Raw genomic sequence first — 57,671 nt, 5'->3', positions numbered from 1 at the left:
TATAATGCCTCACTAATTTCACCGGAAGTAGCACTCCTCTTAGCATAACTTAGGAAACCTAATATTTTCTTTTCTCCATGTGAAATGTCTTCCACTTTTTTCTGAAATGGCATCTTAGCTGTTCTCGTCATATTACGTAACAGCTCTTCCGCCAACTCTTTATAATCCATCTTAAGCTCCCTTCCAATTTATCTAACCCTATTAGATAAATTACTCCTGTTCAACCTCTGTTGTCAAGTAAAATAGAAAAACTACCAAAAAATCCTTGGTAGTAAAGGAGTTATTGGTAGTTTTACTTCTTGTTTTGCAACTATGGGTGCCACCATATATATCCTCCAAGGGCAACTAAAGACAGGACAATTATAGCTACATAAATAAGGGTAAGGTTCATTGTATTCTTCTTGACTGAATTCCTATAGTTGTCGTCGCTCTTCCCTGTTAATACTAACGTAAGAATGACAGAAATAAATAGGATGATAAATACTAAAATAATAAGAAATAACATCATACACCTCTTGTTGACAGCTTTATTAAAAATACTATTAAATTAATTATACAGAGTTTCCAACTGATTTAACCCATCCAATTTTCCAAAATACCGACCATCCAATCAGCCAACAACATTGTAAAAATGCTATTTATTTTCTGATTGATGCTTTGTTCGATATAATTAAGTATCTTATATTAAATGATGGTGAAGACAATGGAATGGAAACCAGACAAACAAATAGATATCCCTATTTATCAACAAATAGCTAATTATATTCAAAAGAGAATAGCCTACGGAGAGTATCCCCCTGGAACCCTACTTCCATCTGAACGAAAGTTAGCAAAAGATTTAAAAGTGAATAGAGCGACCATTGTAACAGCCTATGATGTATTATATTCGAATGGCATGATTGAACGAATCAAAGGAAGTGGAACAAGGGTCCACTCAGATGTTTGGGGATTAACTCGTTCACGGGTCCCTAATTGGGATCTCTATGTCGAACGCGGGTCTTTTTTACCCAATCTTCCTCTATTCCAACAGATCAGGGATGAAGTGTTAGAAAAGGATTTAATCAACTTTGCTAGTGGAGAATTGGCAAGTGATTTAATGCCGAACACGATTTTTAAAGAACTCTTATCAAAGAATGACTTCCAACAATCACTTGGATATGACCATCCACAAGGAAACCTTGAGCTTCGCAATAGCTTAGTTGCTCATCTTAAGACACATAAAAATATCAATTGCTCTAGTCAATCTATTCTTATTACGTCAGGAGCACAACAGGCATTGTATTTAGTGGCTCAATGCTTGTTGGAAAAGGGAGATGCTGTCGCCTATGAGGACCCTTCTTACGCCCATTCCCTCCCCATCTTTCGAACAATGGGGTTAAAAACCTTTAAACTACCTGTAAATGAAGATGGGATTAATCCAGATGATATTTTAAAATTATATCAAAAACATAATATTAAGATGCTATTTTTAAATCCAATTTTTCAGAATCCAACTGGTACCATTCTGCCTCTTGAAAAAAGAAAACGGGTACTAGAAATTACAAATGAACTAGGTATTCCTGTTGTAGAAGACGATCCTTATAGTCTAGTATCCTTTTCAGAAGAAATCGATACCTCTACCTTAAAGTCTATTGACGATGCAGGTAGTGTTTTATATATCAGTTCTTTTTCTAAAATTGCAGCCTCCGGATTGAGAATTGGTTGGATTATTGGACCAGATAAAATTATTCAGCGTCTGGCAGATGCCAAACAACAGATAGATTTTGGACATAGTATTTTCCCACAATGGTTGGCCAGTGAATATTTACAATCACACTACTTTGATCAAAACCTACATTCTTTAAAAGAATTACTTGCTGAGAAAAGAAATATCCTTATCTCCTGCTTAAAAGAAGAACTTACTAACGAATTATCTTTCCATGTTCCTGAAGGTGGCATCCATATTTGGTGTAAATTGCATGGAGAAATAAATGAGTATCATCTGCTTGAGGAATCGTTACGTAATGGAGTGGCTTTTGTTCCTGGGTCCCTTTTTGGATCAAAAAGAGGTTATATCCGACTTACCTTTGGTCGTGTCGACTCACATCTCATTTCTGAAGGGGTACAAAGACTGAAACGATCCTTTGTAAAACTAATAATATAATAAAAAACGAAAGGCACCTACAATGGTGATTTCCTTTCGTTTTTGTTTACGTTTAAATTACTTTCTCACCTTTTGAAATAAAGTATTCTTGTAATTTATCTGAATGGATATTATACGCAACAACCTTTTTCTTGAACTGTTTGACAACATCAATTGAATTCTTGTCATTATATAGATGTAGTCTCACATCGATGTTCCCCATTTTCGCGTCAATAATGATGTGTTTCCCATTCTTTTCTGGTGGTAAGAATGAATATTCTGTTCCTGGATAAATATAATATTTTTCCATAAAGATCGCTTCATTAAAGTACTTAATAAATACCACTTTCTCTTCATGATCCATTGAATGTCCATCTATAGTTACTGAGACACCTTGATCATCAAGCTTTGCGTGCGTTGCAAACTTACTCATAATCCATTCAACTGCTCCTAGTGGAAGAACGGTTGGTAATACTTTTACTAGACTTATAAGAATTAAAAACAAAATAGTCCAGACCATGCTTTATCATCTCCGTAGGTGTTTAAAAATAACAATTTTTTCGTTGATTATTCGAATAATAACATAAAATGAATGTTTCTAAACCATCCTATTTTGATAAAAACTCACCATCCACTTTCCTTAAATGGATCGTTAGAAAAACAAAAAACGGTCAGAAACAAGAGTCTAACCGATTTAGCTTTCATTTATTTAAAATTAATCCGATTTAAGATCTTGGCTTTTTGATAATGAAAAATGGATTTTGATAATTCAAAAATGGTTCCGTTTGCTAAGCATACCGTATTTTCAATAATTAGTGCAGGATCTTCAGGTTTTACATTCAACAATTTTGCCTTCTCTTCATCAATCTTTTCACAGTTGACTACTTTATCAGCAAAGCTAATTTGTAACTTTAAGTCCTCTATTAGATAACTGTAAATAGAAGTTTTCGCAATGTCTTCATTTAAATAAGGAACAATATCTTTTTTAAAATAACTTATCTCAATGGAAAAAGGTTCCCTGTCCACTGCTCGAAGCCTTTTACAAAAATAAAGCTTTGCCCCCTTTTCACATCTTATTTTCTCGGCTGTATCTTCATCTGCCTCTATTACGTGTAATTCCAAGATTTGGGTGTCGATTGTTTTTGAAGTTAAATCTTTCGTTAACCCTCTAAGACTTCCTAAATTAATATAATCTGTTACTGATTTATCCCTTAAAAACATTCCACTACCTTGTACCTGATAAATATAACCTCTATTCACAAGCTGAGTAATGGCTTTTCGTATCGTATTGCGGCTCACTTCGAACGTTTTCATTAGTTCTTCTTCTGTTGGCAATTTCTTTGTTGTATCAAATTTTCCATCACGGATATCCGATTCGAGCTGGTCAGCTATTTCTTTATATTTTACAGCCATAGTATCTCCCTATTTGTCGTTCATTCTTATTCCCTCTATTATACACAAAACCTCTTGATGAAAATCAAGAGGTTGTTTTTCTTATAGCTCTTCTCCTCTCGTTTCAATGATATGCTTGTACCAGTGAAACGACAGTTTTTTCTTTCGGTTCAAATTGTCTTTGTGATCTACATAAATAAACCCATATTGTTTTTTATATCCATTTAACCAGCTTAATAAATCGATAACAGACCAGGCGTAATATCCTTTTAAATGAATGCCTTCTTTAATCGCTTGTTTAACCACTTTCAAATGTTCTTCAATATATTTAATACGAGGAACATCGACAATTTCACCATCAATAATCGGATCCTCATCTCCAAGACCGTTTTCTGTTACGTACATTTTAATGTCTCCATAACGCGCTTTTAACATGTGAAGCCCATCCAAAAATCCTTGAGGGGAAATTTCCCATCCCCATTTCGTATAGGTTTTATCTTCCATTTTTACCGTACGATAAAATGCATCAAACGATGGGTTACCAGGTGCTAGAGTAGATGTTTCCCTTGAGTGTTCTATAGTAGAAACAGCCTCATTTATTTTTTCCACACGAATTGGTTGATAGTAATTCAAACCGATAAAGTCATTCTTGGAACTATTTCTTTTTAAGGTATCAAGTTCTTCTTCTGTCCAATTCGGAGTCCAGCCTTTTTCTTCTAATTGCTTTACAACGTAAGAAGGATATTCTCCTTTTAAAATCGGATCATAATACCAAAAAGTTTCATATTCATTGGCATGTTGAGCCGCTAGCAAGTTCTCTTTTTGATCATCAACACTGTATGCTGGTAGGAATACATGAGTAATCCCAATCTCACCGTAATGATCAAGTTGTTTATAAATTCCTACTGCTTTCGCATGTGCATAAAAAACGTAATGGGTTGCTTGAAAATATTTTTTCTCATCGTTTTGTATCCCTGGTGGATGTGCTCCTTTTAAATAGCCTAATCCACAAAACATCACGGTTTCATTGAACGTAATCCAATGCTTAACACGATCACCAAACGCACGGAAGCAGATTTCTGCATACTTAACAAACGCATCAGCTGTTCTCCTATTTGTCCAGCCTCCATCTTGTTCTAATACCTGTGGTAGATCCCAGTGATACAGGGTAACAAATGGTACGATTCCATATTTTAAGCATTCATTAATGAGATTATTGTAAAACTCCAATCCTTTTTCATTTACCTCTCCGTCACCGGTTGGCAAAATACGTGCCCATGAGACTGAAAATCTGTATGATTCGAGGCCCATTTCAGCCATTAATTTAATATCTTCTTTGTAACGATGATAATGATCGATTGCCACATCTCCATTTGTGCCTTCAAATGTTTTTCCAGGGATCTTAGAGAACACATCCCAATTCGTAAGTCCTTTTCCATCCTCATTCCAAGCACCTTCTACTTGATAAGAAGCAGAAGCTGCACCAAATAAAAAGTCATGTGGAAACTTCATAATAAACCCTCCATATTCATACCAATTTATAAAATTTATAAATATATATTAAATTCATAGGTACAAATTTAATAATGTGATTATACATCTTTTTTCTTTACATGACTACAGAAAGTTTTGTCGGTTTAAATAATAAAAAGAGGCCTTCTACACTCTGCAAGACCTCTCTAAAATCAAACTCCCTATTCTAGTTCGCTAGTACCTTCTACCGCTATTTCATAAGCACTCAAGATGGAATCGACTTCTTCCTCATCCTCAATTCCAACAAGGTATTGCTCGTCTCCTTCATCCTCTACTTTCATCAAGACTGTTTCTGTGTCTCCTTTTAAAAGAGCATAGGTTTTTTCGCCTTGATAAATGATCCCTTCCACAGAGAATTCCTTATTATTTCCATCCTCATCTTCGATTGTAATATAGTCTCTTTCCAGAAAATGCTCCATAGTATAATTCCTTCTTTCAACTTATTAAATATTGAATGATCTTTTTATAGTTACGAAGATATTAATAATCACTATATTAAGATTTGCTTTTATTGTGAGCTCTATCCTCATCAACTATTATCAATTTAAAAACCCTACACAATTTTTAGGGTAGAAGCAATAGTACTTTTTATTATTTGTTAAACCGATAAATGGTAATTTGATTCAGCATTTTTTCCTTTTCTTTCATATATCTATTTTCAAATTTCCTTCCAATCAAAAAAATACTGAAGAAATTTCAGTATTTTTTTACTTCTTATAGGTCTTCACCATTTGATTCAATTACATTTTTATACCAGTAAAAAGAATCCTTTCTATATCTTTTCATTGTTCCATGTCCATAGTCATCTTGGTCTACATAGATAAATCCATACCTTTTTGTCATTTCTGATGTTCCGGAACTGATCATATCAATCGGACCCCACATCGTATAACCAATAACCTCCACTCCTTCTTCCACTGCCAGTTTCATCTGCTCTATATGTTTACGTAAAAACTCAATACGATATGGGTCTTGAACAGTACCATCTTCATTCAATTGATCCATAAAACCGGAACTATTTTCAAGGATAAAGATTGGAAGTTTATATCGATCATATACTAAGTTCAATGTATAGCGTAAACCGATTGGATCAATCTGCCATCCCCATTCATTTGCATCTAAGTATGGATTCTTATACACGCTATGGACATTGCCAGATGTTAATTCAAGTTGATTTGGGTCACTACTAGAAATCATCGAGTTATAATAAGACATCCCCACAAAGTCAGCAGTGTGCTCTTTAATGACTTCTAAGTCACCAGCTTCTATATTTAACTGAATATTTTTTCGATGAAAATAGTTCTTGGAGTAGTATGGATATTCCCCTTTGTTCAACACATCTAAAAAGAATAAGTTCTTCATTTGATCATCTTTTTGCATTTGGAGCGAGTCCTCGGGTTTGCAAGTATAGGCGTAGGTTGTAAAATAGGCTACCATACTACCAATTTTATGATTTGGGTCAATTTCATGAGCTAATTTTGTAACTGTGGCAGCTGCAACAAACTGGTGATGAAGTCCTTGAAATAACATTTGTTCATAGTTATCTTGACCTTCATTTAATATCCCTAAAGTTTTAGCACCAGCCTTTACACTCATATTGATTTCATTAAAAGTAACCCAATATTTTACTTTTCCTTTGTAACGAGTAAATAGGACATCGCAATATTTTATATACAAATCAATTAAACTTCGGTTATACCATCCCCCAAACTTTTCAATCAGCACAATAGGCATATCAAAATGAGAAATGGTGATTAAAGGCTCCATGTTGTATTTAAGACATTCATCTATCACGCTATCATAAAATTTTAATGCCTTTTCATTAGGATTCTGGTCATCTCCATTTGGAAAAACACGAGCCCAGGAAATTGAGTAACGAAAAACTTTAAAACCCATTTCAGCAAATAATGCTATATCTTCCTTGTATGTGAAATAAAAGTTAATTCCTCTTCGTTTTGGATACTTAATCGTATTAGGATCGTTCTTTGCTTCTTGAATCATTTCCATGGTGATTTGCATTTGTTTCGTTACCTTACGATCATTCCTTGGGTTAAATTTCATTACCTCTGGAATGGTTAGGGTTTTACCGTCTTCGTTGTAAGCACCTTCTGCCTGACAAGCGGATAAAGCCCCACCCCATAAAAAATCCTTCGGAAATCCTTTGTTCATATAGTCCACATTCCTTTTCAATTGATTAGCTTACCACTTTTAATAGTTCATAATTTTCGTTTATTAATCCCTTAGATACTGGCAAAATATCTAAATAAGAATCACTATTGGTTACAATCACTGGAGTGATGATATCATAGCCCTCTTTTTGAATTGCCTCCATATCAAACTCTATTAGTAATTCGCCCGATTTTACTTTTTGAGCTTGTTGAACGTGAGAAGTGAAATATTTCCCTTCAAGATTAACCGTTTCTAAACCGATATGAATTAATACTTCAATCCCCGTTTCAGACTTTAAACCTATTGCATGTCGGGTTTTAAACAGAACATCCACTGTACCATCGAATGGAGCATAAACTTTCCCATCACTTGGTATAATTGCTATCCCTTTTCCCATTAATTCTTGTGAAAAAGTTGAATCATCCACTTCTACAAGATCTCTTACTTCGCCTTTAAATGGGCTCATAATTGAAAACTCTCTTTGTACAGATCTTTTATTACTTTTCTTTTCTTCCTTGGCATTATTAGTTTCATTTTCTTTAATACCTGCAACTAATGTAAAAATGAATCCTAAACCAACAGCCATTATGCTACCAATAATAATATAGATATATTTATCTGCTTGATATGTTGATAGACTTAATATTCCTGGTAGCGCAATAGCTGTACCACTCGCATTTACTAAACTATAAAATCCGCCTACAATACCAGCTGCAGCACAGCCAGCAAAGAAAGGTCTCTTATATATTAGGTTAACCCCATATATAGCGGGTTCAGTTATACCGAAAAATGCAGGAATGGCACTTGAACCTGCCGCAGATTTCATGGTTTTGTTCTTAGTTAGGAAAAATACTCCAAGTGCTGCACCTGCTTGTGCTAAGTTAGCTCCGAGTGCACTAGGTAACAAAACAGTATAGCCCAATTCTGCAATTTGTTGAATTTGCATCGGCATTAGAGAATAGTGCATCCCAAGCATTACAAGGATTGGTTTAAAGAAACCTAATAGTCCTCCTGCAATCACCCCAATTGAAGCAAAAAGCAAATTTATTCCTTGTGTTAACCAGTTACCTACATAGGAACCGAAAGGAGCAATGGCAATTAACTCAAGTGGTACCATTATGAATAATACAATCATAGGAGTGAGAATAACCCTTAAAAATTCTGGTATTGCTTTATCAACCATTCTATAAACATAGCTTAATATCCAAACTGATAATATAATCGGTATGACAGAAGATGAGTATCTTACCAAAAGAATAGGTAAGCCTAAGAAATCAATCGATGTTACCCCAGTTTCTGCAACTGCTTTTGCTGCATCCAAAATGGTTGGATGTAATAAAGCTCCAGCTAATGCTATTGAAATATATTCATTTGTTCCAAACTTCCTCGCTGCACTAACTGCTAAGAAAAATGGTAAAAAGAAAAATACAATATCTCCAATCATATTAATAATAGAGATAAAACCGGACTGTGGATCCACTCCAGCAAAGGTGGTAAGGATAATAGATAAACTTTTAACCATCCCACAGCCTACTAATGCTGGGAGGATAGGCGTGAAGATACCTGCAATCGTTTCAAGAGCACGATTAAAGGAGTTTCCTTTCCTTTTTACGTCCGTATGATCTGCAGCTGAAATATTTGCGAGTTTACAAATTTGCTCATACACTGCGTCTACTTTTGCCCCAATAATGACTTGCATTTGTCCACCCTTATTTTGCGCTTTCAATACTCCTTCCAAGCGATCCAATGCTAGAATATCTGCTTTTGAATCATCTCTTAAAACAAATCTTAATCGAGTAGCACAATGCGTTAACTGTGAAATATTATTATCTCCGCCAATCAAATCTATGATTTTTATGGCTAAATCATTATGTTTCATCCTCTTTCTCCCCTTTTATTAGATTTATATATATAAAATTGAAAATGTTTTGAGCTAGCATCACAACAAAGTCAATTTTTCTAAAAAAAAATGACCAAAATAAAGGACAATATTTCCTTTATCTTGGTCATGCCTGATCGAATCAGTAACAGTCCACTAAATTAATTATTTTGTTAATCTTTGTATATGTAAAACTAGATATAATTTCTCGTCCTTGGTACATTTCCATCCATAATTATCACTTAAAAATTTTTCAACCTTTTCGACACACTTTATTTCTAGAGGGTATTTCTCTTGTACTATCTTGAAAAGTGCTTCATTTTCATTTTCCAATGATTTTTGAGAAAATTGTCTAATGATAAAATATCTAATATGTGTAGCAAACCTCGTAAAATTTAGCGAGGTTTCATCAAAATCTTTTTTATAAAAATATTTAATAATTGCTAGTATATCTCCAGTGATTTTTGTAATTTTTCTTGTTTCACTCATTTCACCGGACCCAATTTGGGCATTTACAAAATGAAGTGCAATAGATGTTGTCTCGGATTGAGGTAAGGTGACTCCTGTTTTTTTTCGAATCATGTCAATGGCCACTTGACCTACCTTCGTTTCTTCCGGGTAAAGCGTTTTTACCTCCCATTGCAAAGGATTCTTTATTTGGATTTCTTCTTTCGTTCTTTGCAAGGCAAAACTGATATGATCAGATAAAGTGATAATTAAATTAGGACTTAGCTCCTTATTTAATATTTTTCTACCTTCCTGTATGATCTCTTCAGCTAAAGAAATGTCTTCAAAAGGAATATCATTTAGTAAATCAAACATCTTTAAATTTTTAGGAGCTACATAAATCTTTTCAATAATATCTTCTTCGCTAACCTTATAAGGAGTCTTTTTAAAGCCTAATCCTTTTCCTACGATAAATACTTCTTCCTTCTTATCGTTGATTGCTAATACGACATTGTTGTTTACTTTTTTTATTACATTCATTTCTCCACCCCCCCTAAAAAAAAATAACCGAAAAAGACTTGTTGTATCTTAAGTCTTTTTCGGTTATGCCTGCTTTACCAGTAACAGTCCGATTCGTTCTTTACTATGTAATTATTACAATCTTTGATTGCGCTTACATACTATTGTTACTAGTATTATAGTTTTATTTTATTTTAGTTGTCAATACAAATTAAATTTAATAATTAGTTTTTTCAAAAATTTATCGTACTAGACAAGGTCTTTTATTATTAAAAGTCCAATTTGGAATCAGGTACTGCATGGCAACGGAATCATCTCTAGCTCCTAAGCCCATATTATTGTATACTTCGTTAGCTCTAGAAACTTGATCCATATCAATTTCAATTCCTAAACCTGGCTTATCTGGAATGGAGATATGTCCATCAACTATTGTAAGTGGTTCCTTCGTGAGTCGCTCGATTCCTTCCTGCCAAATCCAGTGAGTATCGATTGCTGTTATCTCACCAGGTGCAGCGGCTGCAACATGGGTAAACATCGCCAATGAGATATCGAAGTGATTATTAGAATGAGAACCCCAGGTTAATCCCCAGTCATTGCACATTTGAGCGACCCGTACTGATCCCTGCATGGTCCAAAAGTGAGGGTCGGCCAAAGGAATATCAACCGACTGCAAGGAAATGGTATGGCTCATCTGGCGCCAATCCGTTGCAATCATATTTGTGGCAGTGGGTAATCCCGTTTGCCTTCTAAATTCAGCCATCACTTCCCGGCCCGAGTATCCATTTTCCGCTCCACATGGGTCTTCTGCATAAGCTAGAATACCTTTCATTTCCTTACATAAATTCACTGCCTCATCTAGCGACCAGGCTCCGTTAGGATCTAAGGTGATTCGAGAATCAGGAAATCTTTCTGCTAATGCTCGAATTGCCTTAATTTCCTCTTTCCCTTCAAGAACTCCACCTTTTAGCTTGAAGTCTTTAAATCCATATTGTTCTTGTGCAGCTTCTGCTAATCGAACAACTGCCTCAGCTGTTAATGCCTCCTCATGTCGTATACGGTACCAATCGTTTGTCGCTAATTCATTACTATAATAAGGTAAGTCTGTTAGTTTTCGATCGCCAATGTAAAATAAATACCCAAGCGTTCTTACTTTTTCTCGTTGTTGGCCTTCACCGAGTAACGCTGCCACTGGGACATTCAAAAACTTCCCAAGTAAATCTAATAGAGCAGCTTCGACTGCTGTAACTGCATGAATGGTAATTCTTAAATCAAATGTTTGGAGACCTCTTCCATTTGCATCACGGTCAGCAAAATTTCTTCTAATCGTATTTAAGGTATTGTTATAGTTTCCGATAGAAGAGCCAACGATTAGTGATTTAGCATCCTCTAATGTTTGCCGAATTCCCTCTCCGCCAGGTACCTCACCCACACCTGTATTCCCACTACTGTCCTTAAGGATTACTATGTTTCTAGTAAAATATGGTCCATGTGCTCCGCTGAGATTCAGTAGCATGCTATCATGCCCGGCAACAGGGATAACTGTCATATCCGTAATGATAGGAGTGGTGTTAACCTTTTCGATCATTGTATTCATCCTGATTTCCCCTTTCTCTATCGGGTCACTTCAATATTAGCGAGTTTTTCGTAATATTTAACTAGACTTGAATGATCTTCAATGTGTTGTCCATCTGCTTTTAAGGCATGCATCATTTCAAGAACAGATGCAGTTAAAGGTAATGGTGCACTTATTTCATGGCTTGTTTCTAAGGCGTTTAGTAGATCCTTTATATGTAAATCAATTCGGAAACCTGGTTTGAACTGTCTATCCATGACTAAAGGAGCTTTCGCTTCTAACACCGTACTACCAGCTAACCCTCCACGTATGGCTTCAAATATGAGTTCAGGACTAACCCCTGCTTTACTTGCTAACACAAGTGCTTCTGACATCGCTGCAATATTAATCGCAACGATCACTTGATTAGCTAATTTCGCTGTATTTCCAGCCCCTATTTCACCAACATGGACTACAGATCCTGCCATCGCTTTCATGATTTCGTAGTTCTGATCAAATATTTCCTTCTTCCCACCAACCATGACCGATAACGTACCATCAATCGCTTTTGGCTCGCCGCCACTAACCGGTGCATCTAACATTTCGACCCCTTTTTCACTTAGAGCAGAAGCAATCTTCTTTGAAGCTAGAGGGGCTATAGAGCTCATGTCAATAAATACCTTTCCTTCTGACATTCCCTCGACAAGTCCGTTTTCTCCTAAAGCGACATCCATTACCTGAGGAGAGTTTGGAAGAATCGTGATGACTACATCACTTCTTTCTGCAACTTCCTTAGGGGTAGAGCCCGCATCAACTCCTAACTCTTCAAATTCCTCTGTAACTTCTTTATTTCTATCAATAATCACTAGGCTATATCCCGCTTTTATCAAATTCTTGCACATAGGTTTCCCCATAATCCCAAGACCAATAAATCCAATTTTCATAACATCCCACTCCTATTTACTGTACTTTTTGATACACATCTAGCTGTTTTAGCACTTCAATTAGTTTTACCTTATTTACAGGTGATAGTTTCTTAACGGGTCCTAACGTAACCCCTGCATTAACCCCTACAAGGTTTAACGCTTCTTTCATGACCACTGGGAAGCTACCCAACCCAAAAGCTAATCGTAATGGAGCAAGCTTAAATTGCAGTTCCCTTGCTTTCTCAAACTCACCTGCAACATATGCATCGTAAATACCTGCTACAATTGCTGGTGCTACATTTCCAGTACTAGCAATTCCACCTGTGCCACCATAACAAAGATTTGCAAAAATCAAAGTATCTCTTCCAGCTAGAACATGAAACTCCTTACCTTGCGTGCGTCTAATGTACTCTGCCATCTTTGTCATATCTCCACTGCTATCTTTAATTCCGATAATATTATCTACTTCAGATAGCTCTACACATGTGTCCGGTGAAATACTAACGTTCGTTTTTTCGTCATTTCCATATAAAATTATAGGTAGGCTAGTAGATTTAGCGATTTCTTTATAATGCTCTTTTAGTTCTTCTTGATTCGGTGTGACAAAATATGGGGTTAAAACAGATACCGCAGAGATCCCTCCAACTTCCTCCGCTAAACGAGCCGTTTTGATACAATCTCTTGTTGTAATCTCACTAGCCCCTGCATAGATAGGGACACGTCCTGCTATGTGTTCAACTGTAATCTCTAAGACTCGTTTTTTTTGTTGATCACTTAAGCCATAAATTTCTCCCGTACTACCTAATACAAAGACTCCATGTACCCCACCTTGAATGGTATAATCAATTACTTGGCGAAGCCCATCCTCTAATAAATTCCCTTGTTCATCCAATGGAGTTACAAGAGCTGGAATTACCCCTTTAGGCTGAAACATATAAATTCCTCCCTTTGAACATTTTTTATGCCGGAGTATTCACTCCATTATCTGAAAGCTTGGTTTTTCTGCTTTGTACTAGTGAATATACAATGGAAATAAGGATTAATCCCCATAGAACTAGGGCAATAGGTCCTTTGGTGAAAAAGATCGTGACATCTCCTCCACTTCCTTTTAGAGAATCAATAAAATACTTCTCTAAATCTTTTCCAAGGATGAATCCAATCAGGAATGGCGCTACCTGAATACCTATCTTTGTAAATACAAAGCCAGCTAATCCAAATAAGACCAATGTCCAAACATCAAAAATCACTCCGTTGTTAATGGCATAGGCACCGACTACACACATCACAATGATGATTGGATAAATAATTTGTTTAGGAACATACACTAATTTGGCCATGTATTTGATTGCCAAGAACATCATAAAGAACATAATGACGTTTGCAATAAGCAGGGCGTAGACAATTCCACCCCATAGATCAGGATTTGAAGTAATAAATAGTGGTCCGACTTGGATTCCTTGAAGTAAGAAAGCACCTACTAAAACAGCGGTTGTGCTGTCTCCAGGTATCCCTAATGATAAGAGAGGAATTAATGCCCCTCCCGTTAATCCATTATTCGACGCTTCACTTGCGATGACTCCTTCAGGCTCTCCTTTTCCTAATTTTTCAGGATGTTTAGAGAAGTTTTTCGCTTGAGAATAAGCTAGGATCGAAGCAGCACTTCCCCCCACGCCAGGCAGTATGCCAACAAAGGTACCAATCACAGAGGAACGAATTGTATTTATCCATTGACCATTAAACACCTTAAACGAGAATTTATCTTTTTTACTGAACTCAAACTTTTGATATGGAGAAGACTTCATACCCGTTTCAGCTTCTTGCAGAATTTGAGTAATCGCAAAAAGCCCGATTAGAACTGGTAATAAAGCAAAGCCATAATACAATTCATTTTCTAAAAACGATGGTACTAATCTTAATTGATTATTGTCTTCAAAGAACCCAATTAAGCTTAAGTACACCCCAAGAAAACCACTAAATATACCACCTAATAAGCTACCACTAGATAATGAAGCAATAACGGTTAAGGCAAAGAGGATAATCAGAAACTTTTCCACGGAGGAAAAGTCAATCGCTACTGAAGCGAGAACGGGTGCAAAGAAATATAGGATAGCTAAACTGAAGATCCCACCAATTAACGAAGCTGTAATCCCTACCTTTAGCGCACTTTCTCCTTGCCCTTTTTGTGTCATCGGGTAACCATCAAAAGTGGTACAGATAGAGGAAGGAGTTCCCGGAATATTCATTAATATTGCCGGTACCAATCCGCCGCTAATTCCCCCCACATACAAACCAAGTAACAATCCTAGAGAGTCAATTAAATCAAGTGCATAAGTGATTGGTAGAAAGATAGCAATCGCCATCGTTGCCGTCATCCCAGGGATTGCCCCAAATATAATTCCTACAAAAACCCCAACTATACATAGAATGATAGACAAGGGTGTTAAAATCTCAAACGCTTCCACAGTAATCACCGCCTTTACGGTAGAGTAATATCAAATAAGTATCCAAATAAAAGCCACACAAGAACGGACGTGGTCACTGAATTCAACAGTGAGATGATCAAAGTATTTCGCTTCACGTCTCCTCTTAACAGTATCGTTAACACAAACATAAAAATAATCGATGCAGCAATAAAACCAATCACTTCAAGGAAAAATACATAACCGAGTAATAATAGAATGGTTCCGAAAAACTTCAACTTATCAAAGTTTTCTGCCATGATTCTATTAAAAAATATTTTTTTATTCCCACTTTTCATTCTCTTGAACACTTGTTGTACAAGAATCGCTAGCAATAAGATGATTAAAATGGTCTGTATAATTTTCGGAAAGATTAGATGGTACTCACTATACGTGATTTCCATGGTGAACAAATCTTTCATCATTATTTCACCTGCCCTTACATTCCTATGGTGATCTTTATTCTACGAAGTACCACTATACGTGGTACTTCGTATCTAGTTTTTTAGTTAGCAGTTATTTCATTAAGATCTGGACCATTTTTAATGATGTTACTTAAGATATCTCTTTTTTCAGTAAGATGAGCCTCTGCTTCTTTCATTGGAATATGGTTTACAATGAAAGCGTTAACATCTAAGTCCTTAGCATAATCAGGATTTTTTACAACTTCAGAGATTGCTTGATCTAATTTGTCTACAAACGCCTGATCAATGTCTTTAGGTAAAAGGAAGAAGTATTCTTTGTCGAAGGTAAATTCCTTCCCATCCACTTTAATACCTTGCTCTGCAAAAGTTGAAATTTCGTAACCTTCTAATCTTTCAGAAGAAGTGATTCCTACAAATTTCATCTTAATTTTGTCTTCTACTCCCTCTTCTGTATACTGAGCATTGGATGAAACAGAGCCATGAATAATATCGACATTGCCATCCCATAAAGCTTGGTCTTTATCACTTTGTGAACCAGTTACATAAACCTTAATACGGTCTGAAACTTCTGTACCGTACTCTTCTTTCACCCATAAATAATAGGCATCAAAACCAATCTGTGATACACCACCCGCTTCAATTGCTACCTTTATCGTTTCTTCCGGGTTGTTTTTTAACCATTCAGCAGATTCAGCCATTGTATCAAAAGGAGCATCAGCCTTAGCTAAAAATGCATTTCCTGGGTTTAAGGCAACAACAGGTCCTACTGTCCAATTTTCTAAAGAATATTTTTCGTCAAAGCTTCCATATTCTACACCTAGATAAGCCATATCATGGAAGAACATAACTGAACTGCCATCCGTTTTTGCTTTTGCTAGCTCATCAAAGGCACGATTTGCTCCAACGGCATCTACTTTTGCATTTGTATCTAGTTCTTTTTCTAAATATCTTGTAACTGCATCAGCGTTTTGGTAAGTATCCCCACCCGTCGAACTTGATCCAATTAATACGCGTACCCTAGAGACATCAACCTTCGTAGAATCCTCATTGCTAGAAGCTTTTTCTTTCCCACAACCAGCTAAAACAGTACCTAGCACAAGTACAAAAAGCATAATCCACACTTTTTTCATTACAAGCACCCCTTTTTGTATATTTGTAAACGCTTACTATTTATCGGTAAAAAAATCCGCTTTTCTACTTATTTACTAGTTAATAAAAGATCTGTGTCACTTAATATCCCCTTCATGAATAAAGCGATATTTCTCGCTTGGTTATACAAAAGTTGCTCAGCATTGTTCATGCATTCCTCCAGAGATATCGGTCCTACAGTGATGGAATGGCAGCTCATAAAATAGTCACGAAGTTTCTCATATCCTTCGCCCAAGCTCCCAGAAAGCAAGATTGTTTTGACACCTTCTTCATTCGCCAGATTGGCTATATAGATAGGTACTTTACCAAATAGCGTTTGAAAATCACTTTGTCCTTCTCCTGTAATAACAAAATCTGCATTCTTTATGGAATGACTTAATTTCGTTACTTCGGCAACAATTCTCGAACCAGATTTCATTATTCCATTTAGCATGAGAAAGGCAAAACCTAATCCACCTGCAGCACCAGCACCATCTATGTGTTTTAATTCGGTACCTAACTGATTTTCAACAAGAAGAGCGTATTGTTTCATGGCACAATCAAACTCTTCCAGTTTGTCGTTTTGGATCCCCTTTTGAGGACCAAAAACATAGGATGCACCATTCTTTCCACAGAGAGGGTTGGTAACATCGTTCGCAATCATAAACTTGCATTCTTTTAAAAGGGGATGTAATGTTGATAAATCCACCCTTTTTACATGAAAAATTGATTCTCCAACTGGTGGCAGCGTCTCCCCTTCTTCATTAAAGAAAGTTGCACCCAGAGCTTGAAGCATTCCCATGCCACCATCATTGGTCGAGCTTCCACCAAGTCCTACAATGAATTCTCGATATCCATCTTCCATGGCATGTAGTATCACTTCACCAATTCCGTATGTAGTTGTGTGCTTTGGGTTACGCTCCTGTAAAGGAACCATTGGCAATCCCGAAATAGCCGCTACTTCTATTACAGCTGTTTTTCCATCTCCTAAAACACCAAATTCTGTTTCTATTGATTGTTGCAAAGGCCCTCTTGCTTGGACCTTAATTCGGTTCCCTTTTGTTGCAAAAACAAGAGTTTCTAGTGTACCTTCACCTCCGTCAGCCATTGGAATGATTTCTACATCTAGATCTGGTAGTTCCCTACTAAAGGCATCCTTGATAATTGTCCCTACTTGAAGGGCTGATAAACTGCCTTTATAGGAATCTGGAGCTACTAAAATTTTCATAGTCCCACCTTTTTCTCTGAATATTAGAACAATTTAATTAAACTATATAATCGTAGGTGAAATCATCGGGTACCCGCACAAAATATCTTGAGAAATAAAAATAATAGTTGTGCAGCCGCACAACTATTATTTAAAGGTTAATTTTTCTATTACTAATAACACTCTTAATAGTAAGGCATCATGAAAGTTTTTTGGATCCAAACCAGTCTTTCTAGAAATACTGTCTAACCGATATAAAAGTGTATTTCGATGGATATGAAGCTCCTCTGCAGTAACTTTCATGTTTAATGCGTTATTATATAAGACTTCCAATGTATGTATCTGCTCCTCATTTAAGGTAACTTCTTCAGGTAAGTATTGTGCATAAAAACTCTTTAACGTTTCTTCAGGTACTTGTTGAAAAAGAGTAATAATTCCCCAATCAGAAATATGCGCAACACCGTTAGGTTTAGTAAACTTCTCGAGCAATTTTAAACTATCACAAGCTTCTAAATAGGATTTTCGATACCCTTCTATTCCAGTGTAGGATCCACCAATTCCAATTCTAACCTTAACTCCTTGGTTTATAAAATAGGTATGAATAGAATCAGCAGCAGTTTGATAGTTAGTTTTTGATGGCGGTACGGCAATGATACAGTTATCGTCCTCTAAAAAGCTAGAAAAAACAATGGAAGGAAGAAGTGTTTTTAATTGATGTAGACGCTCGTCTTTCTTCTTTCTGTTCTTTACCACTTCCTCCATGTCTTGATGTTTCGTAATTGGTAAAAAATCAGTAAACCGAATAAGGAAAATACTAATATTCTTTTGAAAATCAAGATTTAAATAATGCAAGCCATCTGCTTCAAGTTTTGAAGCATGAAAGTGACTTGGATGCACAAAATCCAACACCCATTTTTCCGCTAGTTTATTCTCATATTGTAGTTGATTAAATAGTTCCATTTCCTGAAGCATAACTTCGACAGTTACTTTCAAAATTTGAGCAAATTGTATAACATCATTCGGTTCCCCCGTAACCCCTATACACCCAATAATTTTCTTCTGTATTTCTATTGGTAAATTAACACCTGGCTTTGCTCCAGGAAAATGCGCTTCATCTTCAGAATAAATAAAGATTGCTTTTTTTGTATCAAAAACCATTAATGCCCCTTGGTGAATCTGATTTAATCTTGAGGAATCTGTACTCCCGACAATCACCCCATCACTGTTCATAATATTAATGTTATAGTTTACTAGTTTTTTAAGCTTTACTAATATAGAATGTGCTACTTCAGACGTTATTCGCATTCTATCACCTGCCACATAAATGTAACCGTTTACTCATGTTTAATAAAATAACATAGTTTCTGAAAATTCCCAAGATTTTTTATTAGATAAACAGTATTTTCCAAACAACAAAAAAAGAGGAAGTACATCGACTCCCTCTCTCACATTCTATTCCTTTTTCTCTTTTATCTTCAAAGCAGCCAAACTAGCAAAATCATGCACAATGGTTGCTGCTAATAAAGCGGTGATTTGTGTTTGATCATACTGAGGCAAGACCTCTACCACATCAAATCCGATATAGTTGAAACCAGTAAGAGATCGAATCATTTGTAATGTTTCTCTACTACTGAAACCACCTACCTCTAACGTACCTGTCCCTGGGGCACAGGAGGGGTCAACAAAGTCGATATCAAAGGTTAGAAAGACGGGAGTATCACCAATGACATTCCGCATTTTTGTAAGCACGCTCTCAAATCCCATTTGTTCAAGATCGTGAGTAGTTATGACGTTATACCCTAATTCATAGCTTTCTTGAACGTCACCAGGATGGTTGAGCGTACCTCTAATACCAATTTGAAAGACCTTGGACGGATCAACCAAACCTTCCTCATGTGCACGAATAAAAGGAGAGCCATGCCAATACTTTTCTTCGTAATAAGTATCCCATGTATCCGTGTGAGAATCAAAGTGAATCAATGCTACGGGTCCATGGACTTTAGCTGCGGCACGTAAGCTTGCAAGAGTAATTGAATGATCTCCTCCTAGTCCAATGGGGATGATCCCCTTTTCCATAAGCCCTTTTACTGCTTCTTCCATAAGTTCGTAGCTTTTATGAATATTATGAGGGATGACAGAAACGTCTCCGATATCAATAGCATTTGTTTCATCAAAAGGATACACCTTGTGAATAGGATGATATGGAAATAAAGTCATAGATGCTTGTCGGATAGCTTGCGGAGCAAAACGCGCTCCTACCCGAAAGGAAGCGGCTGTATCAAAAGGCATGCCAATTATGGCTAGTTTGGCATTCTCTCTTTGTTCTGGTAGTCTCACAAAAGATCCTGTTGTACAAAATTCAGGTTTGACCTCGGGCGATAATGGATATTTCATTTTTTATTTTCCTCCTGTAATTTATTTTGAATGGTTGAATCACAATTAAGATTAGATTCATTGAAAGGAGTACTGGAATCAAAAAATGTAACATGTTCATTTTATCGCCTCGACTTTCTGTTAATAGATATGAATGACTGTCATTCATTATGGTACTTAAAAAAAGAATATGACGCATAATTATTTTTAATAATCTGAATATAAGTGAAAAGTAAAAAAATATCAAGTGAATATCTCTAAATTTTTACAATTAGGAAGGGGAGTTGTTATTCCGTGTAGGTGCATGGTGTTCTTCTCGCACCCCTTCTATTTCATAAAAGCTCTTACATCTTAATTAACGTAGTTGGCTCAAGCTCTTCCATTTCATTAAATTCTATATTACTAACCTTTCTAGTAAACATTCTCGTAAGATATATTAGGTACAAAAGTCCGAAGGCAAGCCATGTGGCACCAAGAATAATAGAACTCTTTTCAAGGTTTAACCACAAAACAAAAATTGCACCCGCACCTAGCAATGGCATAATGACATATGAAAACAAGCCCTTTAGTGTTGTGTACTGTTTGTTTTTAAAGGCATAATGTGCAATGACTGATAAATTTACAAATGTAAAAGCAATTAAAGCTCCAAAATTAATAAATGAAGCAGCAGTTGCCAGGCTGAAAAAAATCGCCGATAGAGAAGCAATTCCTACTATAATAATGTTTAAAACTGGAGTTCTAAGCTTCGGATGTACATATCCAAAGATTCTCTCAGGTAGGATCTTATCTCTCCCCATAACATATAACAGTCTCGAAACGCTTGCATGTGAAGCAATACCAGATGAAAGTGTGCCAGCTATTCCCCCAGCAATAAAGATAATCTGAAAAATAGATCCTCCGATCGAGGTAGCAATTTCTGGAGATGATGCTTCTAGGTCAGTAAAGTCTTGTGGATTAGGAAAAACGAGCTGAATGAAATACGAGGTGACAATAAACATCAATCCACCTAGTAACGCAGTAAGAAAAATGGCCTTTGGAATCGTCTTTTTCGGGTTAGGTGTCTCTTCTGCTAGCATAGCCACCGCATCAAATCCTAAGTAAGAAAAACACATTAACGTCGCTCCTGCAATAAGAAGCGATGAATCTATCCCTTGTTCAAAAAATGGCTGAATGGAAAATGCTTGTGCTACACCGCCATCACTTAATAAATATTTAATAGCGACTCCAATAAACAATAAAATAATCGTTCCTTGAAGAATAACTAAGAAAGTATTAAAGTTTGCCGTTGAATTTACACTCATTAAGTTAAAGAAGGTCACCACCATAACAAATCCAACCACCCATATCCACTCAGGTACCGCTGGAAAGATAGAAGATAAATAGATTTGAAATATAAGGGCATTGACCATTGGTAAAAATAAATAGTCCATTAGCGCTGCCCATCCAACTAAAAATCCTAAATGTGAATTAATTGACTTTTGAGTGTACGTATAAGCAGATCCAGCGGTTGGATAAACTTGAATCATTTGTTTATAACTAAGTGCCGTTAACAACATCGCAACCAAGGCGAGGATATATGCTGTAGGAACATGACCTGCTGTAGCTTCGGAAGCAATACCAAAGGTATCGAAAACAACCATTGGTGTCATATACCCAATACCCATTAACACAATATGCGATAGCTTAAGTGACCTTCTTAATTCAATTCTTTCAGCCGGCATGTATCTTCCCCCAATCAAACATATAATTTTGAATATTTAGATAATTATAAACATATACTCATCTCTACTAGTTAAAAAACTTTGTGACCTCCCTCCTATTTACTCATAAATGACTGAACGTCATTCATAAAACTACAAAAGGAGAAACCTTTTTAGTTAATATACTCATACTTTTCTAGACTTTCCACTTCTTCGTCAGACTTTCTAACATACTTCAAACAAACCTTTAATGAAATCGCTTTCAATTGAGACTATCTTATTTCATGAAGGAAGAGATTGCAAGGTATTTTAATCAAGAATATATTCTATAAGGCAAATAAAAAACGACAAAAATAGTGTTTTTTGTCGTTTTTTATAAAATCATTTCCTCATTTTATTGATAATGACCTCTCTAGGAATCGGAAAAGTTCTTCTTTCGAGTCTTGGAGTTCCATGTCTTGATCTTTAGCTATGTAAAAACGCTCTGCTGCATTTTCGACGAGATTAATAATCATTTTTGATGTCCACTCTACATGAAAACTACTAATAATTTCTTCATGTACAATCGCATGCTGTAAGATATCCTCAAACCATTGATAATACGGTGTATAAATCGTTTCCCATGTTTCTAAAGAATACTCTAATGCGAGACCGGAATAACAGAGAACAAGCACATCTTTGTACTCATCCGTAATACGGTACGTTTCGTCAATAAACACCTTTATTTTTTCCCAAAAAGATGACGTATCTACTACTCTCTTTTTTATATTGCTGAGTGAATACATGAGTAAATTTTCAGCAATAGCTGGAATAAGAGCATTTTTTGATCGAAAATAGAGATAAAAAGTCCCCTGGGCAACTCCGGCTTTCCTTACGATATCGGAAATAGATGTTTTGTCTAGACCTTTTTCAGAAATAACTTCAATGGCAGCTTGTAAAATTTTATCATATTTTTCATTGGAGTGACTCATCATTACCACCTCAAAATGAATGAACTCCATTCATTTTACTATATTTAACTAGGAACGAGCAAATAAGTAAATATCAGATATTAAAGATGCCCACTTTCAAAAATGAACATTCCCTACTGAAAACCTATTTAACATTCCCCTCATTTATAAATTGGATAACCAACGAATTTAAAATCTTTCCCTATTTGGGTGATCGAAGCATCTGAAAGTTCCACAGCATCCTTCATTTTATCTACTCCAGTCCCTTTAAGGAACGATGGAGACAAACTCCCACCGATTAATTTCGGAGCCATATAGAGAACAACTTTGTCTATCAAATGATTTTCAAAGAATGTCGCATTAATTCCTCCCCCACCTTCAATTAGTAGAGAAGATATAAGCTTTTCACCTAAAATACTTACCACTTCGTTAGGATCTACTTGTTTTTTTCCAGATGTGTGAAATAGGGTGATTCCCATGCTTTCTAATGTTTGTTTCTTTTCTCTATCGTAGATTTCACTAGTGAAAATCCATGTTTCTGCCTTCTTATCGGTTACAACCTTTGATTCAAGGGGAAGTTTTAATGTAGAATCCATTATTACTCGAATAGGATTACGTCCATTAGGGATACGAGCAGTTAATTCCGGATCATCTTTAATTACTGTATTTACTCCTACCAATATAGCCATATTTTGATTTCTAAGGTGGTGAACGTCCTCTCTAGCCTCTGCAGAAGTAATCCATTTGCTATCTGAGGTGTGTGTGGCTATTTTTCCATCTAGCGTAATCCCGGATTTTAATGTAACAAACGGCTTTTTCTGAACAATAAATTTATTAAAGACTTCGTTCATACGTTGAGATTTTTCCATTCCTACCCCAACAACCACTTCAATATCCGCATCCTTAAGGATTTTCACACCGTTACCTGAAACAACAGGATTTGGGTCGAGGGTAGCAATGACCACCTTCCTAATACCTGCTTCTACAATCGCGACTGCACAAGGACCAGTTCTCCCATGATGAGAGCAAGGTTCAAGGGTTACATAGATTGTTCCCCCTCTCGCTTGATCACCAGCCATCCGTATGGCGTGTATTTCGGCATGTGGTTCGCCTGCTTTTAAATGCGCCCCAATTCCTACTACCCGATTATTATTGACGATTACAGACCCGACTAATGGATTTGGATCCGTCTGTCCTTTCATGGCAATGGCATTATTCAATGCCAAGTCCATATAAAATTCATCGTTAGTCATTTGGACAAGTCCCTTCTTCTTCTAAATGGCCAGATCGTTTGATTTTTGTTTGAAGATAATTTTCATTGTATTCAGATACATCTCCCCACAATGGTTTTCTTTCTGAGACTGTTAACCCCGCATTTTTTAATGCTTCAAGCTTTTTCGGATTATTTGTCATAAGTGTAACTGGTTTTGAGCGAAGTGCCTTTAGTACTTGAATCGCATCTGAATAATTTCTTGAATCATCTACAAAACCAAGACTTTCGTTTGCATCGACTGTATCGTAGCCATTTTCCTGGAGAATATAGGCCATTGCTTTACTAAATAAACCAATCCCTCTCCCTTCATGGTTAGCTAAGTAAAATAATGCACCCGTTCCATGGTCAATGATCATTTTCATCGATTGTTTTAATTGGTATCCACAATCACATCTCTTGCTTCCAAAAATATCACCCGTGTGACAGATAGAATGCATTCGAATAATGGCATCTTCCTCATAAGAAAAATCTCCATATGCCAGAACGCTCGATTGTTGTAGTTCTGCTAAATTAACGGAAGATAATTTATTGATGATTCTTTCGAAGTCTTCTGTTACTTCATCACAATTTAACCAACAATACCATTGAAAAACAACTGTTTCACCGTAAAGGTTTACAGGTAGTTTGATTGGTCCAACTAAATAAATGGCTCCTTTGTCCGTTTTAATTAATTGAATTTTGTCTTCTAAAACAGAAAGAACTTTTGAATCAAATTTTGTCTGCGTCAACTAAGTAACCCCTTTTCACCATTATTTTCACTTTTATTTACTTGTTTCTCTCCTAACGATAGGAGCTATCTTTGTGGCTAATATCTCGATCCCTTCGGCTACTTTTTCGAACGGTAACCCACCAATATCAATTTGAGCCATAAAGCGCTGATGGCCAAAAAGCTCATGTTGACGAAGAATTTTCTCCACGATTTGTTCCGGACTACCCACAAAAAGGGCTGTATCGGGATCCGTCAATTGGTCAAATTCATCTCTTGATAATTTTCCTGTTTTGCCTAACTGCTGATTGACATATGACTTGTATACAGAATAATAAGGGTAAAATTCATCTCTTGCTTTTTGGGTGGTACTTGCAAAATACCCATGGCCTGTAACCCCTACTCTTAGTTTATCCGATGAGTGACCTGCCTTACTACCAGCTTGTCGATATAAATCAACTAATGGCTTAAACTTCATCGAATCTCCACTTAAAATCGCTACAGCCATCCCAACACCAAGCTCCCCCGCACGTTCAGCACTTTCTGGTGAACCACCAACACCAACCCAAATTGGTAGCTTATCTTGTATCGGTCTTGGAGCAATTTCCGCGTTCAATAAGGATGATCGAAATTGACCATTCCAAGTGATCTTCTCTTGTTGATTTAATTGTAAAAATAGATCCATATTTTCTAAAAATAGTTCATTGTATTCATTAATATCAAAACCGAAGAGAGGGAAAGATTCTAAAAAAGCCCCTCGTCCAGCAATGATTTCTGCGCGTCCATCAGAAAGTAAATCCAATGTTGCAAAATCCTCAAACAAACGAACAGGATCGACGGTACTTAGAACAGTAGTTGCACTCGTTAATTTGATTTTTTTAGTTAGTTGAGCAATTGCTGATAGTACAACTGGGGTAGAAGATATCGCATAATCTAAACGGTGATGTTCTCCAACCCCAAAAACATCAAGCCCCGCTTCATCAGCAAGCTTTGCTGCTTCGAGTATTTCCTTAAGTCTTTGCCCTGGACTAATCACTTTTCCCGTATGAGGATCTGGTACAATATCACCAAGCGTATATAGACCAATTTCTATCCCTGAGTTTTTCACATGCATTACCATATTCTCCTCATTAATTACCACTTAGTTACTTTATGTAAGTAACTATAATATCACAATAAGATAGTGTCAAGTAAGAAATGACCGCTATTTTAAATGAAAAGATTATCCTTAGAAATATTATTCCAAAAATAGAGTTTTTGTCTCCTTAAACTGAAACTAGGGATATAAAAATTCAACTAAAAAAGAGCTATTCGAATGATCGAATAGCTCTTCTTCTATTAATTAATATACATCACGCTGGTAGCGACCTTGCTTTTTCAATTCATTTAAATAGCTTTCAGCCTCTTCACGTGAAATTGAACCTTCTGTTTCAATAATAGTGATCAATGCTTCATGCACATCTTTAGCCATATAGGTCTTATCTCCACAAACGTAGAAGTAACCACCTTTTTCAAGCAACTCATAAATTTCCTTACTATTTTCAAGCATTTTGTGTTGTACATACACCTTTTGTTCTGTATCGCGAGAGAACGCAGTCTCTAATTTTGTTAAAGAGCCTTCCTTTACATAGCCCTCTAACTCTTCTTTATATAAGAAATCTGTTGCCGCATGCTGGTCTCCAAAGAACAACCAAGATCTACCTTCTGCTTTATTGATTGCACGTTCTTGAATGAATGAACGGAACGGAGCAATTCCTGTTCCTGGTCCAACCATAATAATATCTGCTTCGCCAGATTCAGGTAGATTAAAGTGCTTGTTTTGTTGAATAAATACAGGAATTGTATCGCCTTCTTCAAGACGTTCTGAACATTGTACTGAACATACTCCCTTACGATCACGACCATGAGCTGTATATCGTACAGCACCAATTGTTAAATGTACTTGCCCAGGATTAGCGACAAAACTGCTTGCGATAGAATAAAGACGTGGTGGTAATTTTCTTAATAGAGATACTATTTCTTGAGCTGTCCCGTTCCACGGTCCAAAGTCGTGTAACAAATCAAGTAAGTCACGCCCATCCACATATTCCTTGAGTTCACCAATATTTTCAGCTGCTACTAGCCTTTTTAGCTGTTCGTTCTCAGTTAGACCCGCAGCTTGTTGTAAAATCTTCTTTGTTAATAAAGTAATTTCAAAGTGAGTGGATAATGCTTCTTTCAGTGGTAGTGTTGTACCAGCTTTATCAATGATTACAGGCGTTTCTGCATCCCACTTCATTTCTTCAAGAATAGAAGCAACTAAATCAGGATCATTTTGTGGAAAAATCCCAAGACAATCTCCTGGTACGTATGAAAGGCCAGAAGTTTCTAACGACAACTCTATATGTCTTGTTTCTTTATTAGAATCAGGGCCATTTAAATTAATATTTTTAAGGACCTTTGCTTGAAAGGGATTTGTTCTAGAATAAGCCATAGTCTCTTCCTTTTTTTGTTCTGAAATATTTTCTGCAGTTCGTTGCATGTTCGCCACCTCACAAATTTGTATAACAATACTATTATAACATTTTTTAATTTTTCAGAAACTTATTTTTTAAAGCTTCGATTATTAGGTATTTAAATCAGGATTATAGCATGATTCCATATGTATTGTAATATTTACTCTATACTGATTACAAGTATGAGCTCTAGGAAGAGCCTCTCTATATGAAAGGCTCTCTTAGTTTTTACTTCAATTAAGCTCTTTTAACTTTCGTGTCAGTTCATTAAATCTACTATCAAGTTCTTTATATGCTGGATCTTTAGTCGTCATAAAGCTTAGTTTTCCTAGAACTTCTTGTCTCTCGGTTTCAAGCTTTAGCCGCAATTCGTCTAGATTACTTAATTTTTGTGGTACGTCACTAAGTTTCTTTTGAATCGTCATGTTACTCATAACAAGTTTTGTATTCGTCGTCTTATCCAATAAATAACGGTCATGAGAAACAATTATTAACGTACCATTATACTCTGCCAAAGTCCTTTCTAGCTGCTCGCGGGAAGGTAAGTCGAGATGATTAGTTGGTTCATCCAATATGAGCACATCTTTTTCTTCTAAAATATATCCCATCAGTTTACACTTTACCCGTTCACCCATGCTCATATTTTGAAGCGGTTCTTTCCATTGAGAAGCTGTAAAACCTAAATGTTTCAAGAGATTTTGAACTTTTCCTCTTGCATCGAAGGTTTCTTTGTAAAAAAGATCCTCTGGTGTTTTTTCTAATGGTAAATCAAACACTTCTTGCGTCAAATAACCAATTGTTGCTGTTGGAGAAATCCATACATCTCCTTCTGACGGTTCTTGACCAAGTATGATTTTTAACAATGTTGTTTTACCACTTCCATTCGGACCAGTTATGGAGATCTTCTCCCCGTGGAGAAGTGTAAAATTAACGTTGTTAAATAGCACTCTACCTTCAAAATTCTTTGACAAATCTTTCACTTCTAGAAACCGTTTCCCAACCTTGTTATGATTTTCAATCGTAAAACGAACATCATACTCTGGTTCAACCCGCTCCACTTTCGCTTTTTCTAACTCTTTTTCAAGACGCTTTCGTTTGGACTTGACTTGGGCATCCATGCGTTTTGCTTTTACGCGATAAAATTCTTTAAACCCTTCCTTTTTCGTGGACTGTGAATGTGCTTTCTGTGACCAAGAAGTGAGCTCATTCATTTGTGCTTCAATTCGTTCGACCATTTTTTGTTGCTTCTCATATTCTCGCTGCTGTGATTGCCTTTTCTGTTCGCGAGCTAACATATAACTAGAATAATTTCCTTTCTGTTCAAAAACTTTAGTCCCTTCAATAGACCAAATTTTTGTAGCTACTTTATCTAAAAAATACCGATCATGAGAAACAAGAATAATCGAACCTTTATAATTTTTTATTTGCTCAATCAAAAGCTGTGTGCCCTGTTCATCTAAATGATTGGTTGGTTCATCCAATAACAAAAGGTCAGATTCTTTTGAAAAGCCATGTGCTAATCGAAGCTTTAGCCTTTCTCCTCCACTTAAATTGGAAAAATCAGTGTGTGTTGGCACCATCCATTTTTTATTAAAAACGTGTGACTCTTCCTCCCCAGAAAAGACTTCCGTTTCTTGTTCGACTAAAGTCATTTTCACATTTCTTTCTACCCACTGAATACTTCCTTTAGTGGGAGCTAAATGGTTGTATATAACATGAAGTAAGGTTGATTTCCCAGCTCCATTTTTTCCAATAATCCCTATGACGTCTCCTTCATGAACATGAACATTTACATCTTTAAAAAGGGTCACATCATTTATTTCATAGCTAACATCTTTACATTTAAAAAGTTCTCTCATTATTTCATCCCCTCGGTTTACAGGGAGAATAAAAAAATCCTCCCAGTTAAATTGGAAGGATTAGTCGTTTCATACCATAATCAAATAAAGCTTTTCCGTAAAAAGCTAAGAACCGTATAGATAATGGGCAGACTAATCCTATTTTTTTGATTTGAAATATGAAATTTCAATCGTTTTAAAATAAGATTAGTTCTTCATCGTTCACCCATCATCCCTTTCTATTTGGTAACATTAGTATAACATAGCTTCCTCTATATGGTAAATAATTGTTCTGGAATTACTCCGTATAATGACGGTTTCCTTCTACATCCTTTTCCCAATGAGAGAACCAGTTTTCCCATAGTTCCCAAACTTCTGACACAATGAAGTTATGGGCTCTATCTTTTGTCTGAGTATATTTGTACATCGGTGTTTCATTGTTATCGTACCAAGTGTAAGTGGTATATCTGTCCTTTGTGGTAACAATAGAATCGCTCAGCTCACCGAGTTCGTTTCTATCCAGCCAATATTGCACAGTAGTATTTGTTTGTCCTGGAATCTTGTGGTCCCAACTCCAAATATCATATTCACCAAAGAGCAGATAAAACGGTACTTTATCATTTTTCCCTTCAATAGGTCTTAAAAGCGGACCAGAAGTTGAACCAAAAGCAGTAAAGTATTCGGGCATGACGGCACTCGCATAGTTCGTGAACATTGAGCCAAGAGATTGACCAGTTAAATATCGCTTCCCAGGATCAACGTTATAATCTTTGTCAATTTGCTTAACTATTTCCTCAAGGAAGACAAAATCATCTTGCTTATTGGTTGAGTAGTTAACATTCCATGTTACTTCTGTCGATGAATTGTATTGTTCACTAGGCATAACAAGCATAAATCCGTGTTTGTCTGCTACCTCCCACCAATGGCTGGCGTCAAAGAATACTCGTGCCGTTTGCGTGTTTCCTGCAAGAACGAAGACTACCGGAATGTTCTCCTCAGGTGCAGAATCCGGGACATAAACTAAATACTCGCGAGTATATCCATCCAAATTCATTTCCTTGATTTCAACACCCATTTTTTCGTAATCAGGTCTTACACCTAGTACATTGCCGTTAACGGTTGTGTTGTCATAGCGCGTATAGTAAGAAAGGAAATCATAAACTTTCTTGGTGAAACCCGTCTTATACACTCCATTTCCGCCTTGATCAAGAACTGCCACTTTGGAACGTACATCGCTGTAAGAAGTGACAATACTAGTAGAATCTTCTTTTTGTATATAGACGGTACTTCCCATCAATCCCTCTGTTGATCCTTTCTCTCCCGATGCAACTGTGTCATTAGCACCTTTCCAGTATTCGACTAAGTTTTCTACGGAACTTGGGTTATCATTTACAAACCAAGTAGGAACAGGAACCTCAGAGTAAGAAATCTCTCTATTTTCAACAAAAGTCTTTTCTCCTGTTTCCCGAATAAATTCTGAATCAAGATCTTCTGTTTCTACAAAAACGGAGCTAATGACAAAGAGTGGATTTTGCATCGCCCAAGCTTGAAGTGCTGTTCCTCCGTCTCCATATCCGGCTAAATAAAAGACACCAAAAGTATTGTAATACTTAGTATCTTTTAATACCTTTACTGCTTCATTAATATAGGCAAGTTCTTCTTCCGCACTTCCCCAACCATTCACACCAGGCTCTAGTATGAACAATCCTTCTGATTTCTTATCCGCAATATCCAGCCATCCGCTTTTGAGAAGGAACTCTTCTGTTGTCATATCATCTGGAGCAGCTATGACCGTGAAGTAATCTCGGATAGTCGTTTCTGGCGCTACATAGATTTTTACCGTACGCGTCTCATCACCGACAGTAACATTCCGAGTAAAATACCCGTTTAATGGCAACTTGTTACCTAATGTAATATCAATAGCTGGTTTTTCCATTCCATCTAAGGAGGTTGCTTCTAGTTTAATAGCATTCTTACTATTTATTGATGCAGCTGAAACAGGCATGACAATGCTTAGTATCAATAATGAAATCACCATTAAAAACATGATTTTTTTACCATTCATCATATTTCACTCCTAACATATGAGTATCGTAGGAACCATTCTAGTACTATATGGTTCCTACGAAGACATTTAATATTTTTCTACCTTGAAGGTATAGGTACTTGTTGTTACTTTGTCAGGTGCTACTATTTCAATTTTAATAACGGAGCCATTCGAAACCGCCACCTTATTGGCTGAACGATAATCTACTTTTTTGCCGTTAATTCTGATTGACTTTACTTTAGTAGACATGGTTGTAGGAATAACGGTTATTTCATCATTAGCCTCAGGCACTTTAACTGTATAGTTATAAGACCATGGGTCAAATTTATTTGGCAAGGAGTTGCTTACCGTCATTGTCTCACCTGCCCATAAGAATGGTCTAGAATCCGGTGCAAACTGTACTGTTTTACCGACCAGTTCCCCACCTTCAAATTCAATATTAGAAAGGACAGAATATTTCAAGTAACCGCCTTCACCATTGTAATTAATAGGAGCTGATGTTAAATACTCAGTATTGTCACCTTTTATTCCAGGTAGTTTTATGGCAATCCAGTTGGTTCCATCCTTCCACATGTCACCAATAATTGTTGTCCTGCTATTTGGAGCATCATTATTGCCACGTAGAGTTGGAGAAGTACCCGCTTCTCCTTTATCAATTACCTGCTGCACGGCAGCTTCATATAACCCTAGGTGACTAGGTTGAAGGGATGATTCGTCGTGACCTGTAAAAATCTTGGTAATCTTGCCCCCATCTTTTTTCAAGTTTGAATACGTTTGTTGAACCAGTGAGAGGAATAGGTCTGTACGAACTCCAGACACATTCACGTTATCCGCAGAACCTGCTCGGGTACAGCCGTAAATATCAGAAGCGAATACTAAACCGTTTTTCTTGTCCTGTAGGATAATATCACTGTGGTCGTGCCCAGGCAAAGCGTATACATGTAGTTCACTTCCGCCTATGTCAATCACATCACCCTCGTCGACATTTTTTATTTTTGCCTGGTGTTCGCTATTGTTTAGGACTTGCACCCCAATGGCTGCCCAACCTCTTTCATTGATAAATACCTCATGATCGTCAATAAAGTTTGGTACTTGTGCCATATGATCTCCATGTGCGTGCCCAACGACTACTGAGTAAGGTTTTCTAGAAATATTTTGATCAATATATTCTTTTAAGTTTTTAACATCGTATCTAGTTTGTAATGCATCGAATAAAATACCCTTATCCTGCCCTTCTATATACCAAGCCATCGGACGAACAGACTCTGAATCATTGTATATTTGGTATATGGCTGGACTAGTACTTGTGCCTTCCTGAATAAGAGTATGCTGAAAATCAGCAACGGCCGGACGATAGAGTTTCCAAGTGAAAGTCTGTTCTGGACTTGTGATCATGCCATCCTTTACTGCAATAGCCTTGTATACCACTGTTCGCTCAGGTAATTGACTATTACTTAACATTTCATTTATATGACCTTTTGACTCTACTGAATATATTTGACTTGATGTAGTTGGAGTTGAACCGTCAGTTGTGTAATAGATGGTTGCACCTGGAGTTGGAGTATAAAGTTTAACGTATCTTCTTGGAGCAAGTGTATTTTGTTTTGGAAGTGCTTGGACTGGAGTGACCATCGTGCTTGTAATCTTATCAAATATTCGATTTACCTCAGATCTTTTAATAGGCTCATTAGGCTTAAATAGCTTTGCTGTCTTTCCAGTCATATAACCTAATTCTACTAAGGCATTGACGCTTCCTCTAGCCTCTGAACTTATCATTTCATAGTCTGTAAAAGGTGCAGCCTGATCGGACTCTGCGATTTTAAATGCATCTACGAGTATCACAGCTGCATCTTCTCGAGAAATCTCACTATCTGGATTGAAGTTACCTGAAGCATCAGGACTTATAATACCTTCCTCATAAGCTGCCTCTATCTGCTTCCCCAAAGGATCTGTCGTTTTTACGTCATTAAACTGTTTAAGTGGTGCTTTCCAAATATCGTTGTAATCACTAGGGTGTGGCCACGCGAAATAGTTAGAAATCTTTCCGATAAACTCTGCATTTGTAATGTTGTCTCCAATTGCAGCAGATGCAAATGGAGAGCTTGGTACTAACATGACGACCATAATCAATGCTAAGAAAATCTTAAATTGTTTCCTCAGTTTAGACATCATCTTCCTCCTCATATTTACCTTTTACGTACATTACTGAATCGCTTCTGTTACCCCCTAACAACACCCTTGTAACGTTAGTAATGGTGTAAATAGGATAGTTAAGTATAGAAAACTCTGTAGCTCTCAATAATTGTATACGCTTTCAATTTTATCTACATTTAGCATCACCTCCTTAAATTTCAAGTAGAGGTATTATAGATGAAAATAAAGAGGCTACTCAAAAGTCACAATTTATTGTTTCTACGAGTCTGCCTCTTTATCTATCTAACGATCTTATTTTTCTAGCTCTGGATCAAAAAATTCACCAAATAACTCTGCATCAGAAGGTTTATCTTCTGGAATTGGTTTCGACACCCAAGTATAGTTCATATAATGCTTAAGATTCACGTTCTCTGAGATGATATTTCCTCCCCATGTTCCACAACCAAGGCTTGATGTCATTGGCATACCATTCGTAAACGAACCAGCGTTTGCTTTTGACTGGGCTTGGCGAACCATAATCCGGCTCACCGGTGCCGCTAATCCAAGGCGATGAATATGATCGTCGTTAAACGAGTAAATACCACATGAATGTCCTTTTCCTCCCACTTCATAAATGGCTCTCATCATATCAAGTGCATGTTCAAACTCACCTTCATATTTATACACCGCTAACAATGTGGTTAATTTTTCCCCTGAATAAGGGTATTCTTTTCCGATTTGATCGCCTTTTACAATGATGAATTTTCGATCTTCAGGAATCGAAAAGCCCGCTTCTTTAGCTAATTGTTGCGGAGCAACAGCGACCGTGTTAGGAAGACGATGCCCCTCTGCATCCCACATAACAGAACGAAGGCTAGCTTTTTCGTCATCATTTGCTAAGTAGCCACCCACATTCACCAATTCTTCTAGCATTGCCTCATATACTTTGTCACTAATAATTAAATTTCCATCTGCTGAACAACCAGAACCAAAGTCTGATGTTTTACTAAGCATGGTATTTAGTGCCGCTTCCTTCACATCAGCTGTATCATCAATGATCATCGTTGAGTTACCGGCTCCTACACCGTAAGCCGGTGTCCCTGAACTATACGCACTTTTGACCATATCTTTCCCACCCGTAGCAAGGACTAGGTCTGCCCTTGACATGAGTGCTTTTGTCATTGGTATATTAACTAATGTTAAGCACTGAAGAAGATCAGCTGGTGCTCCTTCCTTCTCAAGCGCTTCCCTCATGAGCCTAACAGTTTCAAAAGTAGTTTTTTTCGAACGAGGATGCGGTGAAAAGATAACAGCATCTCGTGCCTTAATTGCATAAATAGCCGTACCTGCTGGGGTTAGATCAGGATTCGTTGTTGGCACAATCGAACCGATAATACCTACGGGCTTCGCATATTTTACAATTCCTTTTTCAGGTATTTCCTCAATAGCACCCACGCTTTTTTGTCGAAGGGCATCTCGTAAAATCCCTCGAATTTTCATTCGTTTTCCCATTCGACTCACACGGTCACCTAGCTTACTTTCCTCAATTCCCATATCAACTAATTCAGTAAAAGTTTTTTTATTGGATACTGCCCATGCGACTGCCTGGCATAAGCGATCCAGCTTTTCCTGACTATAAGACTCAATCATATCCATTGCCTTTTTTGCTTTCTCAAACGCAAGATCTAATTCCTTTTGTTGTTCTTCCGTGAGTTCGGTTTGTTTTTTGACTGCATTGGTAGACAATAACATTACCTCCTACAAATTTGATAGCTTAGTAGATCGATCTTATTTCAGCTTAGCAGAATTATTAAATTCCTTATTTATCAGACAGAAACGTGGTGTACACTTTTCCCAGGAGAATAAATGTCCATAATGTTCCAATGTCCATCGGTAGGTACTGGGTTATTCAGCATCGCTACATCAATAACGACTGGCTTATTCGCTTTAATGGCTTTTTCTAATGCTGGCTTGAATTCTCCTGCAGACTGAACCTTGATCCCTTCCACCCCGTAAGCTCTTGCAATTGCTGCATAATCTGGAGAGTAAGGTTCTCCATCTTTTTGGAAGACAGTCCCTAAAGTCGTACCAAAATGAGCTTTTTGCAGACCTGCGATAGTGCCGAATGCAAAATTATTCATAATGACCCAAACAACCGGGATATTTCCCTCTGCTGCTGTTGCTAATACAGCTGGATTTTGACCAAAACCACCGTCACCCACTAATGAAACAACGATTCGATTTGGTGCTGCAATTTTTGCACCGAGTGCTGCTGGTGCTCCAAATCCCATCGTAGCGTATCCTCCAGGAGTAAGAATGGACCCTGCCTCATAGATAGGAAACTGCTGACCTACTCCATTTTTGTTCCACCCAACATCCGTTGTAATAAGAGCATCTTTAGGGAGGACTTGACGTACTTCGTCAACAATTCGTTGTGGCATCATTGGGAATGATTCATCTTCAATAAACTTTCGATTGCTTTCCTTGAACTCATTCCGATTTTTCACAATTTCTTCTTTTAATGTATCAAGGGAATCACGTTGTACCCCGTATGGAAACATTTCTTCGGCTACTCGATTTAACACGGTTAAGGCCTGTTTTAAATCGGCTACTACACCAATTTCTACTGGGTAGTTCCTTCCAATTTCACTCGGATCAATATCTATTTGTATTAATTTCGTTGGAGGGAAGTTGAACGTGTATTCCGGTTCCCATGAACTACTATCTGCCTCGGCAAAGCGAGTACCTAAACCTAAGACGTAATCTGCGGCCTTGCATTTGTCATTTATAAATTTAGTTCCCCAAAAACCTGTCATACCTAGAGTCAATGGATGATCATCAGAAACTGCGCCTTTCCCCATTAAGGAATGGGCTACAGGCATATTCAATCGATCTACTAGTTCTCTAAGCTGCTCTGCTGCATCAGCTAATAAGATCCCTCCACCTACATAAAAGATCGGACTTTTTGCTTCAGCTAGCGTTTGGATGATTTTCTTTGCTGTTTCGTTGTCAATTGATGGCTTATAAAGATTCTTTGCATTCAGCTTCTGCTTTTCAAAGTAAGAGGTTTCTAATTCTTTTGAAAAAATGTCCATTGGGACGGAGATTAAGACTGGGCCTGGATTGCCGCTTTCAGCTAGTTGAAAAGCTTTTTCTAAAATCTCAGGAAAGAGATGTGCACTATCGACCCTCCATGCTCTTTTGACAAAAGGACGATAGATTTCATATTGAGTTGCATCACCATGTAAATTCACTTCTTGATGTGGATGCTTGCCGTAGTAATGAGTTGGTACATCGCCAGCAATAACAACCATTGGTATTGAATCCAAAGCTGCATTCGCCACTCCCGTTGCCGCGTTTGTGAGTCCTGGACCTAAGTGGCTTAAAAGAACGGCTGCTTTTTTCTTTACCCTCGCATAGCCATCAGCCATATGCGCGGCAATTTGCTCATGTCGAACATTCACAAACTTAATTTTGCTATTCTCTAAAGCAGAAAGTACGGCAATATTTGTGTGACCACAAAGTCCAAAAATATGTTCAATGCCTCTTTCTTCGAGATAATTTACCAATTGATAAGATATTAACTGTTTCATATATGGCCTCCTTTGAAATCTAATAATATTTTGCCGCACTGACCTGAGATGGCGTAAATATATGCCTTTTTAAACTCTTTAAGAGGGAAAATATTAGAAATAATTGGCTTTACATCAAAATCATCATTAAGCAGATAGTCTACACACTTGGAAAAATCTTCTGGAAAATTATAAATAATTGATCCATGAATCGTAATTTCATTTCTTACAATCTGTACAATTGGCAGAGTTGCTTCTGGAGTTAGACCTATTAAAATGACGGATCCCCCTTGTTTAACCACTCGTACCGCTTGTTCTACAGCCTGTTTTACTCCAGCCGCTTCAATTACAACATCAAACTTTTCGTCCTTCACTTCATGAGCTAAAACGGTATTAACTCCAAAAGCAGCTTTTACTTTTTCAAGCTTTGATTGGTAAATATCTATCGCAGTAACCTTCGCTCCAAGAAAGTTGGCTAAAGCGATTGAAAGCATTCCCTCCGTGCCACAACCAATGATTCCTACAGTTGTACCTTTTGTAATAAAAGCTTTTTCAAAAGCATGGGTTATAACGGCGAATGGTTCAATTAACACTGCTTTTTCATCTTGTAATTCCTCAGGAATTGGAAGGACATACTTTGATGAAATGGTAATCTCTTCTGAAAATATCCCATCCACATTGACTCCAAGAGATTCCTTAAAAGAACAAATATTTCGATAACCTCTTTGACAATTCTCACATTCGCCACAAAAAGTATTAGGTGTAACAACAACCTTTGTTCCAGTGGGAAGATCGACCTTTTCACCGACCTCAATAACTCTCCCTACTAACTCGTGACCAGGTCGAACCGGGTACTTCGCGTGACCAATCTTTCCCTTATAAACACCAATATCAGAACCACAGATACCACCATAAATGAGTTTAATTCTAACTTCGTTTTCTTTAAGAGGGGATTCAACTGGAAATTCTTTTAGTTCTAGTTCCCCGGGGTTTTTCAAATGTAATCCCCACATAAATAACCACCACCCAAAATAATTAGATCGATCTAAAAAAAAGAAAGCGTTAACATAATAGTACCTTTTGTTCCAAAGAATAGCAATCAAATATTTTCTATATTACTGAAAATATAAATTAATCAGAAAATTACAGACCGATTTTTTCACGTAACGATTTCTCTTCGGTTGTATGAATAGAAAGAAACTCTTTTGCTGTTTCCAAGCAGCGTCGCGCGTACTCTTCATAACCTAGCTCTTTTACTCGTTTAATATTTGGCATTTCAATCGAGCATGGTGTATTCACTGGTATACTGTTTACGATACCAGCAATATCGATTCCCCCTTCGCCAACATAAAGACGTTCCTCCCTTAGGATCCGCTTCATTTCATCAACTGATGTTGGTGGTTGAGAAGGAGCATCGCATAGGTGGAAGTAACGAAAGTAAGAACTAGGAATTTTTTGGAGGTCCTCAAGTTGATCTCCTGAACGGTGAAAATGGTGTGTATCGATCATAATTCCAGCGTTAGATCGATTTGCAGAATGAAGAATATCAAGCGTATCTGCAAGAGTCCTGACGCTTGCTATGGGTACAAATTCAAGTTCAACTGTAAGATCAAATTGTTTAGCAAGATCACAGACTTCTCCAAATTTCTCAATCGCATAATTCCGGTTATCTGTCCAAATACTGCTTAGAACATGGCGTCCACCTAACTCTGCAGCAACTTCAAAAGCTGGCAAGTAGTTCAATGGATCCATTCCATCAAAAATTCTAGCTAACTCAATATCCAGTAACCTCAAACCTGTGTCTGCAAGTGCTGCCTTTGTATCTCTCATCATCTGTTTATTGTTTGCAAGGTCATAATTGGGCTCTCCCGGTAACCCCATATAAATTGGCCGAAGACTAACAAAATCATAACCCACTCTAGAAGCAATATGAATGATTTCAGCTGGAGTACAATTTAGTGCAGTAAGATGCGCAATTGAAAATGGTCTTGTCATCATTTCCCTCCCCAACATACCAAGACTAATCTCGTTACCCATTTATTTTTCTATTTTCCGTTGACTCGTTACCTTTGTGTGTAAATGAGAAGATGGACCAGCTTTCAACATATAGCTTTCACTGTCGCATCCTAGCTTCTGATTTACAGCCTTTGCAGTGTGGATAACCTTATTAAGATCAATTCCCGTCTCAACCCCCATTTCATGAAAAGCATAAACTAGATCTTCGGTCGCGACATTTCCTGTTGCTCCAGGTAAATATGGGCATCCTCCAAGTCCGGCTATCGAACTATCAAAATGAACAATTCCCTGCTGCAACGCACTAACCGCATTTGCAATCGCAAGACCTCTTGTATTATGAAGGTGCAAAGTAAATAAAATATCGGGAAAAGTATTACGTAAATAACCAAGCATTTCATATACTTGCTTTGGATTTGCAGCACCAGTGGAATCCGCCAATGAAATTTCTTTGACACCCATAGATTCGTATCTATAAACAATCTGATTTATTCTTTCCTGAGGAACTTTCCCCTCAAACGGGCATCCAAAGGCTACGGATATAGACCCTCCCACCTCTATCCCTTTTTTCTGTGCTAATTCAATGATCGGATAAAAACCATTCTGAGCTTCTTCCGTTCTACAATTGGCATTAGAGATACTATGTGAGTCAGTGGCAGATAACATGAGTTTTATCTTCTTTATGCCTGCCTCAATGGCTCTTTCTGCTCCTTTTACGTTTGGTACTAATGCTCTAAATTTAATATTTTTTAAGTCATTACATGAACTGACAACCTCTGTAGCATCCTTTAACTGAGGTATTGCCTTTGGATGAACAAACGACGTAATCTCGATTGTAGTAACCCCTGTTTCTGCTAACGATCGAATGATTGATACTTTTTCTTCTGTAGGAATCCATTGATTTACAGCTTGGAATCCGTCACGAGGAGCAACTTCGCAAATATAAGCCCTTGAAGGTAGCGCGAATTCGGTTAGATTGTTCATACTTTCACTCCTTTGCTTAATAGTTCTTACTGTACAAAAACTGAAAAAGAGTAATTATATCGATCTAATAAAATATAAAAAAATATGTTAAGTTAGATCCCCACCTTTTAACCATGGTAACAGCAATAAAGAAAGCGTTACCATAATAATACATGATTTCCGATTGTTTGCAAACACATTTACTGAATTTTCCCAATAATTTAAAAAACTATGGACGTTGATGATGAGGTTTAGTATTATTTAGTAAGAATTAGATCGTTCTAATAATAAAGGAGTTACCTAATCCAATGCGATTCTATGTATATGTAATTCTTATCATTTTGTATATTGCATCCAACTTTACATCCAGTGCTGTGCTCCCTTTTATTACTGGTATGGTAGCTATCATTGGATTAATCGTCGCTTTTTTTCATGCATCAGGAATTTATCTGTATTCTGGATTGGTCTTTCTATCTATAGGGCTTTGTTTATATTTCATCAACATCTTAAAAAATGATCTTCCCTGGTATCATCTATTTTTGCATTTTGAGTCAATGCTAGGAATGCTCTCCCTTTTTTTGGTTCTCCCCTTTATAAATACTCTTATTCGAGTGGGTAAATATGATAAAAATCTGAATTTATTACTTCAGCAAGGAATTAAGAACGTAAGTAAACTATACAGAAGGAGTTTTCTTGTTTGCCATCTTTTAGGACTATTTTTAAACATCGCTACCATTCCAATACTAAGAAACTCCTTAAAAAAAACTCTTCAGCAAATTCCCAAAAAAAGCCAAGAAAAATTTTATACACAAAACCTTTTACGTGCATATGCGCTTTGTCTTGTATGGAATCCACTTGAAGTTATGGTTGTGACATCTCTAGACATTACAAATACCGATTATTTTAAATTTTTTCCAATAATTATTTCAATCGTCCTATTGTTTATTTTAATCGATTGGCTTCTGTCTCATGTTAAACATTCACGATCGGTAATAGAAGTCGAAAATAACGACCAGATAAATCTAGCAAAAACATATAAAAAAATTATTGAATTAATCCTATTGCTCCTGATCCTTGTATTAGTTGTTACGGTAGTTCAACGGTTCCTTGATAAGGGCTTTCTTTTTTCTATGGTATTAATGATCATTCCAATTTCCTTTCTATGGGCATCCTTCGTTGGTATAGGGAAAAGGTATAGTAAAGTTGCCGTTCCACAATGGATAGAAAGAACAAAAGGGCTTTCCAATTATTATTTTATGTTTTTAAGTGCAGGGTTCTTGGTAGGAATGATTTCGAAATCTACGTTAATTTATTTTTTGCAAACTCTATTTGTAGAAACTTCAGATCATAGGTTATTGCTTTATTTAGTAATTGGTGGATATTTTCTTGTATTATCTCTTATTGGTTTTCATCCTTTGGTGTCTCTTACACTTTTAGCAACTTTACTCCATCCACTTTTACCGAGCATTTCATCAGTCTCATTGGCCGTTGTACTGATCACTTGTAGCCTAGCATCCGTCATGTATAGTCCTTTTAACTTATCCGTATCACTATTAGCTGATCAGTTAAAACTAAATTCTTATCGAATGGGAATATGGAATATTTTATTCGCCATTTCTTTTATGATTATATGTATACTTATCGCCTATCAACTAAGCTTTATCATATAAAAATAGGAATAAGTCTAGGTAGATTTCCACTCTGGGTGGACGCGGGCGGGGCCCCGCAGGAGGGTCAGCGACGAGGAGGCTCACCGCCCGCCCCCCCGGAAAGCAAGCGCCCGGAGCGGAAATCAGCCTTTTTCCCACCATTCCCAAACAAAAAAGGTAGCGAGAAGGGCTTCTCACTACCTTTTGTCAACAATCAGTTACGAGGACTTTCTTACTACCAGTTCAGGCTGCAAGATAATTCGTTGGTTTTCACGATCTTGATTGACAATTCTTTGGTGAAGCAGAATTGCCGCCTGTGAGCCTATAAGTCTAGCATATGATGAAACGGTTGTTAGTGGAGGATTATATAATGGTGCCTCATTATTATTATCGAAACCAACAACAGCGAGATCTTGTCCTGGTTTTAACCCCGCATCGTTTAATCCAAGCATGACACCATGTGCAACTAAGTCATTAAAACAGAAGACAGCCGTAGGCGGATTCGCCTGGAATAACACTTTACGAATTGCTCCCATTCCACCTTCTCTAGTAACCGGACTTTCCACAATAAGTGTCTCATCGATGTCTAAACCCGCTTGTTTTAACGCACTACAATACCCATTCCGCCTTTCCTTCCAAGCAGTTGAATGGGATGTTCCGCCAAGAAAAGCAATTCTTCTATGCCCTCTATGAATTAGGTGGTTTACAGCCATTTGAGCTCCCACTTCGTAGTCAATTCCTACATAATCACAGGTAACGTTTTCAATTTCCCTCACCGCTAAAACAAGTGGGATATCGATCGACTTTACCCGTTCAATACTATTTTTAGAGCTTTCTGAAACAGGACATAAAATGATCCCACCAACTCGATGTTCGAGCATTCTAGATATAAGCTGTTCCTGTTTCATATCCGAGTCAAAAGTAGTACCAAGGAATACAGTATAACCTGCTTCTTCTAATGAATGATGAACACCTCTAAGTAGTTCTGCGTAAAATGGATTCGCGATGTCGGTAATAATTAATCCAACTGTCGAAGAAGACTGTGAACGCATATTGGCAGCAACTCTGTCATACACGTAGCCTAGCTCATACATTGAATTCAATACCTTCTGTTTTGTCTTTTCTGCAATTTTAGAACTGCCACGAACAATTAATGATGCTGTCGCTCGGGAAACACCAGCATGATTTGCTACATCTTGCAGAGTTACTCTTTTTTTATGCGTCATCTTTAATCACCAGCTCACCAAAATTAATTTAGTTTCTATTCTGTAATTCCAATAATACAGTTAATCAATTAATATACTATTACTATGTAGTATATAAGTATTAGTGTCAACTTTGTTATTCCATAAACTCAACTAAAAATAAAGACACTTGTGGTATATAAGTTAAAATAAGAAGTGAAATAACCATTGCTATAAAGAAGGGCATAACTGCTTTCGCTAGTGCTTCTATTGAAATCCCCGAAACACCAGATCCCACAAATAAATTTACTCCCAGTGGAGGTGTAATAAAACCTATTGCTAAATTAACAACCATTATTAAACCAAAGTGAATAGGGTCTACCCCAATATTCATTGCTACGGGCAATAAGAGTGGAGTTAAAATAATAATAGCTGCAACCGTATCCATAAAACATCCTACTATTAAAAGTAAGATATTGATTAACAAAAGAATAATAATCGGGTTATCAGAAATAGAGAGTAAACCCTCGGTAATTTGACTCGGAATTTGTTCAACCGTAAGTATTCGGCCGAATGCAGTTGCCGTTCCAACAATAAGCATAATCGTTGCTGTAGTAATACCACTATCGATCAGCATTCGAGGTATATCCCTAATTTTAAGCTCTCGATATAAGAATACTCCAGCGATAAATCCGTATACAACGGCAACTCCTGCTGCTTCAGTAGGAGTAAAAATCCCGCCATAAATTCCACCTAGGATAATGATTGGGACTAAGAGTGCCCATTTTGCATCCCAAGTAGCTTTCAAGAATTCTCTAAAAGTACTTTTTCCAATCCCTTTGTACCCTTGTTTTCGGGAATATATATAAGTCCAAATCATTAAGGCGACACCGACTAATATCCCTGGTAAGATTCCAGAGATAAACAACTTTCCGATTGATTGACTACCAACTACTCCGTACATAACCATCGGAATACTTGGAGGAATTATTACACCTATAGAACCTGCTGCACAGACAACTGCTGTTGCAAATTTCTTGTCGTAGCCTTGTTTGATCATTGCCGGTATCATAATCCCTCCAACAGCAGCAACAGTTGCAGGTCCTGACCCAGAGATGGCTGCAAAAAACATACAAGTAATAATTGCTGCTATTGCAATACCACCTGTTTTGTCTCCAACAATCGTATTAGCAACTTTAAATAGTCTATCAGATAGTCCACCCTTGCCCATAATCTCCCCAGCTAGAATAAAAAAGGGAACAGCTAATAGAGGGAATGAATCAATTGAAGTGATTAAACCCTGTGCTAAATATTCTAACGGCATAGAACCCGTGTATAAAATGGTCACTAATGTTGATAATCCTATTGAAATACCAATCGGCACCGTAAGTATTAAAAATAGAGCAAGACTGCCAAATAAGACAAGTGCTGTCATCGTTTTCCCCTCCGTTTCATTACATTATAAAAATATCAACAGAGCAGTTATTACTGTGGAACTTCTTTCCCAAAAAGAATTTTTACCTGTTGGACAATTTGCTGAATCAAACGAATCGCTGTTAATCCCATTCCAATTGGTCCAGCTAAGTAAACAAAACCAATTGGTAAACTAAGTGCAGGTGACAACTGCCCCCATGTAAGGAGCTTCATTGTAATTTGGTATCCATAAATCAGTCCAAAAAGTGCGAATGCCAAAAATAATAAATTCCCTACTAACCTCAAGGCAGCTTGTGATTTCCCTTTTAGGGCTAAATATAGTACATCCACACTCATATGTTTTTGCTTTTTCACTCCATAGCTGATACCTAAGTACACTAGCCAAATAAAGCAGTACCTAGCTAACTCCTCTGACCAAGGTAATGAATCCTGCAGAACATATCTCATAAATACCTGCACAGAAATAACAAATACCATTACAAAAGAAAAAACGCCTATAAATAACTCTTCAAAATGCTCGTCAAGCCAATGCAACAATTTCATATTCCATTCACCTCTTTCTAAAGGTAGAATACTTCATTTATTTAGGTATTACGGAAGATATGATGAAAGCTTAAGGGGATTTTCCCCCTTAAGCTCGTGTAGCTTATTTTTTCAAATTATTTATTTCTGCTAATAATTCGTCTACAAATTCCTCTCCAATACTAGCAGAATACTTTTCATAAACTGGTTTAACCTTTTCTAGGAACGCTTCCTTTTCTTCGTCTGTAATATCAGTAACCGTCATACCATTTTCAGTTAGAAATTTATATCCATCTTCATCTTCTTTTTGATTTAACTCTCTTTGATAATCTCTAGCTTCATCAGCCGCTTCTTGTACTGCCTTTTTTTCCTCATCGCTTAGTGTATTCCAGAAATCTTTGCTAATTAAGAATGGACTTGCATTATATACATGGCCAGTCTTCGATAAGTATTTTTGTACTTCATAAAATTTATTAGCTGTAACATTTCCTACTGGATTTTCTTGTCCATCGACTACCCCTTGCTGTAATCCTGCAAATAATTCTGTGAACGCCATAGGAGTTGGGTTAGCACCTAATTCAGACCAGATATCCATATGGAGATCATTTTCAAGAGTTCTAATCTTCAATCCTTTTACATCATCTGGCGTTTTTACTTCCTTTACACCATTTGTTAAATGTCTAAAACCATTCTCCCAATAGTTTAATCCAATTACATTCTGACTCTCCAACTCTGCTAATAAATCAGTCCCAATCTTTCCATCTAATACACCATAGGCTACATCAGAATTCGGAAATAAGAACGGTAAGTCAAATACGTTAAACTTAGGAACAAACTGAGCGATTGGTCCTGTTGACATTGTTGTTCCTTGAATTGATCCAAATTGTAACGATTCAAATACTTCGCGATCCCCACCTAGTTGACCGTTTGGATATACTTCTACTTTTATGGATCCATTTGTTTTACTTTCTACTAATTCTCCAAACTTCACTAACCCTTTTGTAAGCGATCGATCTTCTGATGTTACGACTGCTAATTTCATTAATTTCTCACTGGTCTTAACATTGGATTCCTTCGGTTCCTCATTATTCTCATTATTTGTAGATTGTTGTGAACACGCACTTAGAATCATTAAACATAAGACGAATAATAATGATAAAACTCTTTTCATTTCTCATTCACTCCTTATTGATAATTTTAGAAACTAAACATTTAAATATCTTGAAAAAAGATAACGCTTTCAAAAATTCCCAATAACTTACCTCTGACCCCTCTTTGATCGTGTGAAAAATTATGAAAATTTAGCTCTTCAGAATACGCTTTCATTTATGAGATCGATTTAATTACATTTATCGTTAACTAGATCTCCTCCTCTCTTACCTACTTGATCTAACTTTTGGGATATAATCGGAAGGAATTAAATCGATCTAATTTATATCCATAATTTCTCTGTGTTTATAGTATATAACAGATAAATTGAGTAAAACAACTATTTTTTAAAAAGATTCTTAATTGTTTGTAAATTAAAATAGCGCTAATTCTTATTAAAACAAAGCATTATCGCCCATTTTCTACTGTTTATTAGAATATCAACACAAACTTTTATTCATTAATCACACTTGGAATCACATTGTTATTATTATATCGATCTAATTTCTCATTGTTAAATCAAATAAAAAAAATAAAGGCTTGGTAAATGCCTTTATTTTCCCAACTCTTCTTTATATATCTCTACCCGGCTCTTTCCTTTCAATTTTGCCTTATAAAGGGCTTTATCCGCATTTGATAAAATGCTTTGTACCGTATTTCCGTCCTTCGGGAAGACAGCTACTCCCAATGATGAGGTAACTTCCACCGCCTTGCCATTTAGCCTCCAAGGTTTCCTTAATGAATCGCATAACATATACGCAATAGGAACAATATAATGGTCACTTGGTAGGTTCGGGACTATGGCGATAAACTCATCTCCTCCATTTCGTATAATAGGGTCCGTGAAGCGAAGATTTGATTGAACTCGTTTCACGAATTGAATAAGTAATTGATCCCCTATCTCATGCCCCATCGTATCATTAACATGTTTGAATGAGTCGATATCAAAGTAAATTAACCCAACCTTTGTTCCACTTATTTCAGAGTCTAATAGAATATTCGGTAGTTTTTCCATTAGAAAGCGTCTATTATAAACACCTGTAAGTGCATCTTGGTAAGCAAGCTTTTCTAAGTATGACTCATTGTTTTTTCGATCAGTAATGTCTCGAGCTGCTATAATAATATGATCAAATTCTCCATTTTCCTTAAAAACACACGAACAAATGGATTCGTACCATATATAATCCCCATCGGCTCTTTGTAATCGACCTTCAATTTTATTCTTTAGGATACTACTATCTACCATATCTTCAATCATTTGGTGGATTCTCCGCGCATCATTAGGATGCATAATGAGAAACAAAGGTTTACCAATAAATTCCTCAGCTGATAAACCAAGGATATGCTCAAAAGAGGGAGATAAGTATAGAACGTTTCCTTCTTCATTGACCGTAATAATAATATCCTTCATATTCTCAGTAATCAATCGGTATGTCCGCTCACTTTCCTGAAGTTGAATCTCTGCTTTTTTCCGCTCGGTTATGTTTCTACTGACAATGACCAAATGATGACGTTCTCCAGATTCATCAAAGAAAGGAGTTTTGATGACTTCCCATACTTGACCCATAATCGTTTTCTCAATTTTTAAAGCTGAGCCTTTAATCCAAGCCTGCTGATCAGTACTTGTGTTATATTCAAAAGACTCTCTAAATTTTGGTTTTAATTCTGCTAACTCTAAGTCTGTTTTTCCTCGATAATCGATCCCCTCTAGCTCATATGCTTTTAAAACTTGTAGGTTTGTTACTATCCACCTGCCCAATCCGTCCTTAACAACGATAAACTCTTGTATCATGTCAATTAAAAAACGCAGTTGTTTTTCATTTTCGGATAAGTTAAGTAGGTCCTCCGTTAGAATTGCCTTCGCATCAAATAACGAGAATGGATTCGTGTTACTCATTTCATTTCACCCTTCTCTTATAAACAATCATTAGTATTTTTTAGTTATATATCCATTTTAGTATAAAAGTCCTATAAAAAGTATAGGAAAAAATTTCATTTTATGAGATGAAATAAAGAACCATTCGCTAGGTTTGACCCTTACAAATGGTTCTTAGATTCTTAACTATTTGCTTACATTTGTTAGCTCCAATATCCCTTCTCTTGGTATTACCTTAAATGCATCAGCTAAAGTTTGAAGTTGTTCGTCAGAAATCGTTTGTTTCTTACCGCCTTGTGAACAAACGATTGTGTAAACTTCAGCTGCTTTTTCAGCGGTTTCGATTAATCCGAACGTCTCGTCTATTGTCGTACCTGCTCCAAATACTCCGTGGTGTGGCCATAGTACAAGTCTTGCATTTTCCATTTTCACAGCTGTTTCTTCACCAATCGCATCTGTTCCAGGTACCATCCAAGGGATAATAGACACACCATCTGGGAAAACAACAATACATTCTGTACACATTTCCCAAAGAGTTTTTGTAAAGTCTTTCTCGTCGAGACTGTGCGTAAAAGTCATAGCTAACAAATGAGTAGCATGGCAGTGCATGATCACACGATGATTTGGATCTACAGTTAAACGTTTCATATGGTTCATCAAGTGTGTTGGTAATTCACTTGTTGCTACGCCTCCATCTTCAAAGCCCCATAGAATGTCATAATGTCGTCCATCCTCAGTGATTCGGATTAGTCCAAGATTAACGGCAGGATCATTCGTTACGTTTTTAAAATATTTCCCTGAACCAGTTACGATAAAATATCGCCCAGCCAAAGAAGAAGCATCAAAATTCATTGGTATAGTACGGCCCTCTTTATTCCCATCTAGGTATGGATATACTTCTTCCATTGTTAACAAATAACTAATGTTGCCACCATTTCTTTCGTCCCAACCTAGACGGTATAAATTAGCTGTCGCATCTTTCATTTCATTAACAAATTTTGATTGTAAAATATCTTTATTCATTATACTCACCTGATTCCCGGTTTTTGTTTTTGTTTGTTTATACCATTATAATATACTCAAACAAAAGATAAATCAACAAAACAAAACAAAACATATTTGTTTATTTTTGTTTTGTTCATAATTCTGTCAAAAACCCATACAAAAACAATCAAGTAAGAATTTACGCTGGGAGGGATAGTAAGCTAATGGGTAGGGTGATGGGAGTGCCTCCTGCTGAGAATCCGAAAATAATAAGTAACAATCAACAGGGACGCCCCCACTCCGTTAAATATTTTATTTTTTCAATTCCTTAACAATCTCATTAATACGTTTTTCCACTTCATAAAGGTTCTTCTGCATGCGTTCACGCCGACCAGTCAAGACCTGCAATTCCTGTTTCAATTCTTCTGTTTTGCTCATGATTTCCCCTCCAGATTATGATATAACATGAATAAACTACAAGAAAAACATTTACGAATTACGAGGCCGTTAAAGGGGGACATGTCATCTTACCTCATGGTCCTAAAAGTTATAAACCAATAGAAAACGGAAGTTCTTGAACTTCCCTCTTATGTTAGACAACCTCTCTAACTACTGGGGGTCACTTCAGCACCTTCCGTTTTTTATTTTATAATTACTTTTGTTGTTTACCTGTTTTAGCTACTTCTGTATTTGGAACTGACTGCGGAGAGTGGTGGTTGACACTGCCTCCGTTTGTTGGTCCAAATGTATGACCATCATCTGTAATTTTAGCCCCTTTTGAAAAATCATCCTTCGTTTTCAAATCCTTCACCTCCCGTTTTATTATGTGATTACCCAATAATCTTATTAATTTGATTTGTATTCTTCTTGATAGGAATTTGGACCAGCATGAACAGCCAGTAAGATATCAGCATAGTCAACCAATCGATCCTTATATATAGTTATGGAATTAAATGGTTTCATTAGCTCACCATTTTGATCACACAAAAGATGGAATTAAACAGTAATAAATTGGGAAACTTAGAGTTGGAGGAGGTGTTACATATGCCAAGAGTTGGAGTTGAGGAATCATTATCGAATATCACTAGTGCGCTTCGTGAAAAGGGATACGATGTAGTTGAGCTTAAGCAAGAATCTGATGTACAAGGCTGTGAATGCTGTGTAGTTACTGGGATTGACTCAAACGTAATGGGGATGTCTGATACTAGCATTCAAGGGCCAGTAATCGAAGCAAACGGTCTTTCTGCTGATGAGGTATGTCGTCAGGTTGAACAAAGAATGGGAAGATAAGCAGTAAATAATAGAAATCGGTTGGGAAAGCCCAACCGATTTTATATTTTAACAGGATGTTTTGTAAATAATGGTGATAAGGCATTTGTTTCATCTACATGGATAAAACAATCGTACCGGTCTGAAACTCTAGTTGGAACATAATTTCCTAATTGCTCTACTTCTGGATTGTATACTACGCCGATCGCACGATGTCCAATGACATCATTAAACAACTCTCTGTTTTGATCATCAAACAAAAAGTATTTATTATAAGGGCCCGCTTCATGGAGAAAATACTCCCAGCTTCCCTTTTTAGCATTCGGTACAGGGAGCTCCTCAACCTTTCCACCCCACTCGCGAGCCGCAATAACCGTTCCGCGGTGTGTACCAAAACCAACCGCATACACACTATTTCCATACTTCTCTCGTAACAATTGGCCTACATTTACTAACCCTTCCTCCGACATGTCTGTCGCACGAGCATCTCCTAAATGGGTATTGTGTTCCCACACTACACATTTCGCCTTTTTTTGATGGGATGCTATGATTTTTTCTAGGGCAGTTACCATATGGCCATCTCGTATATTCCAGTCATCTGGTCCCCTTTTAGCCATGGCCCGATAATATCGCTCTGCATTTAACATCACCAAACTGTTTATGTCGATATTTAACCCTTGCTCGTTATTTCCATCATATTTGTACTTATTTTGTTGAAGCGTTACTAAAACATTTAATACTTCCTCTGTACAACCTTCGCCATAAAAAGCGGCAGACACCGCATAGTCTTCTGCTTTACGGTTAAATGGTTCGAAGCATTCGAAAGCTTTTTTCGCAGGTTCCACAAGAGAAGGTGACACTTTTTCTAGCTGGTAAATGATTTCAGCCATCGACTCCCAAAGACTGTACACATCAATTCCATAAAAACCAACTTGGGAATGAGTCCTTACGTTATGTTGTTTTAACCAAGTGATAAAATCCAAAACTTCTTCATTTGCCCACATCCATGTCGGCCAGCGGTCAAAATCAGTAAAAGCATCTTTTGCTACTCCACCACGATAGCCCTTAACAAACTCATTGACCGTAAAACAAGATGGCCAATCTCCCTCGACAGCAACAAAGGAAAAGCCCTTTTCTTCTATTAATTTCTTTGTAATTTCAGCTCGAATTTTATAAAATTCACTTGTACCGTGGGTAGCCTCCCCTAATAAAACAAAGTCTGCTTCCCCAGCTACCTCAACTATTTCTAATAAATCATCATAGGTGTCAAAACGAACAGAATGATTTTTTATATCCTTAATTCTTTTGTCATTAATACGCATATGTACCCTCCTATCATAGCTTATATTTTCCATACAGAGGATGAACAAAGCATGGAAATTCCTTCAGAACACATATCGCATAAACAATAGAAAATTGTCAAAGCCTATGAAAAAGGAGATGATATGGTTGAAAAAAAATAACGAATACTTAACCAATGCAGCCAGGCAAAATCAAGTGACCATCCAAAATGGAGGAGTTTTTCCTAATTTGAAAAATATCCCAGGTGATTCGGTTGATGAACACAAAGATCAAGAGGTGGCAAACCAAATCATTACGGGAGATGAAATTAAACAGCAAAATGAAAACTTATTAAAAGCACCCCATAAGGGTGCTTTAGGAAGAGATCAGCCCATACCTGGCTGATGGCTTTTTAATTGCTTGTTAATTAGATCGTCTCTCTCCCCACCGTCTGCTAGCTCTTCTGAGAATTCATGGGTGTTTGAACTCTTCTGTCCAACAAGCTTTGATGTACGAATGGTTTTAGGAGAAAGATTATTGTTTGGTGCCGCTTGTTCATTCCAGTCACTCATTTTTCATACCTCCTTACTTTTTTGTACATTTTAGGTTTCTGCGCTACACTAAAACTATGCATGAAAAAACAGAAAGTGGTGTGAAATGATGACAAATCAAGAAATTGAACAAAAGATTTCAGAACTAAAAGTAGAATATGTACAAATTCAAAACGATATTGAAAAGCTTGAATCATTTAATCAACCTGTTGAAAAACTAGAAGGAAAGCTGCAGGAAATTGAGAAGGAATTAGCCTACTATCATTCGATAGAGAAATAAGAAAAAAGTGGCTCACTTTTGAAGCCGCTTTTTAGTTTACATAATATAATTACTGTTAACCATTAAATGAAAAACGAGCAGCATTCGCTGCCCGTTTCTTTTAACGACGGTGTTGGACTAGGTCAATGACCCCTAAAACGACATGTGCTAAGCCGAAACCAAAAACCGTATTCGCAACCATTTTGTTCGATCCACGTTTTTGTTTCAATGCATACCCAGTGGCAGTCACAGCAGAACCTAATGCAGTTGGAATTAACCCTTCGCGTATATTCATCGCTCAAATCCCTCCACACATCGTTATTGGGTGATGTAACACCCTCCTTATTGTGCTCTTAGGATGGGTTGTTATGCTAGCTTCTTTATTTGATCCAACCCTCGAAAAATTTTTCATATCCTTTTTTCATTACAGTACTTGAGAAGGCACTAAACGCATAGTCTCGATTGGCGCTTGATGTTTGAATAGGAGAACTTAATGCCATATTTACTAGCTCAAACCAATTTTTCTCATTACCAGCAAAAGAATGTGGTGCACTAATATGGTTGTAGCAAGGATGTTCAGGCTTTACAACAATCTTGCCCATAGCTAGTGCCTCGGTTAACGGCATGGCAAATGTGTCAAACTTTGAGCTGCTCCAATAGACTTTGGAAGAATTCATTAAAGTAAAAACTTCATCTTGTGAAAGTGCAAATTGTAGTTTCACGTTTGCAGGAATGTCATATTTTTTCATACTTTCCCTATAACGCTCGCCTCCAAAAACCATGTACACTTCCGTTTGAGGATTTTGTTTCGCATATTCAATCACTAGATCTGGACGCCTGTTTTCTTCATCTCTTCCAATCCAAAGGAGACGATTGTTTACTACTTGAGAGGGGTCGTAATACTTGGTTGCAATCTCCTCATTAAAGCCAATCGGAATAACAGTCACATCATGAACACCAAAATTTCTTGCCATTTCCCCTTTTAAAAATTCTGTTTGAACAATAGCCTTGTCCACAATGGAGTAAAATGGCTTCATCATTTCATATCCTGTTAATGCTGGATCTGGGAAGCTATGTGGAAATAAAACACTATTCTTTAAAAACATATTTAAAAAGGTAAAACCAGAGACCGTGTAAATCACATGGTCTATATTTTGGGAATAGATTTGGTCTAAGACGATATCATAATTGACAAGATCTCCTTTTTCATGTTCATAGCCTGGAAGCCAATCATATCCACTTACATTTCTTTCGGGAGAAATGAATACAATTTCTATTCCGAACTCACTTGAGATTGCTTTTAAACGTTCAGCAAATATTCGAGGACCTTGTGCCTCACTAAACTGTATCTTTCTCATAACTAATCCAACTTTTGTCATATATTTCAACCCCAATACTTAATTCAATAAAATGATTTTATCATATTTATGAAGCAAATTATTTTGATAACAAGCAATTACTTGCTAAAATACAACTGTTCATTATTTAGGAAAACGAAAGAAGATGATAGGTATGATTGAAAATAAAAACATTCCTCTTTCTGTATTGGATTTAGTTCCCATTGTACAAGGAGGATCTGCTTCACAAGCGTTGCGAAATTCTGCGGCTTTAGCTCAGCATGTCGAATCATTAGGTTACCATCGCTATTGGCTAGCAGAGCATCACAATATGCCGGGGATCGCAAGTGCAGCCACCTCTGTCGTTATCTCTCATGTGGCTGGCCATACGTCAACGATCCGTGTTGGTTCAGGTGGAATCATGCTACCTAACCATGCTCCCCTTATTATTGCAGAACAGTTTGGCACACTTGAAGCTTTGTTTCCTGGCCGAATTGATTTAGGACTTGGCCGTGCTCCTGGAACCGACCAAATAACGGCCCATGCACTAAGAAGAGACCGAAGAAGTGATGGAAACGATTTTCCTGAGCAACTAGAGGAATTACAATCCTACTTCATACCTAGTGATGATAAAAGGGTGCGTGCCTTTCCTGGTGAAGGTCAAACGGTTCCTATTTGGCTACTTGGTTCAAGCGGTTTTAGTGCGCAACTTGCCGGACAACTAGGGCTGCCTTTCGCCTTTGCTAGCCATTTTTCACCTTTATACACTTTACCTGCTTTGCAATTATACCGCCAACATTTCCGTCCATCTGAAGTGTTAGACAAACCATACGCTATGGTTGCGGCAAATGTCGTTGCTGCAGATACTGGTGAAGAAGCAAAAAAACTAGCGACAAGCATGCAGCAACAATTTCTTAATCTAATTAGAGGTAACCCTGGTCAGCTTCCACCACCTGTTGAAAATATGGATGAGATTTGGAGTCCGTACGAAAAGGCAACTCTTCTGCAGCAGTTTGGTGAACCAATTGTTGGGGACCGTGACACGGTAAAAGCAAAGCTCGAGGACTTTTTACATGATACACAAGCAGACGAATTAATGATTCATACGCAAATTTTCGACCATGCAGCAAGACTGAAGTCATACGAGATTGTCGCAGATGCTTTAAGAAAATAATAGAAAAGGAGTAGCTATTTCAAAAAGCTACTCCTTTCTACTATTTTAGATGCTTCGGCACATCATATTCATGTGATTTGTTTTTAACCTCTTTGAACAACTCACTATTGTTTTGTGGAGAATCTTGCTTTGGAATACTAGTATCTGATAGCATAAATGCCTCCAACAAGGTCTTAATCGTTTGTACGTCTTGTTTTAGAGATTCAAACTGTCTTGTTGTAACTGGTTGTGCTGATGGTTTTAAAATGAATGCAACTCTTCCATTTGGCTCTAAAGTTGCCCACTCTACATCTGAAATCTTATTTACACTAGATTGTCTTAAAGCCATTTCAAGCTGATCAACAGTCATACGTAGCTTTCTCAAATTTTTTTCATTTAATTGACCTTTTTCAATCAGTATTTTTGATTTACCGGTAATAAATTTTTCAATTTTGTCCGATTTGATCTGCAAAAATTCTATTACCACAAGAGTTAAGACAAGTACCCCTCCAACTGCAAAGGTAACAAAAAGACCTCTTCCTGTGACTGGTTGAATTAATAGAGATCCAAGCCCAATCATAATAACTGTCTGAGCAAGTGTCATCTGCGAAATGGATTTCCTACCCGCAATACGAAGGAGTAATGTGCCAACAATCACAATTAATACGGCTTGCCATACCCAATCAAACTGCAATACAATTCCTCCTAGTTTGATATTTAAGGGTATAGTTTTCCAGATAGGCACCTATATCATTCAGAAGTTCCCCTTTTCGAGTACATAAACTTCAACATTGAAAAAGCAGCAAGTCTTGTTGTCATATCACGAATATCCTTAGATGGATCAGCTTCAACAATATCCATAGCCTTTACCTTTTGATGAGCAAAGGCTTGACAAGCTCCTCCGGTTTCTCCGCCACATCAGGATCTAAATTATTACAAAGCATGCGAAGTGCCGCTTCCTGTTCCCAGCCTTTGCATTCAAATTCATTTCCTCGTTTGGCTATAACTACACGGTTTTGGTTTGCATTCATTGAACATATCCTCCTTCTTTTGAATCAGTGGTCGTGGTCCTGTTAAGAAATGCAGTAATTAGCTTCGTACTAGGAAATCTCGTCTAATAACCAAACTCCATTTCCTTCAACCAGGCCGCCATCTTCTCAATATCTTTCGAGTACACTCGATCACTATCAATAGATGGGACGATTTTTCTTGCTTCTTTATAAAAAGCTTGGGTAGCCGGGGCCATTTTTTCAATCCCGCGGTATTGAACAGCCTGAAGGGCACATATGCATTCGATTGCTAGGACACGCCGTGCATTTTGGATTATCATATAAGCGTGCCGTGATGCGATGGTTCCCATGCTTACGTGGTCTTCTTGATTGGCTGAGGATGGGATGGAGTCTACACTTGCTGGATGTGCTAGAGTTTTATTTTCAGAAACGAGAGAAGCCGCACAATACTGCATGATCATTGCTCCAGACTGTAAGCCTGGTTGGGGACTTAAAAACGGTGGGAGGTCATTTAATCCCGGGTTTACGAGCCGTTCAATTCGGCGTTCTGATATATTGGCGAGTTCAGCCATGGCTATTTTCATAAAATCCATAGCGAACGCGATCGGTTGACCGTGGAAATTCCCACCTGAAATGACCATTTGTCCACCATTAAAAATAAGTGGATTATCGGTTGCTGCATTCATCTCAATTTCGAGCTTTTCTTTTACATAATCTAATGCTTGTAACGTCGCACCATGTACCTGAGGAATGCAGCGTAAAGAATACGCGTCTTGAACTCTCTTTTCGCCTTGACTTGTTATAAGCTTACTTTCTTTAAGCAGCTCACACATTCTTGCAGCAACTTCTGTTTGTTGCACATATCCACGTGCTTCATGAATGGCAGGATGAAAGGCATCAATAATTCCTTCTAAACCTTCAATCGTCATAGCTGCAATGATTTCACTTTGGTAAAACAATCTCATTGATTCAATCCAATTAATGACACCTTGCGCAGTCATTGCTTGTGTTCCATTAATTAGCGCCAACCCTTCCTTTGCCTTTAAAGAAATAGGTTGAATTCCTTTTTCTTTTAGTACCTGGTTCGCTTCATATATTTTACCTTCAAAATGCACTTGTCCTTCACCAATAAGCACGAGTGCTAAATGTGATAAAGGGGCCAGGTCTCCTGATGCGCCTAATGAGCCCTGCTGGGGCACAACCGGATGGATTCGCTCATTTAATAGGGTTTGGAGCTGTTTTATAATCTCTACCCTAACTCCAGAAAAACCTTTGAGAAGAGCATTTAAACGGAGGACCACCATTGCACGTGAGACGACTTCTGGAAATGGATCACCCACTCCACACGCGTGAGAGCGGATTAAGTTTAACTGCAAATCATTCACATCTTTTTCCGCAATCATGACATCACTAAATTTCCCAAAGCCGGTAGTAATCCCATAGATCGTTTTCTTTTTTGCTACAATTTCCTCAACTGAGTATCGAGATTCCTCAACTTTCCTCATACTTGCTTCTTCTATCTCTACCGTTGCAAACCGATAGCAAATATCCTTTACTTGCGAAATCGTTAAGGATTGACCTGTTAACACAACCTTCATGTTGCTCCCTCCAACTTCACCTCTTTAAGTGACTAACATTCAAATAATATATTCTGAAAGTTTTTATAATTCTATTGTAAGTGGATGTTTTTAGAAAGGTCAATGAAAAATTGGTAAATTTTAGTATATTAGAATGGTAGTTTACTACTCTGGTAAAGGGACAGAGCAAGCTAAATACAAGAGATGCCAGCTATAACATTTAGCTGGCATCTCTTGTTTTATTATTTCAAAATATCTTTTTTCGATCTCTTTCTTCCTTCAATAGTTCAACAGCCTCACGAAATCTTTGGGAATGAATTACCTCCCTTTCCCTTAAAAAGCTGAGTGAATCATTTAAATCAGGATCATCTGACATATTTATAATCCATTGATAAGTAGCACGCGCCTTTTCTTCTGCCGCAATATCCTCGTAAAGATCGGCAATGGGATCTCCCTTTGCTTGAATATACGAAGCGGTAAAAGGAACCCCAGCAGCGTTATGATAAAAGATAGCCGAATCATGATTCGCATAGTGGTCAGATATACCTGCAGCCTTTAATTGCTCTGGTGTGGCATCCTTTGTCAGCTTATAAATCATAGTTGCAATCATTTCTA

The 57,671-nt window shown here is 37.1% G+C and carries 52 protein-coding genes and 1 pseudogene (2 of these 53 running past the window's edge); 6 read left to right on the top strand and 47 right to left on the bottom strand.

Annotation, left to right across the window (positions count from 1 at the left end):
• A protein-coding gene (locus ACRX5O_RS11485) for a MarR family winged helix-turn-helix transcriptional regulator (protein WP_433906072.1) crosses the window boundary here: on the bottom strand, window positions 1–170 show its start. Its footprint begins 256 nt before the window's first position; 170 of the gene's 426 nt are visible here — the first part of the coding sequence; it begins with the start codon at window positions 168–170; its stop codon lies off the left edge, out of view.
• A 533-nt stretch (window positions 171–703) separates the two neighbouring features.
• On the opposite strand from ACRX5O_RS11485, the gene pdxR reads away from it, so the two are divergent.
• Window positions 704–2,143 (top strand): MocR-like pyridoxine biosynthesis transcription factor PdxR, encoded by a 1,440-nt coding sequence (gene pdxR, locus ACRX5O_RS11480; RefSeq protein WP_433906071.1) that lies wholly within the window; start codon window positions 704–706, stop codon window positions 2,141–2,143.
• 52 nt (window positions 2,144–2,195) lie between these two features.
• On the opposite strand, the gene ACRX5O_RS11475 is transcribed toward pdxR, so the two are convergent.
• The 30 genes from ACRX5O_RS11475 to ACRX5O_RS11330 all read right to left on the bottom strand — a co-directional run bounded on the left by ACRX5O_RS11475 (window position 2,196) and on the right by ACRX5O_RS11330 (window position 39,842).
• On the bottom strand, window positions 2,196–2,642 hold the full coding sequence (locus ACRX5O_RS11475) for a YfmQ family protein (protein WP_433906070.1): 447 nt from the start codon (window positions 2,640–2,642) through the stop codon (window positions 2,196–2,198).
• A gap of 185 nt (window positions 2,643–2,827) precedes the next feature.
• Window positions 2,828–3,535, bottom strand: a complete 708-nt coding sequence (locus ACRX5O_RS11470; protein WP_433906069.1) for a GntR family transcriptional regulator — start codon at window positions 3,533–3,535, stop codon at window positions 2,828–2,830.
• A gap of 81 nt (window positions 3,536–3,616) precedes the next feature.
• Window positions 3,617–5,026: a GH1 family beta-glucosidase gene (locus ACRX5O_RS11465; RefSeq protein ID WP_433906068.1), complete on the bottom strand. Its 1,410-nt coding sequence runs from the start codon at window positions 5,024–5,026 to the stop codon at window positions 3,617–3,619.
• A gap of 182 nt (window positions 5,027–5,208) precedes the next feature.
• Window positions 5,209–5,466, bottom strand: a complete 258-nt coding sequence (locus tag ACRX5O_RS11460; RefSeq protein ID WP_433906067.1) for a DUF1292 domain-containing protein — start codon at window positions 5,464–5,466, stop codon at window positions 5,209–5,211.
• Between the two features lie 295 nt (window positions 5,467–5,761).
• Complete coding sequence (locus ACRX5O_RS11455) at window positions 5,762–7,216, bottom strand: glycoside hydrolase family 1 protein (RefSeq protein ID WP_433906066.1); 1,455 nt, start codon at window positions 7,214–7,216, stop codon at window positions 5,762–5,764.
• 25 nt (window positions 7,217–7,241) lie between these two features.
• Window positions 7,242–9,095: a beta-glucoside-specific PTS transporter subunit IIABC gene (locus tag ACRX5O_RS11450; protein WP_433906065.1), complete on the bottom strand. Its 1,854-nt coding sequence runs from the start codon at window positions 9,093–9,095 to the stop codon at window positions 7,242–7,244.
• 165 nt (window positions 9,096–9,260) lie between these two features.
• Window positions 9,261–10,082 carry a PRD domain-containing protein gene (locus ACRX5O_RS11445; RefSeq protein WP_433906064.1) on the bottom strand — a complete coding sequence of 274 codons (822 nt, stop codon included), beginning with the start codon at window positions 10,080–10,082 and terminating at the stop codon, window positions 9,261–9,263.
• Window positions 10,083–10,302: 220 nt separating this feature from the next.
• Complete coding sequence (gudD, locus tag ACRX5O_RS11440) at window positions 10,303–11,655, bottom strand: glucarate dehydratase (RefSeq protein ID WP_433906063.1); 1,353 nt, start codon at window positions 11,653–11,655, stop codon at window positions 10,303–10,305.
• A 17-nt stretch (window positions 11,656–11,672) separates the two neighbouring features.
• A complete protein-coding gene (gene garR, locus ACRX5O_RS11435) occupies window positions 11,673–12,557 on the bottom strand; it encodes a 2-hydroxy-3-oxopropionate reductase (RefSeq protein ID WP_433906062.1) in 885 nt (294 codons plus the stop codon).
• A 16-nt stretch (window positions 12,558–12,573) separates the two neighbouring features.
• Window positions 12,574–13,473, bottom strand: coding sequence for a 4-hydroxy-tetrahydrodipicolinate synthase (gene dapA, locus ACRX5O_RS11430; protein ID WP_433906061.1), 900 nt, complete (start codon window positions 13,471–13,473; stop codon window positions 12,574–12,576).
• Between the two features lie 25 nt (window positions 13,474–13,498).
• Window positions 13,499–15,001, bottom strand: a complete 1,503-nt coding sequence (locus ACRX5O_RS11425) for a tripartite tricarboxylate transporter permease (RefSeq protein ID WP_433906060.1) — start codon at window positions 14,999–15,001, stop codon at window positions 13,499–13,501.
• A gap of 14 nt (window positions 15,002–15,015) precedes the next feature.
• The gene (locus tag ACRX5O_RS11420; protein WP_433906059.1) at window positions 15,016–15,420 is read right to left on the bottom strand and encodes a tripartite tricarboxylate transporter TctB family protein; all 405 of its coding nucleotides are present in this window, start codon (window positions 15,418–15,420) and stop codon (window positions 15,016–15,018) included.
• 83 nt (window positions 15,421–15,503) lie between these two features.
• Window positions 15,504–16,553, bottom strand: coding sequence for a tripartite tricarboxylate transporter substrate-binding protein (locus tag ACRX5O_RS11415; protein ID WP_433906058.1), 1,050 nt, complete (start codon window positions 16,551–16,553; stop codon window positions 15,504–15,506).
• 68 nt (window positions 16,554–16,621) lie between these two features.
• Window positions 16,622–17,779 (bottom strand): glycerate kinase, encoded by a 1,158-nt coding sequence (locus ACRX5O_RS11410; protein WP_433906057.1) that lies wholly within the window; start codon window positions 17,777–17,779, stop codon window positions 16,622–16,624.
• 126 nt (window positions 17,780–17,905) lie between these two features.
• The gene (locus ACRX5O_RS11405) at window positions 17,906–19,063 is read right to left on the bottom strand and encodes a CdaR family transcriptional regulator (protein WP_433906056.1); all 1,158 of its coding nucleotides are present in this window, start codon (window positions 19,061–19,063) and stop codon (window positions 17,906–17,908) included.
• Between the two features lie 147 nt (window positions 19,064–19,210).
• The gene (gene speB, locus ACRX5O_RS11400) at window positions 19,211–20,152 is read right to left on the bottom strand and encodes an agmatinase (RefSeq protein WP_433906055.1); all 942 of its coding nucleotides are present in this window, start codon (window positions 20,150–20,152) and stop codon (window positions 19,211–19,213) included.
• A 323-nt stretch (window positions 20,153–20,475) separates the two neighbouring features.
• Complete coding sequence (locus ACRX5O_RS11395; RefSeq protein WP_433906054.1) at window positions 20,476–21,852, bottom strand: APC family permease; 1,377 nt, start codon at window positions 21,850–21,852, stop codon at window positions 20,476–20,478.
• Window positions 21,853–22,220: 368 nt separating this feature from the next.
• The gene (locus tag ACRX5O_RS11390) at window positions 22,221–22,805 is read right to left on the bottom strand and encodes a TetR/AcrR family transcriptional regulator (RefSeq protein WP_433906053.1); all 585 of its coding nucleotides are present in this window, start codon (window positions 22,803–22,805) and stop codon (window positions 22,221–22,223) included.
• 137 nt (window positions 22,806–22,942) lie between these two features.
• Entirely contained in the window at window positions 22,943–24,034 is a 1,092-nt protein-coding gene (ribD, locus tag ACRX5O_RS11385) for a bifunctional diaminohydroxyphosphoribosylaminopyrimidine deaminase/5-amino-6-(5-phosphoribosylamino)uracil reductase RibD (protein WP_433906052.1), read from the bottom strand.
• Window positions 24,027–24,782, bottom strand: coding sequence for a GTP cyclohydrolase II (locus tag ACRX5O_RS11380; RefSeq protein ID WP_433906051.1), 756 nt, complete (start codon window positions 24,780–24,782; stop codon window positions 24,027–24,029). Before ACRX5O_RS11380 ends, ribD begins: the two co-directional genes overlap by 8 nt.
• Before the next feature lie 33 nt (window positions 24,783–24,815).
• Window positions 24,816–25,874: an LLM class flavin-dependent oxidoreductase gene (locus ACRX5O_RS11375; protein WP_433906050.1), complete on the bottom strand. Its 1,059-nt coding sequence runs from the start codon at window positions 25,872–25,874 to the stop codon at window positions 24,816–24,818.
• A gap of 228 nt (window positions 25,875–26,102) precedes the next feature.
• Window positions 26,103–27,281 (bottom strand): sulfite reductase subunit alpha, encoded by a 1,179-nt coding sequence (locus ACRX5O_RS11370; protein WP_433906049.1) that lies wholly within the window; start codon window positions 27,279–27,281, stop codon window positions 26,103–26,105.
• Between the two features lie 207 nt (window positions 27,282–27,488).
• Complete coding sequence (gene abc-f / locus ACRX5O_RS11365) at window positions 27,489–29,114, bottom strand: ribosomal protection-like ABC-F family protein (RefSeq protein ID WP_433906048.1); 1,626 nt, start codon at window positions 29,112–29,114, stop codon at window positions 27,489–27,491.
• 277 nt (window positions 29,115–29,391) lie between these two features.
• A complete protein-coding gene (locus tag ACRX5O_RS11360) occupies window positions 29,392–31,158 on the bottom strand; it encodes a CE1 family esterase (protein ID WP_433906047.1) in 1,767 nt (588 codons plus the stop codon).
• A gap of 69 nt (window positions 31,159–31,227) precedes the next feature.
• Window positions 31,228–33,309 carry an S-layer homology domain-containing protein gene (locus ACRX5O_RS11355; RefSeq protein WP_433906046.1) on the bottom strand — a complete coding sequence of 694 codons (2,082 nt, stop codon included), beginning with the start codon at window positions 33,307–33,309 and terminating at the stop codon, window positions 31,228–31,230.
• A gap of 276 nt (window positions 33,310–33,585) precedes the next feature.
• Window positions 33,586–35,019, bottom strand: a complete 1,434-nt coding sequence (locus ACRX5O_RS11350; protein WP_433906045.1) for an aldehyde dehydrogenase family protein — start codon at window positions 35,017–35,019, stop codon at window positions 33,586–33,588.
• 80 nt (window positions 35,020–35,099) lie between these two features.
• On the bottom strand, window positions 35,100–36,866 hold the full coding sequence (locus tag ACRX5O_RS11345) for a thiamine pyrophosphate-binding protein (protein WP_433906044.1): 1,767 nt from the start codon (window positions 36,864–36,866) through the stop codon (window positions 35,100–35,102).
• A complete protein-coding gene (locus ACRX5O_RS11340; protein ID WP_433906043.1) occupies window positions 36,863–37,843 on the bottom strand; it encodes a zinc-dependent alcohol dehydrogenase in 981 nt (326 codons plus the stop codon). Before ACRX5O_RS11340 ends, ACRX5O_RS11345 begins: the two co-directional genes overlap by 4 nt.
• A 145-nt stretch (window positions 37,844–37,988) precedes the next feature.
• Window positions 37,989–38,840 carry a sugar phosphate isomerase/epimerase family protein gene (locus ACRX5O_RS11335; protein WP_433906042.1) on the bottom strand — a complete coding sequence of 284 codons (852 nt, stop codon included), beginning with the start codon at window positions 38,838–38,840 and terminating at the stop codon, window positions 37,989–37,991.
• A 42-nt stretch (window positions 38,841–38,882) separates the two neighbouring features.
• Entirely contained in the window at window positions 38,883–39,842 is a 960-nt protein-coding gene (locus tag ACRX5O_RS11330; protein WP_433906041.1) for a hydroxymethylglutaryl-CoA lyase, read from the bottom strand.
• Window positions 39,843–40,129: 287 nt separating this feature from the next.
• Between ACRX5O_RS11330 and ACRX5O_RS11325 the strand changes: the two genes are divergently transcribed.
• The gene (locus ACRX5O_RS11325; protein WP_433906040.1) at window positions 40,130–41,491 is read left to right on the top strand and encodes a hypothetical protein; all 1,362 of its coding nucleotides are present in this window, start codon (window positions 40,130–40,132) and stop codon (window positions 41,489–41,491) included.
• Window positions 41,492–41,688: 197 nt separating this feature from the next.
• Here ACRX5O_RS11325 and ACRX5O_RS11320 read toward each other — a convergent pair whose 3' ends face one another.
• The 8 genes from ACRX5O_RS11320 to ACRX5O_RS11285 all read right to left on the bottom strand — a co-directional run bounded on the left by ACRX5O_RS11320 (window position 41,689) and on the right by ACRX5O_RS11285 (window position 49,421).
• Window positions 41,689–42,696: a LacI family DNA-binding transcriptional regulator gene (locus ACRX5O_RS11320; protein WP_433906039.1), complete on the bottom strand. Its 1,008-nt coding sequence runs from the start codon at window positions 42,694–42,696 to the stop codon at window positions 41,689–41,691.
• Between the two features lie 115 nt (window positions 42,697–42,811).
• Window positions 42,812–44,089, bottom strand: a complete 1,278-nt coding sequence (locus tag ACRX5O_RS11315) for a TRAP transporter large permease (protein ID WP_433906038.1) — start codon at window positions 44,087–44,089, stop codon at window positions 42,812–42,814.
• Between the two features lie 50 nt (window positions 44,090–44,139).
• Window positions 44,140–44,631, bottom strand: a complete 492-nt coding sequence (locus ACRX5O_RS11310) for a TRAP transporter small permease (protein ID WP_433906037.1) — start codon at window positions 44,629–44,631, stop codon at window positions 44,140–44,142.
• 103 nt (window positions 44,632–44,734) lie between these two features.
• Window positions 44,735–45,781 carry a TRAP transporter substrate-binding protein gene (locus tag ACRX5O_RS11305; RefSeq protein WP_433906036.1) on the bottom strand — a complete coding sequence of 349 codons (1,047 nt, stop codon included), beginning with the start codon at window positions 45,779–45,781 and terminating at the stop codon, window positions 44,735–44,737.
• Window positions 45,782–46,312: 531 nt separating this feature from the next.
• Window positions 46,313–47,656, bottom strand: coding sequence for a diguanylate cyclase (locus tag ACRX5O_RS11300; RefSeq protein ID WP_433906035.1), 1,344 nt, complete (start codon window positions 47,654–47,656; stop codon window positions 46,313–46,315).
• Window positions 47,657–47,821: 165 nt separating this feature from the next.
• Complete coding sequence (rhaD, locus tag ACRX5O_RS11295; protein WP_433906034.1) at window positions 47,822–48,658, bottom strand: rhamnulose-1-phosphate aldolase; 837 nt, start codon at window positions 48,656–48,658, stop codon at window positions 47,822–47,824.
• Between the two features lie 273 nt (window positions 48,659–48,931).
• A complete protein-coding gene (locus ACRX5O_RS11290; protein WP_391558090.1) occupies window positions 48,932–49,057 on the bottom strand; it encodes a hypothetical protein in 126 nt (41 codons plus the stop codon).
• 214 nt (window positions 49,058–49,271) lie between these two features.
• The gene (locus tag ACRX5O_RS11285; RefSeq protein WP_433906033.1) at window positions 49,272–49,421 is read right to left on the bottom strand and encodes a hypothetical protein; all 150 of its coding nucleotides are present in this window, start codon (window positions 49,419–49,421) and stop codon (window positions 49,272–49,274) included.
• Between the two features lie 242 nt (window positions 49,422–49,663).
• Between ACRX5O_RS11285 and ACRX5O_RS11280 the strand changes: the two genes are divergently transcribed.
• Window positions 49,664–49,909 (top strand): YkuS family protein, encoded by a 246-nt coding sequence (locus ACRX5O_RS11280; RefSeq protein WP_251519528.1) that lies wholly within the window; start codon window positions 49,664–49,666, stop codon window positions 49,907–49,909.
• Window positions 49,910–49,950: 41 nt separating this feature from the next.
• On the opposite strand, the gene ACRX5O_RS11275 is transcribed toward ACRX5O_RS11280, so the two are convergent.
• Entirely contained in the window at window positions 49,951–51,210 is a 1,260-nt protein-coding gene (locus ACRX5O_RS11275) for an erythromycin esterase family protein (protein ID WP_433906032.1), read from the bottom strand.
• A gap of 127 nt (window positions 51,211–51,337) precedes the next feature.
• On the opposite strand from ACRX5O_RS11275, the gene ACRX5O_RS11270 reads away from it, so the two are divergent.
• Complete coding sequence (locus ACRX5O_RS11270) at window positions 51,338–51,574, top strand: hypothetical protein (RefSeq protein ID WP_433906031.1); 237 nt, start codon at window positions 51,338–51,340, stop codon at window positions 51,572–51,574.
• Here ACRX5O_RS11270 and ACRX5O_RS11265 read toward each other — a convergent pair.
• Complete coding sequence (locus ACRX5O_RS11265) at window positions 51,556–51,741, bottom strand: hypothetical protein (RefSeq protein WP_119708621.1); 186 nt, start codon at window positions 51,739–51,741, stop codon at window positions 51,556–51,558. The two genes, ACRX5O_RS11270 and ACRX5O_RS11265, sit on opposite strands and share 19 nt — an antisense overlap.
• A gap of 85 nt (window positions 51,742–51,826) precedes the next feature.
• Between ACRX5O_RS11265 and ACRX5O_RS11260 the strand changes: the two genes are divergently transcribed.
• Window positions 51,827–52,000, top strand: coding sequence for an SE1832 family protein (locus ACRX5O_RS11260; RefSeq protein ID WP_433906030.1), 174 nt, complete (start codon window positions 51,827–51,829; stop codon window positions 51,998–52,000).
• A 100-nt stretch (window positions 52,001–52,100) separates the two neighbouring features.
• Here the strand turns inward: ACRX5O_RS11260 and ACRX5O_RS11255 are convergent, their stop codons facing one another.
• Both ACRX5O_RS11255 and ACRX5O_RS11250 read right to left on the bottom strand, forming a co-directional pair.
• The gene (locus ACRX5O_RS11255) at window positions 52,101–52,274 is read right to left on the bottom strand and encodes an asparagine synthase (protein WP_160547889.1); all 174 of its coding nucleotides are present in this window, start codon (window positions 52,272–52,274) and stop codon (window positions 52,101–52,103) included.
• 85 nt (window positions 52,275–52,359) lie between these two features.
• Window positions 52,360–53,358: a glycosyltransferase gene (locus ACRX5O_RS11250; protein WP_433906029.1), complete on the bottom strand. Its 999-nt coding sequence runs from the start codon at window positions 53,356–53,358 to the stop codon at window positions 52,360–52,362.
• Between the two features lie 133 nt (window positions 53,359–53,491).
• Here ACRX5O_RS11250 and ACRX5O_RS11245 point away from each other — a divergent pair, with 133 nt between their 5' ends.
• Window positions 53,492–54,490, top strand: a complete 999-nt coding sequence (locus tag ACRX5O_RS11245) for an LLM class flavin-dependent oxidoreductase (RefSeq protein WP_433906028.1) — start codon at window positions 53,492–53,494, stop codon at window positions 54,488–54,490.
• Window positions 54,491–54,530: 40 nt separating this feature from the next.
• Here the strand turns inward: ACRX5O_RS11245 and ACRX5O_RS11240 are convergent, their stop codons facing one another.
• The 4 genes and pseudogenes from ACRX5O_RS11240 to ACRX5O_RS11225 all read right to left on the bottom strand — a co-directional run.
• The gene (locus ACRX5O_RS11240; protein WP_433906027.1) at window positions 54,531–55,163 is read right to left on the bottom strand and encodes a DUF421 domain-containing protein; all 633 of its coding nucleotides are present in this window, start codon (window positions 55,161–55,163) and stop codon (window positions 54,531–54,533) included.
• Between the two features lie 196 nt (window positions 55,164–55,359).
• A pseudogene (locus ACRX5O_RS11235) lies at window positions 55,360–55,500 on the bottom strand (hypothetical protein); the annotation flags it as partial.
• An 83-nt stretch (window positions 55,501–55,583) separates the two neighbouring features.
• On the bottom strand, window positions 55,584–57,077 hold the full coding sequence (gene hutH, locus ACRX5O_RS11230; protein ID WP_433906026.1) for a histidine ammonia-lyase: 1,494 nt from the start codon (window positions 57,075–57,077) through the stop codon (window positions 55,584–55,586).
• Window positions 57,078–57,303: 226 nt separating this feature from the next.
• Window positions 57,304–57,671, bottom strand: the 3' portion of a protein-coding gene (locus ACRX5O_RS11225) for a manganese catalase family protein (RefSeq protein WP_433906025.1). 202 nt of this gene lie beyond the right edge of the window; 368 of the gene's 570 nt are visible here — the last part of the coding sequence; its start codon lies beyond the right edge, outside the window — the gene reads right to left on this strand; it ends in the stop codon at window positions 57,304–57,306.

Origin of the sequence: Robertmurraya mesotrionivorans, assembly GCF_050971805.1 — a bacterium.
Taxonomy (GTDB): Bacteria; Bacillota; Bacilli; order Bacillales; family Cytobacillaceae; genus Robertmurraya_A.
This window is presented reverse-complemented; position numbering and strand designations above follow the sequence as displayed.

What these genes read in the sequence shown, in the direction of transcription:
- pdxR (WP_433906071.1), top strand. Translation starts at nt 704, where the DNA reads ATGGAATGGAAACCAGACAAACAAATAGATATCCCTATTTATCAACAA.
- ACRX5O_RS11475 (WP_433906070.1), bottom strand. Translation starts at nt 2,642, where the DNA reads ATGGTCTGGACTATTTTGTTTTTAATTCTTATAAGTCTAGTAAAAGTA.
- ACRX5O_RS11470 (WP_433906069.1), bottom strand. Translation starts at nt 3,535, where the DNA reads ATGGCTGTAAAATATAAAGAAATAGCTGACCAGCTCGAATCGGATATC.
- ACRX5O_RS11465 (WP_433906068.1), bottom strand. Translation starts at nt 5,026, where the DNA reads ATGAAGTTTCCACATGACTTTTTATTTGGTGCAGCTTCTGCTTCTTAT.
- ACRX5O_RS11460 (WP_433906067.1), bottom strand. Translation starts at nt 5,466, where the DNA reads ATGGAGCATTTTCTGGAAAGAGACTATATTACAATCGAAGATGAGGAT.
- ACRX5O_RS11455 (WP_433906066.1), bottom strand. Translation starts at nt 7,216, where the DNA reads ATGAACAAAGGATTTCCGAAGGATTTTTTATGGGGTGGGGCTTTATCC.
- ACRX5O_RS11450 (WP_433906065.1), bottom strand. Translation starts at nt 9,095, where the DNA reads ATGAAACATAATGATTTAGCCATAAAAATCATAGATTTGATTGGCGGA.
- ACRX5O_RS11445 (WP_433906064.1), bottom strand. Translation starts at nt 10,082, where the DNA reads ATGAATGTAATAAAAAAAGTAAACAACAATGTCGTATTAGCAATCAAC.
- gudD (WP_433906063.1), bottom strand. Translation starts at nt 11,655, where the DNA reads ATGAATACAATGATCGAAAAGGTTAACACCACTCCTATCATTACGGAT.
- garR (WP_433906062.1), bottom strand. Translation starts at nt 12,557, where the DNA reads ATGAAAATTGGATTTATTGGTCTTGGGATTATGGGGAAACCTATGTGC.
- dapA (WP_433906061.1), bottom strand. Translation starts at nt 13,473, where the DNA reads ATGTTTCAGCCTAAAGGGGTAATTCCAGCTCTTGTAACTCCATTGGAT.
- ACRX5O_RS11420 (WP_433906059.1), bottom strand. Translation starts at nt 15,420, where the DNA reads ATGAAAGATTTGTTCACCATGGAAATCACGTATAGTGAGTACCATCTA.
- ACRX5O_RS11415 (WP_433906058.1), bottom strand. Translation starts at nt 16,553, where the DNA reads ATGAAAAAAGTGTGGATTATGCTTTTTGTACTTGTGCTAGGTACTGTT.
- ACRX5O_RS11410 (WP_433906057.1), bottom strand. Translation starts at nt 17,779, where the DNA reads ATGAAAATTTTAGTAGCTCCAGATTCCTATAAAGGCAGTTTATCAGCC.
- ACRX5O_RS11405 (WP_433906056.1), bottom strand. Translation starts at nt 19,063, where the DNA reads ATGCGAATAACGTCTGAAGTAGCACATTCTATATTAGTAAAGCTTAAA.
- speB (WP_433906055.1), bottom strand. Translation starts at nt 20,152, where the DNA reads ATGAAATATCCATTATCGCCCGAGGTCAAACCTGAATTTTGTACAACA.
- ACRX5O_RS11395 (WP_433906054.1), bottom strand. Translation starts at nt 21,852, where the DNA reads ATGCCGGCTGAAAGAATTGAATTAAGAAGGTCACTTAAGCTATCGCAT.
- ACRX5O_RS11390 (WP_433906053.1), bottom strand. Translation starts at nt 22,805, where the DNA reads ATGATGAGTCACTCCAATGAAAAATATGATAAAATTTTACAAGCTGCC.
- ribD (WP_433906052.1), bottom strand. Translation starts at nt 24,034, where the DNA reads ATGACTAACGATGAATTTTATATGGACTTGGCATTGAATAATGCCATT.
- ACRX5O_RS11375 (WP_433906050.1), bottom strand. Translation starts at nt 25,874, where the DNA reads ATGCATGTGAAAAACTCAGGGATAGAAATTGGTCTATATACGCTTGGT.
- ACRX5O_RS11370 (WP_433906049.1), bottom strand. Translation starts at nt 27,281, where the DNA reads ATGCAACGAACTGCAGAAAATATTTCAGAACAAAAAAAGGAAGAGACT.
- abc-f (WP_433906048.1), bottom strand. Translation starts at nt 29,114, where the DNA reads ATGAGAGAACTTTTTAAATGTAAAGATGTTAGCTATGAAATAAATGAT.
- ACRX5O_RS11360 (WP_433906047.1), bottom strand. Translation starts at nt 31,158, where the DNA reads ATGAATGGTAAAAAAATCATGTTTTTAATGGTGATTTCATTATTGATA.
- ACRX5O_RS11355 (WP_433906046.1), bottom strand. Translation starts at nt 33,309, where the DNA reads ATGTCTAAACTGAGGAAACAATTTAAGATTTTCTTAGCATTGATTATG.
- ACRX5O_RS11345 (WP_433906044.1), bottom strand. Translation starts at nt 36,866, where the DNA reads ATGAAACAGTTAATATCTTATCAATTGGTAAATTATCTCGAAGAAAGA.
- ACRX5O_RS11335 (WP_433906042.1), bottom strand. Translation starts at nt 38,840, where the DNA reads ATGACAAGACCATTTTCAATTGCGCATCTTACTGCACTAAATTGTACT.
- ACRX5O_RS11330 (WP_433906041.1), bottom strand. Translation starts at nt 39,842, where the DNA reads ATGAACAATCTAACCGAATTCGCGCTACCTTCAAGGGCTTATATTTGC.
- ACRX5O_RS11325 (WP_433906040.1), top strand. Translation starts at nt 40,130, where the DNA reads ATGCGATTCTATGTATATGTAATTCTTATCATTTTGTATATTGCATCC.
- ACRX5O_RS11320 (WP_433906039.1), bottom strand. Translation starts at nt 42,696, where the DNA reads ATGACGCATAAAAAAAGAGTAACTCTGCAAGATGTAGCAAATCATGCT.
- ACRX5O_RS11315 (WP_433906038.1), bottom strand. Translation starts at nt 44,089, where the DNA reads ATGACAGCACTTGTCTTATTTGGCAGTCTTGCTCTATTTTTAATACTT.
- ACRX5O_RS11310 (WP_433906037.1), bottom strand. Translation starts at nt 44,631, where the DNA reads ATGAAATTGTTGCATTGGCTTGACGAGCATTTTGAAGAGTTATTTATA.
- ACRX5O_RS11305 (WP_433906036.1), bottom strand. Translation starts at nt 45,781, where the DNA reads ATGAAAAGAGTTTTATCATTATTATTCGTCTTATGTTTAATGATTCTA.
- ACRX5O_RS11300 (WP_433906035.1), bottom strand. Translation starts at nt 47,656, where the DNA reads ATGAGTAACACGAATCCATTCTCGTTATTTGATGCGAAGGCAATTCTA.
- rhaD (WP_433906034.1), bottom strand. Translation starts at nt 48,658, where the DNA reads ATGAATAAAGATATTTTACAATCAAAATTTGTTAATGAAATGAAAGAT.
- ACRX5O_RS11290 (WP_391558090.1), bottom strand. Translation starts at nt 49,057, where the DNA reads ATGAGCAAAACAGAAGAATTGAAACAGGAATTGCAGGTCTTGACTGGT.
- ACRX5O_RS11280 (WP_251519528.1), top strand. Translation starts at nt 49,664, where the DNA reads ATGCCAAGAGTTGGAGTTGAGGAATCATTATCGAATATCACTAGTGCG.
- ACRX5O_RS11275 (WP_433906032.1), bottom strand. Translation starts at nt 51,210, where the DNA reads ATGCGTATTAATGACAAAAGAATTAAGGATATAAAAAATCATTCTGTT.
- ACRX5O_RS11265 (WP_119708621.1), bottom strand. Translation starts at nt 51,741, where the DNA reads ATGAGTGACTGGAATGAACAAGCGGCACCAAACAATAATCTTTCTCCT.
- ACRX5O_RS11260 (WP_433906030.1), top strand. Translation starts at nt 51,827, where the DNA reads ATGATGACAAATCAAGAAATTGAACAAAAGATTTCAGAACTAAAAGTA.
- ACRX5O_RS11255 (WP_160547889.1), bottom strand. Translation starts at nt 52,274, where the DNA reads ATGAATATACGCGAAGGGTTAATTCCAACTGCATTAGGTTCTGCTGTG.
- ACRX5O_RS11250 (WP_433906029.1), bottom strand. Translation starts at nt 53,358, where the DNA reads ATGACAAAAGTTGGATTAGTTATGAGAAAGATACAGTTTAGTGAGGCA.
- ACRX5O_RS11245 (WP_433906028.1), top strand. Translation starts at nt 53,492, where the DNA reads ATGATTGAAAATAAAAACATTCCTCTTTCTGTATTGGATTTAGTTCCC.
- hutH (WP_433906026.1), bottom strand. Translation starts at nt 57,077, where the DNA reads ATGAAGGTTGTGTTAACAGGTCAATCCTTAACGATTTCGCAAGTAAAG.